Raw genomic sequence first — 57,184 nt, forward strand, 5'->3', positions numbered from 1 at the left:
TTCGATAGATTTTACTCATATAAAAGATGAGGTACAAAAGGTTGTATTTTCGATTACAATTCATAATGCTGAAGAGAAGAAACAGGCGCTACGAGATGTTTCCCATATTCAATTGAAAATAAACAACGCACAATCAGGATTAGAAATTCTTCAATTTCCTATCATGAATCCATTTACAGATGAAAGTGCGATTATTGTTGGAGAGCTATATCGACATGGAGGAGGATGGAAGTTCAATCCGATTGGAGCTGGCTATTTTGGTGGATTAGCTGCATTGTGTACAAATTTTGGAATAGAAATCGCAGAAGATGAAAAACAATTTGCTCCTCCTGTAGAGAAGAAAATAGTTCCTACTCCGCCTCCAGTACAAAAAACTATTAATGCAGTGAAGGTTGAATTGAAGAAAAAACAATCTATCAATATACAAAAATCTAAAATGGTAACAGCTACTTTAGAATGGGAAACAAATAAAGATTTAGACTTATACTGTTTTTACGTAACAACTAATGGAGAAATAGGAAAGGTTTATTATAAAAATCTAGGTTCGTCTAAAGTGTCGCCGTATATTGTGTTGGACGGTGATTCGCAAGAGCCAGGAAAAGAAACAATTCGTATTTATCGACCAGAAGCTTTGAAATATGTTTTATTTGCTGCGTATAGTGCTGTAGGCAATGGGGTAGGTAGTTTTTATTCTATGAGGGCAAAAGCTGTTGTCGATAATCATATGGGAAGCGTTGTAACAGCACCGTTATTAGAAATAAATGACCATGCTTATTGGGTGTGTATTGCTCATATTGATTTCACGAATTCAAATGAGATGAAAATTTCACATGTAGAAAGCTACTCAAAAGACCATTCAGAAGCTTCGCCACTATTGTACGAGAATGGAAAATTCCGAATGGATGTAGGGCCGATTGAATTTAAAAATGAAGAGGATTATCAGAAGTATTTTAAGTGAAAATGAAGAAACAACTGATTTCGCATAGATGGAAATATTGTATATAATGTGTATTAATTTTAACGATATATATTAAATGGATTATATCTAGGTAAGTTTTTATATACTATCTAGATATAATCCATTTTTGTTAATAAGAAAGATAATTATTTATTCGTTTTGTTAATGATTTGGGCAATATAAGAGTTATTTAACCAATAACACTGCTTTGTAATATGCTGACCATCAGGTAAAGTTACTTTATCGGCACCGTTGCGAGCTTTTGGTCTAATATGCGCGACACCGTTGAAGTTTATTTTTGGTAGGTTATTTGCTTCGACGACTTTGTCACCGCGTTTTTTATATTCAATTTGAATACCCTCATGTATTACTTTATTAACTTCTTCCCATAGTTCACGTATTTCTTTTTCTATTGTAGGAGCAGGCATGTTCCAAAGTTTAATACCTTTAAAGTAGAGTTTACGATTTGGATTTTCTTTTTTTGTTTGGTTAAATTCAAAAATTACGAATAAAAACTTGGTTTGATAGAAGCGTTCTCTAATTTCGCTTTCTTCCCATGATTCGTTTGTCCATTGATGAAAATCGATTGTTTCAAATGACATGCTTTGTTCGGGTTTACCGTTAGGCTCTAAACGAACTGTTTTAAATTCTATATTAGCTTTCGCAAATTCTTCAATTTTATCGAGTCGAGTTCCTTTGATACCAAGTAAAGAGCTTACTAATAGTGGAACAAAGCTTTTGGTTGTAGGTTTGTAATCAATAGATAATTTTTGAGCGATTTCTTGATCAGTTAAGCCTATGTAATTTTCAAATTTTGAATAAAGGATTTCTTCTAAAGATTTTCCTTTTAGTTCATTTGTTGTTGTAAAACTTACTAGTTCTTCGTTTAGGTGATACCTGCGAACTAGTGCTGTCATGTAAGAAGGCTTTAACGAAAAAGCTCTTTGCATTGCTGGAATTTCAGAATACGGTTGTGAGCGAAGTGAATTTTTATTGGAACCCTTAGTGCAAGCTCCTAAATAGTTTGTATCACCTTCAGATAATTCATGTGCTTTGCCGACACGAATTTTATTTACGATGGTTTCCCAGTCTTGTCTAATTATTTCTAAATCAGCTTCGGGATAGGTGAATAAAAGGCTTTTTGTAATGTGAAAATCTTTACGGTCTACACCAGGTACCCATTCATAGAACATTAATAATAGTTTTTCGTTTTTCTTCCAAAAGCTTGATGTTTCAAAGTGTGTATGAACTTCTTCCATATAGTTGATAATATTTAAGACTAGTCGTTCTTTGGCTGATAATGAACCGTTTTTATTTTGTTTAAATGCAGTTACTTTAAGTTCAATACCAAGGTGTTTAAAGTCAGCTTCTGCGTTTGAATTGACTTCATATCCAAAAAAGCTTTCCTCGATTACTTGCCCTAGTCCACCTTTTGATTTAGCATTTGCAAGTCGGTCAGTTGTATCGATTTCACCAAATGTTTTTCCTTCAGCTTCATGTGCTTTTTTCATTAGTTCTTCTATTGTAGTATAGTCCATAATAAACTCCTTTCTGTATCCAGTGCTACGTTGCATGATTTTAAACAATACATATTAAATCTATGCTATAATAAAAAGCTGTTTCAATTTTATACAAGTAAAATTTATAAGAAGGAAAAGTCAGTTTGTTCTATTAAAGAACAGTTATATTGGATCTATTCAAGGCGACTTGTTTCGTTTATACTATTGATATAGTAACGAATTATTTTCTTAACGGTTACAAGTCAAAAAAGGAACTGTAAAAAATATGATTCCTAAAATGTTATAGTTGATCTTTTCCTCACTTTTTATTATAATGAAGCATAGATAAATAAAATACCGAAAGGATGTTCGTGTATTTATGGTGAAAGTAGTAGAACTTTTCGCGGGAGTAGGAGGTTTTAGATTAGGACTAGAAGCAAACGAAAACTTTGAAGTTCTTTGGGGAAACCAGTGGGAGCCCTCAACTAAAGCACAACATGCATTTAATTGTTATGCAACTCGCTTTGAAAATAAAGGAATACATGTAAATAGAGATATAGCAGAAGCTTGGCCGGAAATACCTGAGCATGATTTATTAGTAGGTGGCTTCCCTTGTCAAGACTATTCTGTAGCACGTACTTTATCAAATGAAAAAGGAATACAAGGAAAAAAAGGTGTTCTTTTTTGGGAGATAATGAACATAGTTAATTCTCGCAAGCCAAGATTTGTTTTATTAGAGAATGTAGATAGATTATTGAAATCACCAGCAAAACAAAGAGGTCGTGATTTTTCTATTATGCTGGCGAGCTTTAGAGACGCAGGATATGTAGTAGAATGGAGAGTTATTAACGCTGCGGATTATGGAAATTCTCAAAGAAGACGAAGAGTATTTATTTTTGCGTATTTAAAAGAGTCTCATTTCACATCTGTTCAAAGTAAAATGAAGCCTTTAGAGATATTGTGTGAAAATGGATTCTTCGCTCCGATTTTTAATGTGTATGAAGCACCTGAAGAAAACAAAAAAAGAGGGCAATTTGAATTGCCAGTCGATATTATTGAGGTTTCTGATACATTTAAAGCCGAATACTATAATTCTGGCGTAATGATGGATGGACAAGTATATACGGAAGAATTAGTTCCAGTAACTGAAAGTCCAGAGACTTTAGGTGAAGTTGTTCAAAAGGTATATGATAAATTTGGTCCTGCAGATGAATCATATTATTTGAAAATGGATAAGGTTAACAAAAAGGGAAGAACGGAATTTGAGGAACTTAAGTATCTTAAAGGTCCTAAAAAAGAAGAAAGAGTGTCAAAGGCGACAGGTCATAAATATTTCTACTCTGAGGGAGGAATGGCTTTCCCTGATGATTTAAACAAGCCTGGACGTACAATGTTAACAAGTGAAGGAACATGTAATAGAAGTTCCCATGTTATTGAAGATCCTTATACAAAAAGACTAAGATATTTAACACCAGTTGAATGTGAGTTATTAAATGGTTTCCCGATGGATTGGACGAATACAGGAATGCCACAAAGAAACAGATACTTTTGTATGGGAAATGCTTTAGTGGTTGATTTGGTGGAGCGAATGGGTCAAAGGATTTTAGAGATTAACAAAGAAGAAGAGAAGATGGATAGTATAGTGCAGTTGAGTCTATTTTAATAAATGAAGGAAAGAGTATAGTGAATTAGTTCACTATACTTTTTTTCTTGTAAAGAATAAATGTACAAAGCGGATAAACAGAAGGTTATTTGTATTTTGGGTTAAATTTTAAAAATGATATTTACATTAAAAGGTTTTAGAGGAATAATAACTTTATATTAGATTACCAAAAATGAGAATTTGAAATTTAAGTAGGGAAAATAAAATGTTGCTACCTCGATAGAGGATGCTAAGAGTGGAACATAGAGGTGTAAAGTTTGAGAATATTTGTTGAACAGTATAGATATGCGAAAGAATTATTGTATGAATTGTTTCAGTCAAAATTTATAAAAGATGTGGATGAGCATCATGCAGTACTGCAATGTGTAGGTTTTTATACAAATGGTGCAAAAGAAATTTATATAGTCTTACCCAAATTATTTGAGAAAGATGGCAAATTATTTAATGATATAGATGTAGAGAAGTTTGCGCAACAGGACTATAGAAATGTGCTAAAAGGGAATAAAGAAAAAATAGCCTTTATTCATGATTTTACAATACTTCTTTTTCAAACTTTAATGAAATATCAACGGGAAAATCAAAATGAGCATCCAAATGAGTTATCTATTTTATCAAATATGGAAGATCGGAAATTGTCCATGATTGAAACAATCTTTTCTGTAATCAAGTTTCATAAACAAAATCAACATCTGTATATTAAGGAAAAGGGTATTGATAAAAAGAAAACAAATAAAATTCATTGGAATAAAACAATAAAAAAGAATATGCCAGTTATGTATGATGAAAACGTACATTATTTTCATTTCAAATACTCGAATTCAAGACTTAGCCAGAATGATATTGTTTTAATGGTATTTTATTCACTCTTAAATAAGATAAAGAGCACTTATAATATAAATATATCTTTAGATAGTCACTTACCAATTATGCCATTAAGAGAATTTATAAAATTTGAAAGAAAAATTCCAAAGATTTTAAAGAATATACGGAGTCTTTATATTAGGGATGATATGAAACGGCTAGTTAAGTTGTTAAATGCATATTATCAATATGAATCTATTAGTGCGCAAAAAGAATGTGTTGAATATATGGTAGTTTTCAATTTTAATTTGTTATTTGAAGATATGGTCAATGAGATTTTATCAGATAAAGAGCATCTAGCAGTTTTAAAAGTACAAAAAGATGGAAAAATTATTGACCATATTTTTAGTGGGCAATCTTTTGTGACAGGAAATAATATTTTCTTTATTGGAGATTCGAAATACTATAAAGGGGAAACTGTACATACAAACTCTATATTTAAACAATTTACGTACTCAAGAAATATCATTCAGGAATTCGAAAAAAATCGCGATTATTTTGATAAACATAATATTCTCCTGCGTGAAGATTTTTCTAGGGGGTATGATGCGATACCTAATTTTTTTGTATTTGGAGATATAAATTATGAAGAATATAAAAAAATCCCAGAAATACCGATAGTTCCTTTTAACAAACCATTAATAACAAAACAATTTGAAAATGTTTTTTTTGATAGAGATACTTTTCATATTTTTTACTTTAAGATAAATCTGTTATTTTTGATGAAAGCATATACGATTAAAAATCAAAAAATAAAACAACAATATCAATCATTGTTTAGAAAAATAGTAAGAACAAGAATTGCTGATTATTATAATCATGTGTATGACATGTTTATATTGCAGGAAGAAACCCTCAAAAATTTTATAAAGAGTAATTACTATATATTTTGGGGGAAAGTGTTTTTTATAGGAGAAGATAGGGCAGTTTTAGTGTTAGAAAAAAACAAGGAAGATTCAAATTTAGTAAAAGAATGTGTTAAGTCCAATAGTAATATTTTAATAAATTCCATTGTTTTCAAATAAAGATAAGAGGTGTTTTTTATGTTACCGAATCTATCACATCAAATAATATTTTATGGACCACCAGGAACCGGAAAGTCATATACTATTAAGCAAATAATGGACCAATTTGGTATACCAGAAGATAATGTATTCCGAACTGTATTTCATCCAGAGTATGATTATAGCGATTTTGTAGGAACCTATCGACCTATTATGGAAAGATTAGAAAATAAGGAAGAACGATTGAATTATAAATTCATCCCTGGAATATTGTTGCGTTCCTATGTAGAAGCATGTATACAGGGTGATCCGGTTATTTTAGTAATTGATGAAGTTAACCGAGGGAATTGTAGTGCCATTTTTGGTGACTTTTTTCAGTTATTAGATAGAAATTCAATGACCGGTGAATCACAGTATAGTATTAATGTTCCTTTAGAAATGAGTGAGTTCATAAAAGAACAATTGTTATTAGAGGAAGATGAGGAACATTTAAAGTTAGCGTTCCCAAGTAATTTTTATATCTTTGCTACAATGAATACCTCTGATCAATCTGTATTTCCAATAGATTCTGCATTTATTAGAAGATGGTCTTGGCGATATCAAGGGATTAATTATGAAGATGCAGCAAATTTTTATATTAAAATTATGGAAGAATATTATTCGTGGGAAGACTTTCTAAGGAAGATAAATGCCAAAATTTATTCTATTACGGAAAGTGAGGATAAGCAGTTAGGGAATCGTTTTATTATGCCATTTGGAAATAGTGCAGTAATACATACTCAAAGTTTTGTAGAAAAAGTATTATTCTATTTATGGAATGAAATATATAAGCATGAAGATTCATCTAATGAGGATTATATTTTTAAATATACAAACTATATAAATGAACTTGAAGAAGAAATTGAATTTACATTTAGTCAATTATTTAGTGAGGATTTTGAGGCAATTTTAAAAGGGTTCATGGATTATAATGAAATTTCAATAGTGGATGTGGATGAAGAAGAGTTAGAAATAGAAGAGGGATTTAATGAAGGAGTGTTATTTGGCTATCAACAAAAACCTGAAAAAGAAATTCCTATAGATACTGTACTTTATTTTTCTTCTTATGATATTAAAGCCATAGGTTTGTACAAAGGGAAGGCAGAGGAAAAAAGAAAGAAACATACACTTTTAGTTCAAAAAGGTTCTCAAATGGTTCTAAATGTAAAAAAAGGAATGCCAGAAGGGAATTATAAAATTAGAGAAAGATTAATAGCAGAAGGGGTAGTGGAACGAAGAGAGGATTGTTACGAATTTGTACGAGATACACTGTTTGACACACCTAGTGAAGCGGCAGGAGTTATTGGTGGAACTAGACTGACAGGAACTACAGTGTGGAAATCGGGAGATGGAAGAAATCTTAATGAGTTAATGGGGAAGAAAAAATAGGATAAGCTTTTGGCAGAGCAAGAAAGAATTGCGAAGGTGCTTTCGCATATGGATGAGATGACGAAGAAGTTTCAAAAGAAAGAACGAGTGGATATCGCTTTGTTTTCTTCATTTCTGCAGACTTTTATATGGGAAAAAGAAAATAAAGAATGGTTAGAGGAACATTTTTCGAAGGATAGTGTTCAAGCTTTTTATAATAAGGAATTAAAAGAAAAATTTGATCGGCGATTTATGGATGTGATAGGGAAGTTGAAAAAGTATAAGGTAGAAGAGAAGGATCCAAGTCATCATGACGTTCAAGTTACCTTGAAGGAATTTTTCAATGTAATAGAAGAGATAACGAATTATCTTGATACACCTCAAAGTGATATAGAGGATATAATCCAAAAATCAAACTTCCCACTATCCGAATTCCCAACTCTCTTCCCAACCGCAGAAGAAAACTATATAAAAGAAGAAATGGAGCAGTTTAACACCTAGTTAAACTGCTTTTCCATTATAATAGAAGAAAAACCAAACGGAGGGAAATCCCATGCCAACCTACAACAAACTAATTAGAAACAAAATCCCACAAATAATAAAATCCAACGGAAAAACATCCACAACAAGAATCCTACCCGAAGATGAATACATAAAAGAAATCTGCAAGAAAACAGAGGAAGAACTAACCGAATACCTAGAAGCAACAACAAAAGAACATAAACTAGAAGAACTCTCCGACCTACTAGAACTAATCAACGCCCTAGCCGAATACGAAGGCACGACACTAGAAGAAATCAACAACATCCGTAAAAAGAAAGCAGAAGAACGAGGTGGTTTTTCAGATCGAGTGTTTCTAATCAAAGTAACCAATAAATAGCCCCTCCTAAGCCCCTTACAAGCCCCTACCAAGTAATAAATCACTAAGAAAAAACACAACAAAACAAAAACACCAACAAACACCGTAGTAGTAGTCAAAAAAAATTAAAAATAACACGCCAAAAACCCGGCCATCCTCCCATATATATTATGAAGGGGCTTTTACTTTTGAACGGAGACGGGAGGAATTAGGATGGCGGTATACCGTAATGTGCAGGTGAATTTTTGGCAGGATGATTTTGTTTTGGATTTGACGCCGGAGGAGCGTTATTTTTATGTTTATTTGTTGACTTGTTCGAAGACGACGCAGTGTGGGATTTTTCCTTTTCCGAAGCGATTAGCTGAGATGGAGACGGGTTATAATCGGGAGACTGTTGATAAGCTTGTGCAGCGCTTCATTGATTATGGGAAGATTCTTTATGATGCGGATACGCGGGAGTTATTTGTTTTAAATTGGCTTCGTTATAATCCGGTGACGAATATGAATGTGGAGAAGTGTGTGCTTCGTGAGCTGAAGGGTGTGAAGAATAAGGAGTTTGTACATATGTTTCTTCAGAAGTGCGTAGAGGAGGAGCTGAATGTTCCGATGCTTTTAGCGCATTTCGGTATGCCGAGTGATTTGGCTGTGGATGATGTTGAGCCAGTTTGCGAGGAGACAGAGGAAGAAGAGGGTATAGAGGAAGAACCGGGAAGTCGCGTGTTTTCTTTTTATGAGCAACATTTCGGTAGTTTGTCTCCGCATACTGTGGAGGAACTGAGTGCGTGGATGGAAGATTTGTCAGAGGAGCTTGTGCTGAAGGCTCTTCAAATTGCGTTTGAGAATAATAAGCGGACGGTTGCTTATGTGAAGGGCATTTTGAGAGGGTGGCACGGGAAAGGATTTACGAAAGTTTCTGAGGTTGAGGCGGATACGGCGAGCTTTCGGAAGAAGGAGTCGTCTGTTAGTACGGGGGAGACGGAGGAGTTTTTGGCGAGGTGTGAGGAGTGGGAGAAGAATGCGCCGTCTGAGGAAGAGTTGCAGCGCTTTTTAGCGGAGCGCGGGTGGCGGCCATGAGTATTCAAAATGTGGAGGCGGAAAAGACGGTGTTAGGTTCTCTATTAATTGATGGAGAGCTTATTAAGGAGTGCCGTTTGACGGAGCAGTATTTTTCTCTGTCAGTGCACAAGTCTATATTTCAGTTAATGCGGAAAATGGAAGAAGAGGGAGAACCGATTGATCTTGTGACGTTCATTTCTAGGGTAGATCCGAAGTTTTTAGAGGGGATCGGGGGAATGGAATATTTTATAGGGTTAATGGATGGTGTGCCTACAATTGCTAACTTCTCTTATTATGAGGGGCTTGTTCGAGGTGCCTGGAAAATGTATCAGGCGGGTGTTCTCGGGCACAAGATGGGAGAGCGTCTTATTACGGAGAAGAATGAGAAAATTATTGGTGAGACGATTACGGCACTTTGTGAGTTAGAGGAGAAAGACTCTGTATGTGAATTTGATTTGAAGGATGCGCTAGTTGATTTATATGAAGAGCTTCATCAAGATGCGAAAGAGATTACTGGTATTGAGACTGGTTATACATCGCTAAATAAAATGACGTGCGGATTGCAGGAAGGTGATTTTGTCGTTCTTGGTGCGCGTCCTTCGATGGGGAAGACTGCGTTTGCCCTAAATGTTGGACTGCATGCGGCGAAGTCTGGAGTGGCGGTTGGATTGTTTTCATTAGAGATGGGTAGTAAGCAATTGTTAAAAAGGATGGCGTCTTGCGTAGCTGAAGTGTCAGGAGGTAGGCTGAAAAATCCGAAGCATCGTTTTGCGATAGAGGACTGGGAAAAGGTGAGTAAGGCGTTTACGGAAATCGGGGAATTACCATTTGAGATTTACGATAACGCAGGTGTTGCGGTGCAAGATATTTGGATGCAAACTCGTAAGTTAAAGAGGAAGCATGGTGATAAGAAGGTTTTAGTTATTGTAGATTACTTGCAGCTTATTACGGGCGATCCGAAGCATAAGGGAAATCGATTTCAAGAGATTAGTGAGATTTCTCGTAAGCTTAAGCTATTAGCGCGGGAATTAAATGTTTGTGTAGTAGCATTGTCACAATTATCTCGTTCGGTAGAAGCACGGCAAGATAAGCGCCCTCTTTTATCTGATTTAAGAGAGACAGGACAAATTGAGCAAGATGCGGATGTTATTATGCTTATGTATCGCGAGGATTATTACGATAAGGAAACGAAGCAGAAAGAGATGACGGAGATTCATGTGGCAAAGCATCGGAATGGACCTGTGGGGAGTTTTAAATTGAGATTTTTGAAGGAGTTTGGGCGGTTTGTGGAGGGAAAATAGTGAAAAGACTGGAGTATCACTTTGCAAATAAAATAAAGCATAAGTGTTCTATTTCAGTCACTTATGCTTTATTTTTTGATTCTTTCAATATGCTACTTATTTCCCCATAAAGAAAGACTTTCTCTCTGCAGTAATCCACTGCTGCAAGTCATCTTGGCTACGTCGGACAAGTCGATTGACTAAAACATCATGCCATACATAATCCTCTAATAAGTATATATGAACGGGGTCATCTGTATAAAAAGCAATATTACGCTCTTCAAGTGATGGTCCATAAATCATCTCTTTAGAATCTATCGATACAATAAACCAATGTTCTGTAGACAAGGTTTCTGTATAAGGTGTTATGCGATGGGCTTCTAGATTTTTAATGGGATCTTCAACATGTAGGGTAATACCTTGTATTGTAACTTTATCAGCTACTTCAGATAGATCTTCTTTTAACGCTTCATACATCTCATCCCACATTGAAATGACAACACGTCGTTCTGCTTTTTTTATTAATGTCTGACAGTAGCTAATGATTGTTTGATTGTCTTTTAAAGTAATTACTCGATTATCCGTTTTTTCCTCGGAAGTTTCTAGTTTTTTTAATGAATCACTTATTCCTTCGTAAGTAGATTGCCATTCTGTTTGCGCCTTCTGTAAAAAGATTTCAACAGGTAGAGGTGAATAGCGGGTGGTGTCATTTATTTCTTCTTTCATGACAATTCCTTTTTCTACAAGGTTACCTAAAATCTCATAAATTCGTGCTCTTGGGACACCCGAATCTTTACTCACTTGATAGGCTGTGACAGGCCCCTGTTTAACAAGAGATACATAAGATTTAGCTTCATATTCATTGAAACCAATTTTTTTAAGCTGTTGCACTATGTAGTCCACTTTTTTCGTCCTCCGATGTTTGCTTTTATATTTTAACGTTACAATAACTATTTACATTTAGCAAATTATTAGTTACTATTCGAATAGTGACTAAAGGGGAGGTTAATAGTATGGATTTTTATTTAGACCCATCCGTATTAATGATTTTGATTGCTTTTGGATTTTTAGCTGCATTTATTGATTCAGTTGTAGGTGGTGGTGGACTCATTGCTTTACCAGCTTTATTATTTACAGGACTGAATCCAGCAAGTGCAGTAGCTACGAATAAACTAGCATCGACAATGGGAAGTGCAACTAGTAATATTGTGTTTTATCGTTCTGGTAATCTTGATTTGAAATCGGCGTTTAAATTAGTTCCGCTCACTTTCATAGGTTCCATAATAGGGGCATGGACTGTTCATTTAATGAATCCAGAAGTATTGAAGCCATTAATGCTGATCATGCTTGGTGCGGTCGCTATTTATACGATATTCAAAAAGGATTGGGGTAGTATTTCCACTCATAAAAAATTGTCTGGTCGACACGTCATTATTTTTACTTTTTTTGTTTTTGCTATTGGTTTTTATGATGGATTTCTAGGTCCTGGAACAGGTTCATTTTTAATGTTTTCTCTTTTATTTATTGGGTATGATTTTTTAAAAGCAGCAGGTAATGCGAAGCTTCTTAATTTAGGAAGTAATGTTGGTGCATTGTTGATGTTTATGTATGTAGGGCAAGTAAACTATGCATATGGTTTTATAATGGGGATTGCTCAAATTGCTGGAGGGATTGTTGGCTCCAAATTTGCTATAAAAAAAGGAAGCGGGTATGTTCGTGCTCTTTTCATTACAGTAACTTGTTTATTGTTAGCGAAAAATCTGTATGACTATATTCAATAAGTAATTAAAGAACGTAGAAAAGGTCAAAGATGTCTACATAGAATATAAGAAGATACCAGGAGAAAATTCTTTTTAACATTTTTTAGATGCTACCTTGTTTTGAAGATAGCATCTAAAAAGAAAATCTAAGTGAAGAGAATGAAAATAATATAAACTCATATTTTTCTGGGGTATGTTTATTGATCATAGTGAAATGTTTATTCTATATTCTTCTTATAATTAGGCCTCAACAAACTCTTAAAATCTAACTCAGCAATTAGCACACTCAACAATATAAGCGTAGCCCCTAAGTATCCTTTTCCTGTCAGCGTTTCACCTGTGAAAACGAAAGCGAAGCCTGCGGAAAAGACAGGTTCTAATGAGAAGATAAGTCCTGTATGTGTAGGCGTCGTGTATTGCTGGGCGATAACTTGCACGATGAATGCGACTGCGGTGCAAAATATACTTAAGGCTAGGATGATTAGCCATGAGTTGGTTGTGCTAGGCAGTTTTGGCGTTTCGATAATGAATGAAAAAATAAGACTAAATAGGCCGACGAAGCCGAGTTGCACTACTCCAAGTGCAATGGAATTCACATGTTTCGTTACACTTCCAGTAATGATGACGTGGATCGCATAAAACAGGGCAGACAGTATGCAAAATATATCGCCGTTACCGATTTTGAATTCGCTCGTTAATGTTAATAAGCCGATTCCTATTATCGTTAAAATGATCCCTACTATAACTTTCTTTTCCGGAATGTGTTTTAAAAATATAGCTGATAATATTGGAATGAAAATGACTGTGAGACATAGTAGGAAACCAGCATTAGAAACACTCGTATACTTTGTACCGAAAGTCGCGAAAATGTAAACGATAAATAAGACAGAAGCGAGTATAAATGCATATTTTACAGTTTTAAAATCGATCTTAAATAAATGTTTGTAAAATATTAAACCTGATAAAAGAAAAGCGATAATAAATCGTAATGCGATTAAATTATATTCTTCTATGCCATCAAGTCCAAGTTTTGTAAGTAGGATGGATGCACCCCAAAAGAATGTAACTAGTAGTAACATTAAATCCGCTTTTAATTGTAGTTTCATTTCTATTCCCTCGTTATGTATAAATTTTATAAGCCCATACCCCTATCCCCATTATTCATTTTAATATTAATTCTGAATATTTGTAACTTAAATTTATCGACGTTTTATTCCATAAAAAAAAGAGGCTGTTTATAAAACAGCCTCTATGTACCTGAAAATCCGAACCTTGACTAAAGACTACGTACAATCTCCAACCCTTTTCTTGTTAAATGAATCCCTGCTCTACCTTTTTTTATTTCCACATAACCTTTCATCTTCAGGAAGTTCAATCGGTGTCTAACCTGTGCCTCAGTTAATTTCATTTCGACTTCTTGGCTCTTTTCAGAAATAATTCTTCGTCCGATTGCCTTTCCTTTTTCTTCATAATTCATGATAAGGGTAAGGATGAAAAGTGATTCTTGATCAAGAGCGTTTGAATTTGAAGAAAAGGGTTTAATATTTTCTGCCTGATCGCTATTTGTTTTCTTATGTGGAGGCTTTTGAAAATAATGTTGATTAGGCAAATCATTTTTTGTTATTTGGTTTCCGGTACGGACAGCAAGCATATAATCTATCGTATTTTTAAGTTCTCGTACATTTCCGTACCATGGATATCCTTGAAGTTCTTCAATTAGTTCTTGTTCAATTTTGACTTTAGGGTCCGATAGTGCGACAAAATGTTTAGCTAATAATTCAATGTCATTTCGGCGCGCCCTTAATTCGGGAAGGTGTATAAAGAGTACTTTAAGCCTATGGTATAAGTCTTCTCTAAACATATTTTCTTGAATCATTTTCAGTAGATCCTTATTGGTTGCTGCAATAATTCGGACGTCTATCGGGATAATTTGGCTTCCGCCAACGCGCATAATCTCTTTTTCCTGCAATACTCGAAGGAGTCGTGCTTGAAGTTTCAGGCTAATATCTCCAATCTCATCTAAAAAAATAGTGCCACCATTTGCTTGTTCAAATAATCCCATTTTCCCGCCCTTTTTTGCTCCGGTAAACGCTCCGTCTTCATAACCAAATAATTCACTCTCGACTAAATCATCCGATAAAGCACTGAAGTTAACAGCAAGAAAAGGGCCGCTATTTCGCTGGGAAGCATTATGAATAGCACTTGCAAATAACTCTTTTCCGGTACCACTCTCACCCTCAATTAATACAGTTAAATCAGTCTTAGCTAACCTTTTGGCAATTTGTTTCGTGTCTTGGATCGTAGAGCTAATCCCAACGATGTTATGAAAATTGTATTTTGCTACATAACCTTTTTTGACAAATTCTTTTCTCAATTTCCGTTCAAATTCGATGGTCTTAAGGGCATTTCTAAAAGTAACAATAATCGATTGATCATTTATATGTAGACGTTCCACTATTACATCCAAGCCGTTTACAACAAATATTCCGCTTTCTTGTTGCTTATTTGAAAGGATGAAGTTCACTAAATCGATATTATCAATAATGGCATCAATCGGATGACCAATAGCATTTTTACTTTTTATTTTCAGCATGTTTTCCAGAAATTCATTAAAGACGACAATTCTTCCTTCATAATCAATAGCTAGTATGCCATCACCAACACCATCAATAACTTGATGAAGTTGTCGATGAGCTTTCGCTAAATTCTTTGTTAAATCTACTATTTTTCGATAGTATCTTTCAGAAACGTGGTTACCTGATTCCTCCATTAAATGAAATCGATCTAGAATGGACATGATTGTAGTAATATCTATTAATCTATGACCAATATTAATTACTTTTTCTACAAAGTCAGGGATAATTTCAAGTTCGCCAGGTGTGATTGCGAGCTTAATCATTTGTATATTCGTTTTTCCAGGATAGTATGGGACATATTCAATGTGGTTCAGCCCTAATTGACGCATCGTTTCAATGGATTCGTATACTGTTTCATGATTATCATTCACATATAGGGCTTGTGTGCCTTCTGGTAAAAATAAAAGCTGATCCACGTTTTCATAATTTAATGTTCGTTTTGCTATTATTACTTCGCAGTTTTCCCCAATAAAGTCTTTCACCGTTTCTATCGTAAATGTATTCGGTAATACAATTAATGTAGAATGAAATACTTTTGGAATACTTTCTTCTACAGAAAAACTTTCGATATCTATGAGATCACCTACCATCTCCGTTAGTTGTTGATGTAGGGCTTTTCGTGTTTCTTTTAAAACGGTGATCAATACAATGTGGTTAGTTTCAAATTTGTTCATAGAGCACCTCTTTAGTTGAATGGAATTGGTCTAAAGTTGGTTATTAATTGGTTATTATGTAACCAATTAATAACCAATTATAATACATTTCAACATAGTAAACACCGATAAAGTGACAAAATATTTAAATATGTGTAAATAATCGTTTAAATTTTAATGTTGGCATGATATTTGCTTGTATCAATGGTGTGTAAAGAAATAGGGAAATGAGTAGAGTCATAATTTACATATTTAATTCTTTACCACTTGCTAGAAAAGGGAGGTTAAGAGTATACAATTTCAACAGAGAAAGACAACGAAACCATTTAAATTATGAGGTGAGAGAAAATGAAACCACTAATTGGTGTTACTGGGTATTATGTTGATCATAGTGAAATAGGGAAGGAGGGCTTGCGAGGGCTACCAGGTCAAGATATGGCTCTCTTTTCTTATGACTACATCCGCTCCCTTCAAAGGGCAGGTGCAACGGTTGTTCTACTTCCAATTGAGGGAGTGGATCAAATTGAGTCCACACTTAATCAATTAGATGGATTGTTATTGGCTGGTGGCGCGGACATCAATCCAATTTATTACGATGATACTCCAAAATCATATATAGGCACTGTAGAGGAAGAACGAGATAATTTTGAATTAAATCTGGCAAAGCAGGCTTTAGAAAAAGATATTCCTATTCTAGGAATTTGCCGAGGATTACAAGTGCTAAATGTTGCAGCTGGTGGATCTCTTTATCAAGACTTAGAGCACGAGATGGGGCCAGAATATTTCCATGTTCGAGAACAGTTCCGTAAATGGCAAGGCTCTCATTCAGTAGATCTTCTGGAAGAGGGGAAAATTTATGGGGCTATTGGCCAAAAATCTTTAATGGTTAATTCTTTTCACCATCAAGCAGTGAAAACATTAGGGAAAGATTTTGAGGCGAGCGCATGGTCCTTTGATGGTGTGATAGAGGCTATTGAATCCAAAGCTCATCGTTATGTAGCAGCGGTTCAATGGCATCCAGAAATGATGTCGGAAAGGGATGTCTTACAGCAACGTTTATTTAACCAATTTGTAAATGAAATTAGTAAAAAGGTAGTTAAATCCTAGCGTGTTATAAGTAAAAGAATTGGTGGATAGCTTGGTACGTCGTGGTAGTGGGGAAAACAGACTGCGGGCTGTCCGTAAAAGTAATAATCAGTGGGGGATGAACAAAACCCCACTGATTAAAGTTTCACTTTATTGCAAAGGGGATTGGTATATGAGTCAAGTATCAGAAAAGGCAGTTTCATTCGAGCCAGAAGAAAAAAAGGAAAAAAAAGAATGGAAAATAAACGTATTTGCAATGTTACTTGTCTTGTTAGTTATTGCGGCTGTTATTACACATATATTGCCGGCCGGAAAATATGAACAGATTGAAAAAAACGGGTATACAACAGTAGATCCAAATTCATTTAAATGGATTGAATCAACGCCACTTGGATTTTTTGATACGGTAAAATCTATTCCTACAGGGATGGTAGAAGCTGCTAATATTATCTTTTTTATTCTTATTATCGGAGGGTTTTTTGGTGTATTAAAGGCATCTGGTACGGTTGAGGCTCTTGTTTCAACGATGGCAAAAAAACTTGCTAACCGTGAAAAGTTAATGATTCCTATTATCATGCTGTTCTTTGCGCTTGGCGGGTCATTAATGGGAATGGCTGAGGAAGCTTTAGTGTATGTCCCTCTATTCATCCCGCTAGCTCTTGCGGTTGGATTTGATACGATAACAGGAACCGCGATGGTACTAGTAGGAGCGTCCGTTGGATTTACAACGGCAATTATGAATCCGTTTACAGTTGGACTTGCGCAAGGGATAGCGGGTCTTCCTATGTATTCGGGGATGGGGTTCCGCCTCATTTTATTCGTAGTCATATATGTAATTGCTGTTACATTCGTCTATCGTCATGCTATGAAAGTAAAGAGGGATCCTGCAAGCGGAATTTACGGAAAATTCGATACAAATGAGCAAGACAGCCTATTAACAGCGAAAGTAGAGTTAACAAAAAGACATAAATGGATATTAACGGCCTTTTTAATCAATTATATTATTCTTGTATTTGGTGTTATTAAGTACGAGTGGTATATAAAAGAAATTGCAGCCTTATTTATTATTTTAACTATAATCATTGCAATTCTGGGCAAGATATCTCTTGATGATACAGTAGAATCTTTTACACAAGGATCGGCATCTTTAATCGGGGGAGCTTTAATTATTGGTGTATCACGCGCTATTTTAGTTGTCTTGAATCAAGGGCATATTATAGACCCACTACTGTATCAAGTGTCGGAAGGAATGGAACATATTTCTCCTTTTTTAAGTGTTGTTGGAATGTACAACTTCCAAGTAGCGATTCATTTTATTTTAGCATCAGGTAGTGGCCATGCGATGTTGACAATGCCTATCATGGCGCCACTTGCAGATTTATTGGACATTACACGCCAAACAGCCGTATTATCCTTTTCATTCGCGGATGGTATTGGAAACATTATTTTTCCGACAGGTGGTACGCTAATGGCTGGATTAGCAATTGCAGGAATTTCATGGACAAGGTGGGCAAGGTGGATTCTTCCTTTAATTCTAATTGAATACTCAATCGGTTTAATAGCAGTTATAATTGCTCATCTTATTGGTTATGGTCCGTCTTAATAAAAGGTGGATATGCTTTCAATTATAGAAAGTTCGGATTTGAAGAAGATCGCTAAATAATGATGATAGAAAAGCCCGGTTTAGAAGGGCTTTTTTTCTATGTAAAATTTCATTTGTTTTGTTTACATAATATCTTTACAATCATTTGATAAAATATATGTAACTGCATATTGTGAGGGTGGGTGGTTATCCCTTCTTTCCATTTGGAAGGAAAGGGGGTGATAATATGGAGTTTTTGTTTGACCTTGTAAAAGAATTTGTAAAAGCGACTGTACGTGAAGTTTCAGCGTATTTTTTGCGGAAGCAACTTCTGGGTAAGGACAACAAAAAACCCACTCCGCGCCGTAGGATTAAATGTACTAAGATAATTAGTGGATACTATGTTTAATATAAAGCATAGTATCCACTTTCTTGTTATATAATAGATTCCTTATACAGATATAGAGGAGTATGTCTATTATGTACAGAATATTTAGTTAGTTATTTGTTGAATAGTAGAGAATATATTTCGCAGCGGGAGGTGTAGCGAGGTTTTTAACTGAATGTGAAAAAGGAGTTGATTAACTATGCATGTACAGGAAGTCACTTTAGAACAAGGTAAAAGATATATGTTAATCGATGACACAGGTATCCCCGTATTCGCAGCAATGAAATACTTAAAATATCTAGATAATACTGGGAAGAGTAGTAACACTCAAAAAACTTATTGTTATGCGTTAAAACAATATTTTGTGTATTTACAGGAATTCAAAAAAGATTATAACAAGATACAATTGGAGGATTTAGTAGAATTTGTAGGTTGGATAAGAAGCCCATATGAAAATAACAAAGTCATACCTATTCAGCCTATAAAGGCGAGAAAAACCGAAAAGACAATAAACCTTATAGTTACAGTAGTTACAAACTTTTATGATTATTTATACCGTAATGGAGAGTTATCAAAAAATACAAAGGATATGTTAATGCGATATGTATTTACTGGAGGAAATAAACGATATAGGAGTTTTCTTCATCATATAAATAAAGATAATCCTTGTATAAAGAATGTTTTAAAGGTTAAAGAGCCTCGTAAGAGAATTAATACACTGACAAAAGAAGATGTAAAAAGAATTATATTGGAAACAACGAATATTCGAGATTCCTTTCTTATCCAACTTCTATTTGAAACAGGTTTGCGAATTGGAGAAGTGCTTTCTTTATTTATGGAGGATTTTATATTTGATTATAAGGGGCATAAAATTCGTTTAACAGATCGAGGAGAGTTAGAAAATGGAGCGAAACTAAAAACAGGTGAACGTATGATTTTTATATCACAATCCCTAATGGATTTGTATGATGATTATCAATATGAAGTTATTGATAAACTAGATATTGATACAAATTTTGTTTTTGTAAAACTACGGGGAGAAAATAAAGGTAGACCGATGACATATGGAGATGTTGAGTCTCTGTTTAAGCGATTAAGAAAAAAAACGGGTCTGGCTGTTCATCCTCACCTATTTCGTCACACACATGCCACATTATATTATCAAGAGACAAAGGATATTAAACAGGTACAAGAACGATTGGGGCACACTAATATTCAAACTACAATGAACCTCTATCTTCATCCTTCTGATGAAGAAATTCGGAAAGATTGGCAGAAAGCACAAGAAGCATTTGCACTTAATGTAAAAAAAGGAAAGGACTAAGGATGTGAAAAATACTCAACGGATAATTACAGGTGAAAGAGGGTTTCATGAACGATTACAACAGGAATTATTAACATATCCAGAGAAAACTATTCACGAAGATGGTTCAGTAGTAATACAACAAATTCAAGATCCGTATTTCTTGATTAATGATATGTGGGATGTTGAACGTGTTGGTCAAATAAAACAATTTAGTGATTCATTACAAAAATATATAAGTTTAAAGAGTAAGTTTAACAATATCTCCTTTTCATTTAAAAGTCCCTCAGTCAATCTGGAAGTAAAATATATATTTTATCAACGGATTTTCAGGGATGAATGGAACATATATACCGCATTTAAAGGGGTCGAGCAGTATTTAAGACTATTAATAACATTCATGAATCGAAAATATCCAACGCTTTCATCCTTACTTCATTTAGATATTGAAAGTGCAGAAAGAGAATGGATATTTTGGCTCAATGAAAGAGGGAGAAGTACGACTTGTAAAACAAAAAGATACGGCAAGATAGTCTCTAATGCAAAGACTAAAGCCGCAGCGTTTTTACGTCTATTATGTTCAAAGTTATTCATATTGGCGGATTTTCGTGAGGAATGGCAAAAAGACCGATGGGATATTAGAATTCTTCATGAACAATACGGACTTAAATATAACAAAAGTAGTGCTTCACATTATATTGATTTCACTAAAATTGAGCATAAAAATATTCGTGAACAAGCAAAAAGATACATTAAACTAAGATTGTTGAACGGAAATAATTTTAGGTTTTCTACAGCAATAAACTACATGATATATATATCGAATTTCTTTCTCTATATTTTTTCCGTAGAATCTACATGGGTAGATATTAAAAAATTAAAGCGCAGCCACATAGAAGGATACATCCAATGGTTACGGAAATGTTGTGAAAAAAACTTAAAAAATAAGAATGCACATCCTGAACACTATATATATAAGTCCCTAACCATAACTTCTAAATTCTTGAATGATATACAACTATATAAATACGACATCGCCCCTCAAACTGATGTACGCATGTTAATCTTTAGAGAAGATTTCCCGAAACTTCAAAAAAAACCTATTGATCAAATTGATTACATCCCAGACTTTGTATTAGAACAATTATTTACTAACATTAACAGCCTAAATGAAGAAATCATCCCGGTTATTTGGATTGCGTTTAAAACTGGTTTACGTATTTCGGATGTACTGTGCCTAAAGGATGATTGTTTGAGGGTTTTAAATGGTCAATATTCTATTATGACTAATATTGAGAAGACTAATGTAAAAGGACATCGTATTCCCATTGATCATGAATTAGCAGACATGATTGCAGTGTTAACTGAAAAATCATTAGAAAATAGTAATCAAGATAATAATCCTGAAGGATTTATTTTTATACGTTATCGTGGTTCTAGAAAAGGAAGGCCCTTTGGGCAAAGTTATATTAGAGGGAGGTTAAATCAATTAGCAATTGAAACAAACATTGTAGATGAAAATGGTGAATTATTCCATTTTAAAACCCATCAATTTAGACATACTTATGCTGTGAAAATGCTGAATGGTGGCGCAGATATATTAACGGTACAAGAATTATTAGCTCATGCTTCTCCGGAAATGACATTAAGATACGCAAAACTATTAGATGATACTAAAAGAAAAGCTTTTGAATCTGTAATTAATCAAGGAGTATTTAGTTTTAATTTAAATGGAGAAATACAGGAGATTACAGCAACTGAAAACATACCTAGTGATATTTTAGATGCATTGTGGCAAGATCATAAATTAAATGCAATGGATAATCCGTATGGGACATGTCATGCTCGTCTAAACGGCAATTGCCCTCATATGGAAGAGCCTCCATGTCTAACTTGTAATGGTGGAAGCCCTTGTAGGGATTTGGCTATCGGATTTTCTGAATTAGATGTACAAAAATATGAGTTACTTATAAAAACAACATCTAAAACTATGGAATTAGCAAAACAAAAAGGACGTAGTGAAATAATAGAGAAATATGAGAAAAATTTAACGCGTTATGAAGATATTCTGAGAACTATCCAAAAGGGCGATATTATTTTTGGTAGACAGGAAAGAATGAAAAGAAAGTTAGGTATTTAATATGAAAGATTACAATCGCGTACAACATTTAAAAAAAATTCATGCATCTAGAAAAATAGCTACTTACCAAAAGGTAGATGAGGGGATTAAAAGGCTGTTACGAACAAATCAAAGTATAAACTTTAATAGTGTATCAAAAGAATCTGGTGTATCAAAGGCAACGCTGTATAAAACAGAAAATCTGAGAAATAGAATTGAAATGCTTCGGTATCAAGAATCACAAGTACCTACTCCAAAACAATTAAAGCGAGAAATGAATGACAATAATAAAGACGCTGTTATTGCTTCCCTAAAGCGACGTATGAAGAAGTTAGAGGATGAGAATAAAAAGTTACGTGAACAGTTGAAAGTGAGTTACTCAAATATCTACAAAAAATTGTAAGGAATTTTATAAAAAGATACTCTGATATTACAAGGAAATCGGCTGTTTACGATTCATAAAAATAAAATTGTTTAATCAATTATAAGGTTATTTCTGGAGTGCTTGAAGAAAGGGCTACATCATTTTAATAGATTACATCTTAATGTGTAAGTCTTTTACAATTGAATTTATTACCTTATAATGGAGTTATCAACCTGTTCTTTTATTCAAAGTGAAACTTATTTTGAAGGAACGCTAGCTTTAGTTTGGAGATATTGCTTTTTTATTAGAGAAAATTATGCGAAACAAATATGTGCAGTGACTTCTAATATAAGTATCAGACATTCCCATGCATAATGGCACCGTATGTAATAAGAATATATTCATTTAATTCTTTTAGATTCTATGAATGAAGACTATTCTTATCTAATTCAGCAGGTGTTGTTAAAAAAATGTTATTCTTCATTTCAAGTTAAAGATGAAATTTTATGGGGGACATTAAAAAGATTCATAAAAAATCAAATAATAAAGAGCTTATACAACTTTAAATCGTTTTTACAGGGGAGACTAACATGAAAATTAAATCTATTAACTTAACAAATAATCCGATATTAGGAAATTTTAGTTTAGATTTTTGTGATACAAATGGTGTGCCATTTAACACTATTTTGCTATCTGGAGAAAATGGGACAGGAAAATCAACATTATTAAATATTATTTATAATTTTTTAAGCTTACCAATCCCAGCGAAAATATCCACGGAAAAGCAAACATTCGTTTTTGAATTGAATGAAGATGAAATAAATAGACTTTATACTTCCGAGAGGTTCAAACAAAGAATGCAAGGATACAGTGTTACAAATGAACTCACTGTTACTATAGACCATTCTATAAAAAACAATTGGGAGGCTATAAAACCAAGTATTTCTCGAGAAGGCGGAACGCCTATAGAATTTGATGGCTATGCTTTTGCTGATTCAGAAGAGATAAATATTTTTAAAAGTGTTTTTTCAGATGTCGAGGTTAACTACACTCCAGGTGAAATTAGAACTACTTCTTCTTTAGATGTTGATGTTGCAACACAATTAAATATTAAATCTTCCTCAAATTTAGCAACTGAAATCACTCAATTATTAATTGATATTGAAGCGCTAGATAGTAGTGAATTTTCGGAGTGGGCCGGATATAATCAGGATAAAATAGTCTCAGAGGGTATTAGGGACAAGCGCATGAGTAGGTTCAAAAATGCTTTTCATTACATGTTTCCTAACAAAAGATTTAAGAAAATATTAACTTCACCAGAAGGAAAGACAGTTTTATTTGAGGAATATGGAAAAGAAATATCATTAAATAATTTAAGTTCAGGTGAAAAACAAATAGTATTTCGTGGAAGCTTTCTTCTTAAGGATAAATATTCGACTAAGGGCGCTGTTATCCTTATAGATGAGCCTGAAATAAGCTTACATCCTAATTGGCAATTAAATATATTAGATTTTTATAAAACACTCTTTTTAAATGAGGATGAAGTACAGACCTCACAACTTATTGTAGCGACTCATTCTCCTTTTGTAATTCACAATAAAAAACAAGAAAAAGATAAAATTATTGTCTTAGGAAAAAATGAAACTGGGGTTTATGTACACGCAGAACCGACCTTTTTTGGTTGGACCCCAGAACAAGCGGTAATCCAAGCTTTTGATATTCAATTGAATTATGACAGAGATAAATTAGTAGTGTTAGTTGAAGGACCTACAGATGAAAAATATATCAATAAAGCATTGGAAGTATTTGGGTTTAAGCATCTACCTGTTATAGTCCAGTGGGTAGGGCGAAAAGAGGCTGCTGGAAATAAATTTACAGGGGATACAGCTTTAAATCATACAAGAGAGTATTTATTGTCAAACAATAATATCTCTAATAATAAGTTTTTACTTTTATATGATTCAGACACTAACACTAGAGATGCAGATATTGATTCAGCAAATTTATACATTCGAAAGTCACCTAAAAATGAAGAAAATGAACTTTTCAAAATAGGCGTCGAAAACTTATTAACACTACCCCCTGATTTTCCAAAGGATAGATTTTATAAAACGATTACAAGACCTGATAATTACGGAGGAAGTATTGTAACTCAAAGTCTTGAAAAGACCGCGCTATGTGAATATATATGTGATGAGCTAGAGGAATCTCAACAAAGGGTATATTTGAGTAAAATTGAAACTGAGATAATATCAATAATTGAAGAGATACATGCCAAAGAGCTCAATTAGGAAAATAAATTCTTTGAGGTATCTAAAATATAGTGTTTTAGATACCTATAATCTACTACAATACAGTACCTTAATTCTTCTTAAACTGGCATATTAAAAAATAAGAAATCCCCTAACATATTAGCCATATATAATATGTTAGGGGATTGATTTTAAACGTTTTTTATAAATTAGGTCTTGATAAGACCAAAGCAAAAGGGTGGGTTTCGTAAAAAATAGTAACGTGTAATAACCACCACCCTATACGGTAGCAGTTAAGGAAGAGATGTTAGCGCATCTCTTCTTTTTATTATATGCCATTTTATTTGATGTCATACTTATATAGTATTCTACGGAAAATATATCATATTCCTATTTTGTGGTCAATTTGATCCCGCTTTAACGGGCAGTAAGACCCCCACCTCAAAATTCAGTGGAAGCAAAGAAGTTAGGTGGGGGATCAACTGTCCGTAAAAGTCCGATTGGTTCAACTAATAATCAGTGGGGGATGAACAAAACCCCCCACTGATTAAAGTTTCACTTTATTGCATGATTGAAAAGGTGTAGTCTTATTCCTCTTCAAACTGAAAAATATCCCTGTTAATAAGTTGGTGGAGATACCTATCCATTTCAGCCGCAGAAACGCTTCTTTCATTTTTAAACCACCATGCGCTTAATGAGGTGATTGCCCCTGAATAAAACTCAATGATTAAATCATTTGGCATCGTATGATTTTTGCGCAGTTGATGTAACGCTTCTATTTCTTGTTTTCTCGTTTCGTGACTTAAATACTGTGTCCGGTTAATAAATTGTTCATCAGACATTTGCGTTTCTAATATTTTACCGATTTCTTCATGGTGTAGAAATTGTTCCATTACTTGAAATGGTTTACTTAATCGATCTGAAACGGGTATTTCAGCAATCATCTTGCTGTATCGTTTAAATCCAAATGCTAATAAAGCATCTTTATCTTCAAAGTGTTTATAAAAGGTTGTTCGGTGTACCATCGCGCGGTCACATATTTGGTTAATTGTGATCGTACTATATTTCTGTTTTGATTGTGTCATTAATTCAAATAAGGAATCCCATAGTAATTTATGTGTACGTCTAATACGTAAATCAATTTGTTTTTCATTATCGTTCATCTACAATTCTCCTTTTTTGTAGATTAAATATACAGTGGCTGAAAATTGATTCTCCCTTTTTAATCTACATATGTATATTATATTACATGTGTTCTGGTGTATTTAAAGTTTTTTAGTAAGAAACAGGAGGAGAATTTGCAAATGAATATGACAACTAAGAGCCCAGCAAGTGGCAAAGTTGATACTTCTAATATGAAACATACCCCTATTTTAATTGCATTACTTTTAGGGGCAATGGTTGCATTATTAAATGAAACATTACTTGGTAATGCGTTAACAGTATTAATGAAAGAATTTGGCGTAACAGCTTCAACGATTCAATGGCTTTCTACAGCTTACATGTTGGTTGTTGGGGTTTTAGTTCCAATTACAGCGTTACTTCAGCAATGGCTCACAACAAGACAAATGTTTTTGATCGCTATGGTAACGTTTTTAGCTGGTACATTAATTGCGGGATTCGCACCGACATTTTCCGTTTTATTAGTCGGCCGTATCGTCCAAGCGGTAGCGACAGGATTAATTTCACCGTTATTAATGAATACGATTTTAATTATTTGTCCGCCTGAAAAACGTGGTGCAACAATGGGATTAATCGCACTTGTAATGATGGCAGCTCCAGCAATTGGCCCTACATTATCTGGAGTAATCGTAGACTCACTAAATTGGCGCTGGTTATTCTATATTGTTATTCCTGTCGTGATCATTTCCATTATGATTGGAATGAAGTACATTCAAAATGTTTCAGTGTTAACAAGACCAAAAGTAGATTACCCATCAATCTTTTTATCGACACTCGGATTTGGCGGACTTGTGTATAGCTTTAGTGCATCAGGTGATTTAGGATGGTCTGATACGAAAGTGTATGGCGCTTTACTTGTTGGATTTATCTCATTATGTATTTTTGTCGTCCGACAATTAAAAATTGAGAATCCAATTTTAGAATTACGCGCATTTAAAGTCCCGATGTTTACATTATCAGTTGGATTAATCGTCATTGTGATGATGTCGTTATTTTCAACGATGACTTTATTACCGATGTTCCTGCAAACAGTTTTACTCGTTACAGCTTTTAAATCAGGAATCATCATGCTTCCGGGAAGTGTTATTAGCGCCATAATGGGACCAATCGCAGGTAAACTATTTGATAAATTTAGTCCGAAAGTTATTATCGTTCCCGGTATTGTGTTAGTGGGGATAGCAATGTTCTTATTTAAAGGCATTACTCCTGATACATCAATGGTACAAATTATTATTATGCATAGCGTATTAATGGTTGGACTCATGTTTGTTATGACAGCACAAACATACGGTTTAAATCAATTAACACCAGATTTATATCCGCACGGAACAGCACTGTTTAGTACACTGCAACAAGTAGCTGGCGCAATTGGTACAGCTATATTCATATCGAAAATGTCTTCAGGAACAACTAGCTATATGGAAAGCTCCGCAAATCCACTGGATCCAGTAGAGAAGTTAAACGGTTTAACGTCTGGATTCCAAGGTGCATTTGCACTAGGGTTAGTCTTTATCATTGTTGCTTTTATCGTATCGTTGTTTTTAAAAGAAGAGAAAGAGGGAGTAAAGGCAGCGAGGGTTTTACAGAACGAACATTAAGGTTTATATAAAAAAGACATCTTTCCCTAAAAAAGATGTCTTTTTTATATTTTTTTCGTAACACTTGTTTTTGATGTCTTAATACATAAGAATTGGTATGTAAAATATTTGTATTTTTTGAACATGAATAATTATTGAGAATAACGATGCAAAGCCGTGCTAATAACTAAAAGTCCAATAATGAGAGAAAGTGTTCTTATAATAAGTTCTGCCACTAATAGTTAACCAAATGATTTAGTGACATCGTATATAGATCCTGTTATGAGAATAGGTGCAATCATAATTATAATTCCAATTATTATTTGAAGAAGTAGATTGATGTTTTTATTCAAGACAATCACCTCCAAAAAAATAGGGAATGAGAATATGATTTTTTTTGTATTATAAAATGATTATATCGTATTACATTAGACGATATAATCATTTTTAAATAGTAGAAATTAGAGACTCTTCAATAAAAAGGAATTAAATATGGTATTCTTTAGTTAAGATATGTAAACGAAGACGGGGGAAATGAAGATGGATAAGAAGCTAAAGTATTGGCTAGCATCTATTATAGGGGGAGTAGTACTTGCAACTGGTATGACTTATGGAATATTACAGTTTGCTGAAGTCCCGCTTAAGGGTGAGGACCATGTTTTTGCAGAGGTTAATAAAGAAGACATACTATCGAATGAAGCAGAAGTGAAAGGTTCAAATGCACAACTTCACATTACAGTAACTTCTACTGAAGAAGAAGTTATTTCAGCTATGCATAGCATGACTCATCAAAAAGTAAAAGCGTGTGAAGGAAAGGGAGCAACCCCTATGTCCAAAAAGAATGCAGAGAAAGTAAGAAATATTCTAAACGGAAACAATTTCAAGAACAAAGAAGAGCTATTAGCAATTACTGAAAGATGGGCAAATAGAGATTTTAGTAAAATTGTAGAAGAACATAACTATTTTATTAAACTTCAAGGTGGCGTGATAGGTGAAGCTACAGTGATGGATAAGGTAGACGAGCAAGTATTCTGTCTCAATACTTTCGGTGATGATGTAACGGCCGCATTAATTAAATCAGGAGATCTTCAAGCGCTGTAAGGTGTTTTTTCTCTGATATAAAGAAAGCCTCAAGTATTCATATACTTGAGGCTTTTCCAATGGAAAGATAGGAATGGTCCGAATTCTTTACATTAAGAACAAAGTGGAATTACTCCTAAACCAATTAATAAAGCTGCAGCAACTGCTGGAATTGGTACAGGAATTTGAATACCTTCTACAAATAAGAAATATTGACCACTTACTATTTTAAAACAAACTAATTGCATGGCTATTCCTCCCTTCTTTTAGGATTAATACATTATATTAATTTATCTATCTATTTATATAGTTAAATTATTTATTTTTAAAAATATAGTTAATATGTGAATAGTTTTCGAAAGGACCTGCTCAATCAGTGCGGAAAAACATAAGATGAAACGAATCCATTAAAATACATGAGTGAACCTTAGTTTTCCCCTCTTATCTAAAGGAGGAACTATTATGGGTTATGGTGGTAGTTGTGGCGGTTGTGGCTTTTCTGGAGGCTTTGCTTTATTAGTTGTGTTATTCATTTTATTAATCATCGTTGGAGCTTCTTGCTTCTGCTAAAAACTATTGGAAAAGACGCTCATATGGAGTGTCTTTTCTTTCGTACAAAATGATTCCTGACAATAGCCAACTGTATAAAGTATACGGTATACTTTTGCCTCATTAGACATATAAAAATGTTGGAGGGATGTTATGAAACTAGTAGGGAAGCACATTTATATTCGGCTTTATAAAACTGATGATGCCAACGAGTTAGCTAACTTACATATTAGAAATCGCGAATTTTTTCAACGAGTTTGTCCGTTGCTCCCAGAAGTTTTTTATACAGAAGAACATCAAAAAATACGTCTTGAACAAGCTCTAAAAAAGACAGCTGAAGGGCAAGTATACCCTTTTGGAATTTTTTTAAGAGAAAATGATAAACTGATTGGAGACATTTCATTAACTCAAATTGTTAGGGGAGACCTCCAAAGCTGTTATACGGGATTCACTTTAGATAAGGAGCATAATGCAAAGGGCTATACAACAGAGGCTCTTCAACTTGTTGTAGATTTTGCTTTTAGGGAATTAAAGCTACATAGAATTGAAGCAGGAGCGATGCTTGATAATATAGCATCTATTCGTGTATTAGAAAAAGTGGGGTTTAAAAAAGAAGGTATAGCGAAAGAAAATATAAGGATTAATGGCAAATGGACAGATCATCAAATATTAGCTATTATCAATAGTTTGGATGTGTAAGCTTATTTTGATTCCAATAACGATAATTATGTAAATACGAAACCCCTTCAGCAAGTAAACTGAAGGGGTTTTTTCTAGATACATTGAATCCCGATAAGTGATGTTATGGTAACTAAGTCTTTGTAAGCATTGTCAATATGGTATAATATGGTTAATTGTGTTTGTAAAAAGGAGAAATGTTTAATGGGAGTTTTTACAGCATTGTTAGCAACTAGCTCAATTTTATTAGTAGCTTGGGTTGTAGGTGAAAGAGAAAAACAAAATCAATAATAATATTTTATATTTATGGATGAATTAATTATAAAATTAAGAGGGGTTTGGGTATGGGAGACGTATATGGGGGACTAAAATATTTTGGTTTTTTACTTGTATTAGTATTTAGTGCGGGATTTATTATACGTTGGATTTTTCGTGATGTAATTTCGTTAGATCAATTACTTGGTTTAGGTATAGGAATTATTACGTTAATAATGGCGTTTTTTATAAAGAAATACAGTAAAGAGCTAAATACTAATAGTTAATTTATGTTTTCTTTGGATGAGTATCTCGATAGTGAGGAGATACTCATCTTTTCTTATGAGGGATTCAACTTCTTTGTTTATAATACTTCGAATGTATACTTTTATTTTATATTTTGAGAGTATCAGAAGATTTGGTGTGAACTCAATGTTTAAGGTAATTTAAAAGTTTACTTTCAGGAATAACAAAAAAAGAGTCCTATATTAAGAGGACTTTTTTTCTATTTCCCTTATTTTTTTCCGCAACTGTTTGCCAAGTGAACATGCTCATTAAAAATGTTGTTGTTAATTTGTTTTTCATATTTCTTTAATTCTTCATTGATTTTACTGCCAGTTTTACTTTCAAAACTTTTCTCTAATTCAGCTGCTATATCTCTTAGACTTGTTTGTAATTCATGAAATGCCCCTATGTTTTTTTGAAGAGCATATGTATCTTCTTTTATAATATCTATTGATTTAAACCCTACTTCTGTTTTTAACATCATACGCTGCATTTCTTTTTCAATTTGTTTTTTAGCAGCTTGTAATTCATCAACAACCTGATTTGCTAAATCTCCTGCAGCATTTTCGATTTGTTTTTCTATCTTTTTAATTTCTCCCATAAAATCGATCATATAATTATCCCCTTATTTAATTTGAAAATTTGATGCTAATTGGTTGTCTTTATCTCTTAGTGAATTTGCTGCATCACTAATATCATCTCCGAATCGGCTTAAACTCTTTTGTTCTTTTTTTAAAAGATGGATTAATTCTTCTGCTAGGTTTGCGTCATGGAAATAGTCATTTCCACCTTTTCTAATTTTAGCAATTTGTGAGATGGCTTCATCTACTTCGTGTTCTTCTAATAAATGATATCTTCCACCTGGCCCTGTTTCATGTTTTAATTGATTTTTTAACTTTTGAACTGCTTCAGCTTCGTTTCTTTGAAACTCTTCTATATTTTTTGCGATATCTGATAATCGATTGCTGAGTGTTTGAATTTTTTTTGCTTGTCTTATAATGTCTTCAGGTTCTAATTTTAATATGGGACTTCCGTTTGAATGAAAGGATCCCCTAAATGTATCTCTGCCGTGTCCGTCCATAGTTAAACGTGTAAGAAATCCTTCTTTTGTATCGTTCTGTCTCAATGTGTATTGTTTACCAATTAGAGGTGCGCCGAATTGAGTGTGGTTACCAATTGGGTCATTTTCATGTGTATAATCAGTTGCTTTATTTTCCATTTTCCCTTCATTTACTCGTTTTTTTGCTTCAGGACTTAGTATACGATAGGGATTCGGTGCAGCCCATGTAGTTGCATAACAATCTAATTCTGAAGCGATAAGGTCTGCTTCTGCACCACCTTTACTATGTCCAGTGGTATGAAGAGAAGAAGGGTTATATTTTGCTACGATGTCATTTTTTGCCCATTTTAATCCAGTATCAAATGATGTTTCAGAATTAGGTTTTATAGTTTGACTGTTACTTGGAGTAATTACTTTAGAATGTGTTTTAATTCCAAACGTAATCTGATCGATATCTGTTTCGAAATCTGCTAATTGGTTAGGCTCTGTACCGCGAAATGCTAGGATTATATCATCATAATGTGTTGCATTTTCATCATATTTGTCTGCTGGTACTACTGCGATAGCTTGTAATCCATTTTTTACTTTCTCTTTATCTGCATCTATTGATTCTATCACTTTCCATTCTTGCCCATTAACTCCTGTGATTTTTCTTCCTTTGTGTAAATAATAGTCGTCATAAACATGGTCTGATAGTCTAAAATAATCTTCATCTGTTGCAATTGTGTTCTTTTTAAATTCACTCATATGTTCCAACTCATTTCATGGTATATTTTAACTATATTCAAATACAAGGGGATTTTAAATGAAAAAGAAATTGGTAATTATTTTATCCATTATTTGTATTATAGCAGGAGGATATTTTACTATGGAATACTTAAAACAAAAAGAAAAAGAAGAAAAGTTTTGGAAGGCACAAGAGGCACGAGTAGAAAAATACATTCATTACAATATTCAAGATGTACAATCGATTACGTTTACAAAATATGAGGTAAGTCCTATGGGCATTCCTAAATTAAAAGGTTATATAAATAAAGATGAACAATTGTCGTTTATAGCCCATATTAGTACTACCGAGAATTTTGAAGATGATTTTGGATGTTCTGGAGAATTAGATGAAATGATAAAAAAACCTGCAAAATCCGTATCTGAAATTGAAAAAGAGGAGAAGGAAAAGAAACAAGAGTAGTCTTTGCACTATTCTTTTCTTCTTTATCCCATTTTAAGAAGAATGCAATGGTAAGTTTTTTATAAGGGGAATTTCCAATGAAGAAAGTAATGATTTTGGTTGTATCTGTTGTGTTGCTCATAGTAGGAGGGTATTTTACTATGGAATACTTAAAACAAAAAGAAAAAGAAGAAAAGTTTTGGAAGGCACAAGAGGCACGAGTAGAAAAGTATATTCATTACAATATTCAAGATGTAAAATCGATTACATTTAAAGAACACAGTGTAAGTCCAATGGGTGTTCCCAGATTAAAAGGTTATATAAATAATAATGAAGAATTGGATTTTATAGCTTATATTAGTACTACAGAAAATTTCGAAGATGATTTCACACGTTCTGGAGAACTTGGAAAACTTATAAAAGACCCTGAAAAGTCGGTATCTGAAATTGAAAAAGAAGAGAAGGAAAAGAAACAAGAGTAGTCTTTGTGATTACTCTTGTTTTTTATTATAGAAAAATAAAATATTTGAAAGTTTTTAACAATGCATTATAATATATTTAGTAAAATTAACCAAATACGCATTTTACTCATTATGTACTAAAGGGGAGATAAAAATGGCTGGACAAATTCGTATGTCACCAGAGGAGCTTAAATCGAAAGCGACTCGATATGGACAAAGTGCAAATCAAATTGAGGACATTTTACGTCAACTACAAAACTTACAAAATGAATTAAGAGGAGAATGGGAAGGCCGTGCATTTGAAGGTTTTGACCAACAGTTCAATGAATTAAAGCCAAAAGTACAAAACTTTGCACAGCTATTACAAGAAATTAATATGCAGCTTAATAAAACTGCAGAGGCTGTTGCTTCTCATGATGAAGAATTATCACGTAATTTCGGTTTGAAATAAGAAATGTTGTAATTTCTACATAAAATTCTTGGAAAATGATAGAAAGTAGACTAGTATTCATAAGTTTACATTCGAAGATACATAATAAAAAACAGTAGTGATTTTATACACTACTGTTTTTTTATTGTTTCTTGCAAGTGAATTATTTATATTCCTGTCTATATAATTTAAACGAATAAATAGCTCCAATAAAAAATACAAAAGCTTCAAATAATATAAAGATTTGACGGAAATTCTCAATATCTTTACCAACTAAAGAAATAAATATAGCATTCATTAGAATTTGAGTAGTAAACATACGAGAAGTAATTTTTAAATAAATAGCATTTGTTCTTTCATCTCGTTTACCAATTTTTTTGTAAATAATAATAAGTGCAATTACTGAACCCAAAAATAGAAGTGCTGTAAGTCCTACAACGATATTGAAATTGCCTGTACTTTCTAACATCCATTTATTTAATAGATCAATCATTATTATCTTCCTTTCCTACATAAGAGAATATTTCGTTCTTCTTTTTCACTATAATAAAAAAAGAAAAAGGAAAACATCGAACTTTCTTACAAACATTCGTGTATTCTTACAGTTTTGTCATTTTGTAAATGTATTCATCGCCTTGCCTTTCACTATTTTCTTTGGAAAACATAGTGAATTACGAGAAAGAGCGCTACAAGATCAACTTCCAAGAAGTAGTGCACTAAACCTCTTAATTAATGCAATTAGTTTGTTTTAAAGTAGTAAGTGGACAATACTTCTTAGTTGTAGAAAGTATCGAGATCCCTGTGCCAATTCCAGCGTTTGCTGCAGCTCTATTAATTGGTTTAGGAATAATCCCGCTTTGTTCTTAATTTAAGGAATTACAAACAGTTCTACCTTTCAATTGATAAGCCCTCAAGTGTATGAATGCTTGGAGGTTTCTTATAAAAAAAAGACGCCATAAGGCGCCCCCACAATTGGGTAGATAAGACTTTAGTTTTCCAATCTAAAGAAGTTTTGTATCAGCTCTTTGAGAGTATATCATAATATTCGGTTCATTTATTATGCATTTTTACATACCTATTAAAATACCTCTATTTTCCATTTGATAAAATGCAATCCCAATATTGTTAATAATTAAATAAATATTTCTACAAATTGAAAATATTTACAAAAGATACAAAAGTGATACATTTAAGGTGCAAGTTATAAAAAATATTTAAGGGGGATTTATTATGTTTAAGAAATTAGTAGTAGGAACATTAACAACTGGTATCGTATTAACTGGAGGGATTGGGGCAACATCAGCAAGTACAGAAGGTGTAGATAATACTAAAAATTCTGCACCAATTGTCCAACGTACCCAAATACTTAAAGATGATTTCAGTCTGATGAATGGTGAAAGAGAAGTACCGTTCGAGCATGTAAAAAAAGCAGATATGAGAGTTCATATGACAAACAATACTAAAGGTACACTTGACTGGTCTTTAAAAGACTCAAAAGGTAATGTTATTGGTTCTGGATCGTTAGCAGCAGGAAAGGGTTTTACAAATACGTACAATACTCTTCCAAAAGGTAAATATAAGCTTAAAGTTACTCACAGAAATGGTGGTTCTGGATCATTCTATGCAGCTGCTCGTACTTTAGACTAATATACATAGAATCATCTTAAGTATATTAAAGAAGAACAATCGGGGAGTTTGAGGATTAAGGAGTTTTGTTATAATATCATCGCGCTAATGCAAAATCAAAAAAGGCCTACCTAGGAAAATAGGTGGGCTTTTTAATGCAGAAAAAAAGACACCCAAAGGTGTCTTCTGACTTGAATTAACGTTTTAGACCGGACGGTTCGGTCTAAAATAGAGTTAAGATATTAACAAATTAATTTTCTTAATATTCACCTGTAGCATATTCTCTCTTATTCTTTTAGTTAAAAATAATAAATAGCAATCACTGCTAGCGAATTATTAATCATGTGCATTATAATTCCCACATATAAACGCCCGGTTAACTTATAAGTACAACCTAAACCAATTCCCAAAAGGAAATATGGAATTGTTTCTAAAGAAAGAAGACTAACATGCATACCTGCAAAAATAGCTGAAGAAACAAGTACACCTAACCAGGAATTTTTAAAAATTCCATGCTGTATAACACCACGATAGACAATTTCTTCACCAATGGGTGCTACTAGAGCAATAGAAAATGCGAAGACTAAAATGGGTAACGTTACTTGGCTTTCTAATTCAACTTGATTAGATGACTGAAAACTTATAAAGTCTGCTAGTAACAGCGGTAGGGATTTACATACTACAGTTAGTACTAGACCTAAAAGTAAGCTTTTTGGCAAACTCATCGTAAAATTATTTTGATTTGTAAAAGGCTCTTTAGATCTACGATAATAAAAATAAATTATTAGAACAACTAACAAATCAATTGCGTCAAACGAAATGCTCATCCCGCCAAACTGTTCATCACTAATGAAATAAACTAGTGCGATAAGTTGCTTTAAAATCATATAAAACACAAAAATCCCTAACGATATTGCCGACATTTTATTGAATCGACATTGTTTTTTTAATATACCAAACACAAAAAATCCTCCTTGAAATAATTTTAATTCGTAGAACATGATAACAAAGTCTAACTTCTTTTGCACTACTTATATAATAAAAATACAATTTAAATATATCTAAATTATATAATATCAACTTAGAAATATTTAAATAAATGGTAATAGGGGTTACCATTTACTACACCTACGGAAATAGGCGTGCTTTCTATTCATAAAGAAAAGACACCCAAAGGAGCCTTCCTCCGACTTGAATCATCTTAATTTAAATAATATGGGGCCCGCTAACATATTAAAAAGTACACATTTACGAATCATGTCTGGACCAACTCTATCAATTTGCTATACTTATATTTGGAAGTTTTATACATATAGGTGAAGGAAGGAAATTAGTTGAGGCAAGTACGTGTTGATCCAGATAAAATGGAAGAGAATTTTTCACAGACAGAAAATATGAGCCGAATGATTATGTATGGGGAACTGTTTCTACAGTTGTAGGTGGCACTCCTAAAGTTATTGGTCGAGTATTTGGTAAATATGGAGAGTTAGAGCAAAAAGCGAAGGATTTAGGGAAAGTATCAAAGGTAACTGAAGAGATTGGATGGAGTATGCCAAGAGGTGGCGGCGTCATTGATGGGCGTAAGTATACTGAACATGCGCTTGAAAGAATGGCACCTGATACAATTCAGGTTCGAGCAGAACTTACAAAGCGTGCACGCGAAAGAGCTGAAAGGAATGGTTACACATTCGGATCAAAAGAATACATGGAGGAATTAAAAAAAGTTGATCCACGTGGTGTAACACCAAGTGTAGTAGAAGAAACAATTAAGCATGCTACTAAAAAACCTGGAAATAAACCTGGTCTATGGCAATACGATGGGAAAGATGTTAGAGTCGTATTGAATGATAATGGCGATGTTGTTTCCGTTGTACCTAATAAATCGTGAATATTATAAATAAAGTGGATTGAGCCCATTCACGTAAGGAGTTGTTAAATTGAATATACAATATGATGAATATGAATTATTAGAAATATTCGAGAGTGAACCAGAAGATTATTTTATTCCAGGTGCAGGTGCATATAGATATAATAAAATAGATAAATTAGGTTTTGAATTAGTAATGATTATGTGTTATTACGAAGAAACTGTTGAATTAAATTTGTATTATAAAAATAAATGCATCTTTGAAACCAAGATGCATTCGGCGAAACGAATCTATACCCGTAATGACTCATTATATGTCCAAGGTGGCGTAGAAAACAAAACAATCGAAGTAAAATTCAAGCCACATTTTACAGTTACAATAAATGAGTTTTAAAAACTTGAAATCAATGTTCGTAAATATTCTGAACATGCTTTAGAAAGAATGGCTCCGGATACAATACAAGTTCGAGCTGAATTAGAGGCACATGCCAAAAGTAGAGGGCTTGTACGTAGTACACAGAAATTTAAAGAATTTGTTAATCCTAGAGGTATCACAACTTCTGTAGTAGATTTTCTGTGCCTTTCCATTGGAAAATCAAGACTGATATAAAAAATGAGTAGAAAAAACAAGGCTTTTACTTCGTGGATACCACTACAAAGTAAGAGCCTTGTTTCATTATATTTGTTCATACAGTTTTCCTTGTAGTCTTCTGTTTTCATCCTTCAATCTCTTATTCTTTATCAATTTTTCGAACAGGTTGATAGCAAAAGTTTTTTATACAAAATAACATCAAAAAATACGTCTTGAACAAGTATGAAAAAAGAAAGCTGAAGGGCAAGTAATCCTTTTGGAATCTTTTTAAGAGAAAATGATAAACTGATCGGAGACATTTCATTAACTCAAATTGTTAGGGGAGACCTCCAAAGCTGTTATACAGGATTTACTTTAGATAAGGAGCATAATGCAAAGGGCTATACAACAGAGGCTCTTCAACTTGTTGTATATTTTGCTTTTAGGGAATTAAAGCTACATAGAATTGAAGCAGGAGCAATGCTTGATAATATAGCATCTATTCGTGTATTAGAAAAAGTCCTACATAAGGGGACTTTTTCTAATACATATAGATTAAAATAATAATAGAAATTTTTTATTTTTTTCCACAACTATTAATTAAATCATATTGTTTAGAAATCATTTCATTTCGAATTTGATCGAGATGTTTATGTAATGTTTCTTTTATTGCACTACCTGTTTTGCTTTCAAAACTTTTGTTTAATTCAATTCCTTGTTCAGATAAACTTTTGCATACATCATGAAATGCTTCTTTGTTTTTTTGAATGGCATGTTTTTGGCTTGCTACTATGCTATTTGTTTTGAATGCTACATCAGTTTTTAAAAGTGATTGTTGCATTTCTTTTTCTAATTGCTTTTTAACAGCTTGCAACTCATCTATAATAGTTCCAACTGCACCAACTGTAGCTTTCTCTATTTCTTTCTCTATTTTTTGAATTTCCCCTATAAAATCCATCATATTATCTCGCCGCCAGTCCTTCAAAATTTGTTCCTAATTGATTATCTTTATCTCGTAATGAATTAGCTGCATAAGCAATATCATCTCCAAAATGAATCAATTCTTTTTGTTTTTTCCGTAAAAGATGAATTAGTTCTTCTGCTAGTTGTATATCATGAAAATAGTCTTTTCCGTTTTGGGATATTTTTGCAACCTCTCTAATTGCTTCATCTACTTCATGTTCTTCTAACAGATGATATTTTCCTCCAGGTCCTGTCTCATGCTTCAATTGACTCTTTAATTTCGCAACTTCCTCTTCTTCTTGTTGTTGAAATCTTTCTATATTTCTAATAATATCAGATAATATATCGCTTATTTTTTGTATCTCTTTTGCATGACGAATGATATCATCTGGTTCTAATTCTAGTCGAACACTACCATTATTGTGGAACATTTCTAGAAATGTTGACATTGGATGTTGTCCCATAAATACAGCCGCGAGAATACTATCTGTTCCATTACTTTTCGTTGTAAATTGTTTACCAATCATAGGTGCTCCAAATTGATTGAAATTTCCTACAGCATCTTCTTTATGAGTATAATCTACTACTTTATTTTCCATTACGCCTTCATCTACTCGTTTTTTTGCTTTATCACTTAGTAATCTATAAATATTTGGTGCAGCATATGTTGTTGCATAACAATTCATTTCTGCTGCTACATATTGAGCCTCCGCAGCACCTTTACTATGTCCGGTAGTGTGAATAGATGTAGGATTATATTTTTTCTTAATTTTTTCTGTAAATTCTAATGCACTATCAAATGATGTCGGAGCTTTTCCGCCTGCTACACCAAGGTTCTTTTTCTGTCCAAGTGTAATTTGAACTATATCTGTGGTTTTATCTCCATCGAATCTATCAAATTCAGTACCACGGAATGCAATGATTACATCGTCATACTGTTTTTTACCAGGCTTATACTTATTTGCAGGTACTACAGCGATTGCTTGTAATCCGTTTTTCACTTTTGTGTCATCTGCATCAAATGTTTCTATAACTTTCCATTCTTTCCCGTTACTTCCTGTTATTACTTTTTTCTTTTTTAAAACTTCGGGATCATAAACTTTATCTGATAACTCGAAATAATCTTCATCTGTCGCAATTGGATTTTTTTTTAATTCATTCATATGTCTCAACTCATTTCATGGTATATTTTAACTATATTCAAATACAAGGGGATTTTTAATGAAAAAGAAATTGGTGATTGTTTTATCCATTATTTGTATTATAGCAGGAGGGTATTTTACTATGGAATACTTAAAACAAAAAGAAAAAGAAGAACAATTTTGGAAAGTACAAGAGGCACGAGTAGAAAAGTATATTTATTATAATATTGAAGATGTAAAATCTATTACGTTTATAGAAAAGGGTGTAAGTCCTATGGGAGTCCCTAAATTAAAAGGTTATATAAACAATAATAAAGAATTAGATTTTATAGCTAGTATAAGTACAACTAAAAACTTTGAAAATAAATTTACGCGTTCTGGAGAATTAGATGAAATGATAAAAAAACCTGCAAAATCTGTATCTGAAATCGAAAAAGAAGAGAAAGAAAAAAAACAAGAGTAGTCTTTGCACTACTCTTATTTTCTGTATCCCATTTTAAGAAGAATACATTGGTAGGCTTTTTATAAGGAGATTTCCAATGAAGAAAGTAATGATTTTGGTTGTATCTGCTGTGGTGATCATAGCAGGAGGATATTTTACTATGGAATACTTAAATCAAAAAGAAAAAGAAGAAAAGTTTTGGAAGGCACAAGAGGCACGAGTAGAAAAGTATATTCACTATAATATTAAAAATGTAAAATCTATTACATTTACAGAAAATAAGATAAGTCCAATGGGAGTTCCTCATATAAAAGGTTATATAAATAATAATAAAGAATTAGATTTTATAGCTAGTATAAGTACAACTGAAAACTTTGAAGACAAATTTACGCGTTCTGGGAAATTAGGAAAACTTATAAAAAATCCTGAAAAATCAGTATCGGAAATTGAAAAAGAAGAGAAAGAAAAAAACCAAGAGTAGTTCTTGCGACTACTCTTGGTTTCTGTACCCTACTTTAGAAAGAGCATATGTTAACTAGCTTGGAATATAAGGGGATTTCCAATGAAGAAAGTAATGATTTTGATTGTATCTGCTGTGGTGATCATAGCAGGAGGATATTTTACTATGGAATACTTAAAACAAAAAGAAAAAGAAGAAAAGTTTTGGAATGAACAAAAAGAACGAGTAGAAAAATATATTCACTATAATATTAAAGATGTAAAATCTATTAAATTTACAAAAAATGATGTAAGTCCAATGGGAGTTCCTTCTGTAGAAGGATATATAAATAATGATAAGGAATTATGGTTTGATGCAAGTATAAGTACTACAGATAAATTTGAGGATAAGTTTGGTTGTTCTGGGGAATTAGATAAAATGATTAAAAAACCAGCAAAATCTGTATCTGAAATTGAAAAAGAAGAGAAGGAAAAGAAACAAGAGTAGTCTCTTTAACTACTCTTGTTTCTTTATTCTAGGGGTACCGCCCATCATCGTTAAGCTCACAGAACAGGTTGCTCTTAAAATGAACTTCATTGCTATAAAAGACTCTAATTTTTCGTTTTGGGGCAAATATTATATAAAATAATAGCTATCTCTGAATCACTAGTTTCAAAAAGCCTTCACGCAATAATGATTGCATGAAGGCTTTTGATGTTTTCTTATTTTTTTGTCTCGTTGACCCATGTAATAATGTCCTGGATGACGTATTCGGGAACGTTAGCAGGGATTTCATATTCACTAGGGAGGCTTAATTCCCCGTCACCCTCCGTGAAGAAATGATTCAATTTCGGATATTTTTTGAACTGAACATTCCCGCGGTTTGAAAGTCTTTTCTGCCATTTTGTATATTCATCTTTTACTGTTACTTGATAATCACGTGCTCCTTGCAGAATGAGTAAAGGCTCTTTTCGTGATTTTGCCTCTTCAACTGGACGCCACCTAGAAACATCATACATAAAATGAGGTGACCCAAAATTGTAGCCAGCTGGAGGATGGTCAGGATTGAAAGTAGGATCCTGAATAAAAGCGACCTGCCTTTTTAGTTCATCGATTTCTTCCTTTGACGCCCCAAGGTATTGAGAATGATCAATAGCAATGTCAGTCAAAGGGCGTGCAGGTGGTGCGAGTAAGATGCTTCCTCGGACAAGTGTGGAAGGTGCTTTGCTTAGTATACGTGGCATTGTGCCAGCTCCTAGGCTATGTCCAAGAATGAAAATATTATTTGGATCAATGCCTTCCTGCTGCGCTGCTGATTTTGCTGCAAATATAGCATCATCTGTAGTATCACGGTCTAACGTAATAGGTTCTGTACTCATCTTTAATGCATGTTCTAAGGTGCGTTTTTCATAGCGCAACACTGCAATTCCATTGGATGAAAGGCCCACCGCAATGTCTCGTAAGATTTTTGTTCCCATATATGTGCTATCGCGATCATGGATGCCAGCACCATGAACAAGAACAACTACGGGCAGTTTTTCACCACGCTTATGTTTCGGAACTGTTAATGTCGCTGGTAACGGATAGGTAGAATTTCCAATGACGATTTCACGTTCTTGATAGGAGTTAGGTTGATCATAGCTAGGATGCGGGATGGTATAAGATTCCTCGAGTGGCCTTTCTCCAATTTCATCTACTTTCCCGCCAGGTGTGAATTTAAGGAGTGGCGGTATGGTAGTTCCTTCGGTATCTGCTGGAATTTCCACCGTCTGATGGACCAAGTTTCGTTCTTTTATCACGGGGGTTCCCATACTTTTTATCCCGCCCCAGCCACTTTGTGTCCACCAGTTTTGTAATGTGGTTGCTGTAAACTTGGATTGAAAAGCAGCAGACGTCAACTGTAGTGCCTCTGCATACTTACCTTTCTGGAGATATTCAAAAAATAATGATGTACGCTCCGTTAAAGAGACTAGTTTCTTTTCAGCAGATTGTTCCTCATGTGTATCTGCGTGAATAGTTGTTGTAAGCGGGAAAGATGAAACGCCTAAAGAAAAGAGTAGGGTAAAGGTAAGGACTGATTTTTGTATTTTCTTTTTTTTATTCATGTTTCAACCTCCAATATGTGATGGTACAAAACAGGTATGGTAATTAGAATTCTGGTGCGAAAACTTCAAAATATTTGCAAGCAATCTCCAAAACTTGGACATACTAATATTATTATTTTAAAAAAATGTAGATTTCTTCTCTTGTTACATGCATATTAATCCCAGAAATAATCTTTCTTCCTTCACTTTATATTTTGATTATACGAAGCAAAGCTCTCGTTTTTCTTACTTGATACTTACAAATTCCTTAAGTAGAGGATATTTTAAAATTTTGGCTGTATGAATATGTAGCGGTACTCCTATGTTAAGAGATAGCTTAAGGACCGAGGATTATATTGTTTTTATAAAGAGTTGATGTTATGTTTGTTTTGTAACATATGGTGTTTTATGCATGTAGGAGGATTTATTGAAGAAATTATTAATATTGTTTTTATTAGCTACATTTTGTCTACAGATTACAGGATGTTCTAATAATATGGGTACACTAAGGGAGAAGTCTAAAACTTTAACAACTGTGAAGTCTAAACGCATCAATAAAGGGTGGTACAAACATATGTAATAGTTTGTATCACCCTTTGTTGATGTTAGAAGTCATAAGAAAAAGGTTGATAGTTAGATATTTTTCATAAAGAAAAGACACCCATATAAGAGTGTCCTTTCTAATAGTTTTTTAGCAGAAGCAACTGCATCCGATAATGATTAATAGTATAAAGAGTACAACAAGCAAAGCAAATCCTCCAGCAAAACCACAGCCTTCTCCGCAACTACCACCATAGCCCATAATAGTTCCTCCTTTAGGTAAGAGGATTAAAACTAAGGTTCATTCATGTATTTTAACGGGTTCACTTTACTTTATGTTTTTAAGAATGAATGGAGCAGGTCCTTTTTTATTTTATCGAAAGTAAACTTTTAGCCAGCAGTTTATTTTCCTACTATTGATTTTTATACGTATTTGGTGAAAAATCAAGGAGCTGCAAAAAAATACTATACCGAAAGTTCGGTATAGTAATGTGCATATAAAAGATTCCACTTTGGTATATCTCCGAAAGAGTCATAAAAATCTATGTTTTTTAATTCAGTTGCAAACTACAAAACTTCTTTTTAAAGAAATGTATGTACATACAAATTATATTTTATTCAATAACTCTCTAACTTTTGTTCATGGTAGTCTGATATTGAAAAAATATAATATTTGGTACGACATCACTTTGTTTTTTTATAAAGTTTTGTAATTAAACTATAATATTGTATTTTTTTTGTATTATTGAAATTAGTAATAATAAAATGTATTATTGAAAAGCACAATTTATAATTCAAGTAATCAGGACTATGCGCCCATTATAATTTGAACATTCAGAAATTATAATATTGTCTAAAAATGAGGTGAGATTCATAGAAACAGTACATATTAAATGGTATGGAATGTATAGTATAAATGATTTTTATAATAGGGAAGAAGCTTCTAAGAAGGGGATATTTGCAATCTCTAGAGTATGTGCTAAGAGTGTAACATTGCTATATATAGGACAAACCAAAAGAAGCTTTATACAAAAGATAAGGGAATTTAATAAGGAGTGGCCTTTCGATGAGAGCGAATTAAAGATTACATTAGGAATAATAGAATTTCCTAGTGGTGAAATTTACTCTGAAAAGAAGGTAAAAGAGATAAAATCCCTTTTGATTTTACGACATACCCCATTAGAAAACGAAACATCTTTATTATACTATAGAGGGAATTTTAATTTAAAAATTATAAATAAGGGAAGAAGAGGTTTAATTGTTAAAAAGCTTTCTACAGGAGATCTAATATGGACATAATTGGAATCACCTTTGAATAAAATTGAAAGTTTCTTAAGTGCAGAAGCTTATCTATTTTTAATGTATTAAACTATTTTGAATAACATATGTCAGATACTTGAAAAAACACAAATTTTATTATGATATGAAATCCTGTATGGAAAGTGTAGTTTATTTCTATTGTTTAATAAAAATATTAAGAATTTTAGGGATAATACATAAAGAGTAGAGGAGAAAGTAAACACGGAGGTTTGAAGAATGGGACAAGTAAGCAGATTTCAAGAAAAACAACAGAATCGTCGTCAAAAGGCAATTTTTAATATTGCATTTACTTTGGTATTAGTGACAGTTGGTATAGTGACATACCAATTGTTTACCCCTTCTAATACATCAACGAAAGCAATTGCTCAAGAAAAGAAAGTAACAAAGATAGAAGAGAAGAAAACTGAAGATAAAGAAACAGCAAAGATAGAAGAGAAGAAAACTGAAGATAAAGAAACAGCAAAGATAGAAGAGAAGAAAGCTGAAGATAAAGAAGCAGCACAGCTAGAAGAGAAATCAAAAGCAGAAAAATCAGTAAAAACGAACGGAACTGAAAATAATGAGGAAGAAAAAACGGCATCTCAAGAAAAGGGTTCTCAAACTAATCCTTCTTGGAAGCCAATTGGTACCGAGCAAGGAGCAAAACCTGAAATGAAATTTAAAGAAGGAACAGTAGATTGGAGTGAGATGAAAAAAGCAATTTCTTATGCTGTTGATGTTCCAGAGAGCCAATTGATTTTCGATTTTATTGGGAATAATGGTAATAATAAAGCCTACGGTAATGTACGAGATAAGCAAAATAATAAAAAATATAAGGTTAATATTGATTGGGTAGAAAATCAGGGGTGGAAACCAGTATCTGTACAAGTGGTAAGATAAATAATAGAAATGTAATGATGTAAATTAGCTGTCCATATGGACAGCTGATTATTTTTTTTGCTTAGCGTATTTTTTTGAAAATGCTGGTGGTACCTCGTTGAGAAACATGAATTAAATCTATATTTTGTTTTATTTACCTCACTACTTTATCCATAACTTCTTTATATTTATAATAGTAATTAGTTTCAAATAAATAGTTGTACGGAAGAAAATGTTCCTTGTAAGTAGTAAGCATCCTTTACAATTTTAATTTATAATTATTTATAAAAAAGAAAAGACACCCTAAGGTGCCTTCCTTCGACTTGAACCATCTTAACTTTAATAATATATTGGACTCCCATCCAAATATTATTTTACCATGTTAAATTGTTTTATTCATTGAGAAATATAGTTTCATTTTATATTTAAAAGAATTCTATAGGCTAGAACTACCTATTAATTAGGGGGAACTGACATGTTAAGCTAATATTATAATACTTCTAGAACGGAAATTTTGAGCAATATGTATACGAGCCACATATTAAAAAAAAGACACTCTCAAGAGTGCCTCTCCTTAGCAGCCGAATCCGCCGCCCCAACAGCTAGCGCCAACGATGATTAATAAGATGAAGAGCACAACAAGTAAGGCAAATCCGCCGCCGAAACCACAGCCTCCACCACAACTACCGCCATAGCCCATATTAACTCCTCCTTCCATAAAGACCATTTATTAATGGATTTAATTTACTTTATGTTTTTAAGGATGAATGGAGCAGGTCCTTAAAAAAATAAAAGGAATTTGGAAGTTAAAAAGAGTTGACGACCTTATTTTTGTCACCGGCATTTCGTCTTCTACATATTGTATTTTATTCTGTGTATTGGGGGAAGGAGGATCTTATGGCTAATTCTGAGATGATTTTACGTTTACTTACGGATTTAAAGATTGAACAACAATTGCTGAAAGAACAGTTAGAGAAAATGCAAACAGCTGTGACTATTCTTGAAGAAAAATCAGTGACGCTTAAAGAAAAACCAGCGACGCTTAAAGAAAAAACAATGACTCCTGAAGAAAAACCATCTGTTACAAAGCAAAGAGCTTTTTCTGGACGCCCAACATCTTTTCGTGATTGGAGAGCATCTAGTCAAAAAAATTAGGGAATGTTATGTGAAATGAAAAATAAAAAAGTACAGTCTGCTGTAGAAAAGACTGTACTTTTTTATGTTAGTAGAGAATGTTAAGGAAGACGTATTTATTTTGCCTATTCCAATTCCACTTTTAATTGGAGCTCTTTATCTAACTTATCATTATTAAATTTTAAAGTTAATCCTCGCGTGTTTTTCGGTACATCGAATACAATGTTTCCGTCCGAATGTTCATCAGGGCTAACAATACCAAATTTAAATGTAGAGGTATTTGCAGCTTTAAGTACGGATTGATATTCATTGGAAATGTAATATTCTCTTCCAAATCCATCAATTAATTTAAAGTTGTTAATATCTAGTGTAATGGGTTCTTCTTTACGATTATAAACTGCGATGTCTAATACTTTAAAGACACCTTGTGCTTTAACTTCTCCAGTCCCTATAACATCTAATGACTCGGCAGATCCCATTGACATGTATACATCAGAGGAATCTACATTGGTAGGAAGTTCTTTTTGCGAATCCTTGCTGCTAAGTTTGTCATTCTCTGTTTTTTTAGAAGTCGCCTGCTCATTTTTCGCAGGCGCATCATGTGAACCGCAAGCTGATACTCCAAACAAGAATGTGCTACATAATAATGGGGCTAATAACTTTTTGTTCATCGTTTCTTCCTTCCAAAATAGAAGCACTTTAATGAGTGCTATATATTTGTCTTTATATGTATTACATTTTATATCTTATTATATTAATTTTGGAAGGAAAAGGGAAAATATTGTGCATTTCTCTGATTCGAGTTATTTATCCGTCTAAAAGTTGAAATTAAAATGAGCCCCATAAATGATAAACCATTCCACTAACAAAAAACACTAATCCTAAAAATAAAACAATTAAGGCAAGTATTCCATTTTTATTATGTTCCATAAAATTATCTCCTTTTCATTTACTTATCTACAAAAAGCCTTTAGTCGTAATTATGTCTAAAGGCTTTGATCTTCATACTTTGTAGTTTATAAAAAAGTTGCACTGCTGTATTAATTTGGAATATGATTATTTAAAGAGAAGGTGATGAGTACATGCAGGACAAAAAACAATTCCCGCTTATATCTGGAAATCTCTCATTAGATTTAGTAAATACAGAGCTAGTTAGGCGTGGACAACGTTATGATTTATTAATAACAAATGAAGATGTATTAGAATGGCTACATGTAATAAAGGTTAATCTTCCTTTTTGGAATGAAAAAACATTTATAAGGATTCAAGAGCGCACGAATCAAGTTACATCTAGCATATTAGAGGTAAGAGAAGTACTGAGAAAACAGTTTGAGGCAATTGCTGATCAACAAGAGATTTCTAATGATTTTATTACGTATTTAGAAAAACAAATTGAGAAGGCACCATTTACATATAAAATCATTGAACAGCAGCTAGTATCTATCCCGGTTGGAGAAATCGAGGATATACTCGCATCGTTAATTGTATTTGATGCTTTAACGTTAATAGCAGAAAATAAGCTTATTTTCCTTAAAAGGTGTTCAAATCCTGACTGTGTTTTATTATTTATAGATAAGAGTGGGAAACGAAAATGGTGTTCTATGAAAATATGTGGGAACCGGAAAAAGGTAGCAAAATTTCAGGATCGAAAATTTGAAGAAGTCTAGAGAATCAACTTATAACAGTTGATTCTTTTTTTTATTCTTTAACTAACCTCTAAAATTGATATTTACAGGTTAGTTATATCGAGTTATAATTGTTGGTAAATAAAGGAGGAGAACGATGGATAATATAACAGCAACTAAGCAGAAAGATCCTCAACCAATAAGTGTACGATATTTTACGAAAATGAAAGGGAAAGGAAGAAGTCCATTACAAGTAAATATAAAGGACTCTTTAACAGGACTACTAGGGGGATTTTTAACAATTCTTACCTTAACATATTTAACGAGCATAACCTCTACAGAATTATTAATGGCTCCATTTGGGGCGAGTTGTGTATTAGCATTTGGAGTTTGGAATGCGCCATTATCTCAGCCGCGTAATATTATTGGAGGACATTTGATTTCAACTTTCATTGGTCTATCAATATATCATTTGTTTGGGAATGAATATTGGACAATTGCTTTAGCGGTGGGGATGGCAATAGCCGTTATGATGTTAACGAGAACGACGCACCCTCCGGCAGGGGCCGATCCGATTATCGTTATTTTAGGGGCAAATAGTTGGAGTTATTTAGTAACACCAGTTTTAATTGGCTCCGTAGTTATTGTAGTTATTGCTTTATTCATCAATAACATGAGTAGTAAAAGAAGCTATCCAACTTTTTGGATGTAGTTTATAAAGAAAAGACAATTTAAATCGCTTTCTACAGTTTTCTCCCGGTCCCAAAACGCAATGACAATAATCAAAATGATAAGACATACCCGTATAAAACGTAATTCTCTTGCAACAGGATGTTCCATCTGTTAGTCTCCTTTACTGTTTGATAGAGTCTGTTTATAAAAGAGATAATTCCTAGGAATATAAATAAAAAAGACACCGTAAAGTGTCTTTTTTATTTTAGTTATGCGCATTACTTAATAAGACGCTAGTTCCTCAGTCTGGCTATGAGTAACTATGTAGGGTAATTCCATTATAACATTTTAACCAGTAATGGGTCTATATGGAATTTTATTGATTTTCTTTTTGATTATTCAGAATTACTTACCAAGTATTTGGATGAGGAAAGCAGTGAGACAGAAGCGACTAAACTTGTTTTAGAAGAGTGTCTTCTTTTTTGTATCATTGTGAGTAAAGTGTAGAGTTATATTTCCCTTTACACAAACATAACGGTATAATATAGTTAAGTTAAGTAAACTTAACTATTAAGTGAAACGAAATAAAAGTATGGAGGATGCTATGACTAGAACGTATAAAGAAGTAATTAATGAAATGAATCGAGCCTATACGGAACTTTATATTTTACTATTTCAAGATTTAAAGGATGAGTTCGGTCTTACTGGGCAGCAAGAGAGCATGCTATTTCATATTCATTTAAATGAAAACACGACAGCAAATAACATTGCGAATACGTTTAATATAACGAAAAGTGCGGTGAGCCAAGTTTTATCGAAATTGGAAAAGCAACAGATGATTTCAAAACAAGTAAACCCTAATAATAAAAGGGAGTATTTTCTTACACTTGGTCCAAACGGTAGTAAGTATATAGAGCGGTTGTCTGAGTTAGATGATGTATTAATTGAGAAATACTTTTCTAAAATCGATATAAATGCCCTAGAGCAAATGACAGAGACGTTAACGAAAATAAATAAAGTGATATTGGAAGAAAAGCAGAAGGATCTTGATTGTAATGAGTAAGAACTTAGATGAAGCAATTAGTAGAAAGGAGGGGAAGCATGTGATGAGTTACATACCAAATATGATTACGATAGCAAATTTTGTGTGTGGGCTTTTGGCTATTCATGCTGTTTTCGTTGACGATATGTACGGTGCAGTTATGTTCATTATTACAGGTATGGTCCTTGATTTGTTTGATGGCATGATTGCTCGGAAACTTGATTCTGTTTCAGAAATTGGTGGAGAGCTGGACTCATTTGCGGATTTAGTTACTTTTGGTGTGGCACCATCTATTCTTGCATATAATGCTTCGTTAAAAGATTTGCAGTCTATCGGGATGATATGCGCGCTCGCTTACAGTATTTGCGGAATGCTTCGGCTTGCAAGATTTAACACACAGCAAAGCAAACTCCCAACATTCATTGGAATGCCCATTCCATTCGCGGCGATGTGTCTCCTCATTTTATGTCGCCTAAATAATCCAGTTTCCGTGGCATTTGGTACAAGCGTACTCGCTTATTTAATGGTGAGCAAAATCAAATTTCCTCATTTTAAAAAAGATATAGCTGAAAGCTTGGATTCTGAAAGATTGGATTGATAATACGGAATTACAATGAGAAAGATAAAGGAGAATAACATGATTCGTATGGCATTAAGATCATTCAACATACAAATGTATTGTTTGCTAGGCGTAATGTTATTGGGATGGCTCGTGACACCTTTTCGAGCCCAGTTTGCCGGGATAAGCATTGGCCTTTTGGTGAGTATGTACTGCGCCTGGATTTTAGGAAGGCGTATTGAAAAGTTCGGAGATAGCATTGTAAAAAAAGAAAAAGCACCGATGCTCGGAATGATAAATCGGTTCGCAGCCGCAATACTCGGCGCGATTATTATGTATGAAATTGAACATCATGAATTCATGTGGACATTTGCAGCTGGAATTATGGGTGGGTATTTCTTGATTATTATTAATTTGGGGTATTACAGTATGAGGGATGAGAAGAAATAAAGTGCTGTGTAAATAACTAATTTGGATGATTTGAATGTAAAAGCCTCAAAACTTTCTTTTCTAGAGAGCTTTTTATTACAAAGAAAAGACACCCATATAAGAGTGTCTTTTCCAATAGTTTTTTAGCAGAAGCAAGAAGCTCCAACAATGATTAATAAAATAAACAATACAACTAGTAAAGCAAAGCCGCCGCCACAACCACTACTACAACTACCACCAAATCCCATAATAGTTCCTCCTTTAATAAGAGGGGAAAACAAGGGGTCACTCATGTATTTTAATGGATTCAACTTACTTTATGTTTTTTACACAATAATTGAGCAGGTCCATTTGCAAATAAAGAAAAGACACCCTAAGGTGCCTTCCTCCGACTTGAACCATCTTAATTTTAATAATATTGGACTCCTGTCCGAATATTATTTTACCATGTTAAGTTGTTTTGTAAAATGTTCCATATCGATAATTGCAATAAACGTTTTAGTTTTGGAGTTATGTATCTGTCTAAACGTTGAAATTAATAAAAGTCCGATTGGTGAGGACTGATTAAAGTTTCACTTTATCGAATTTGGAACTGAAAATGTACTAGCTTGATAATGAAGCCTGGCTATTAGAATTGAAAAATTTTAGTTTTATTATAATTAATAGAAATGAGAGTAGTGTGAATATAAAGCCGCTCCAAATAAGCTGGTGAATACCTAAGTTTGAAATGAACCAGCCTCCAATAGTGGTTCCTAAAGTAATTCCGAGATTTGAGAACGAAACGAATAGACTGTTACCAAATTCAGGTGCTTCTTTAGCTTCACTTATTAACCATGTTTGACCAACAATTAATCCACCAGCATGTACGATTCCCCAAATGAATACTATAAAAATCATTGGAACAAGGTAGGAACCTAAATAATAAACCAATATGTAAACAATAGAATATAGAATAGGGAATGATATTACAGTGTTTATTATGCTTTTTTGCAGGAGACCACCAAATAAATGATTACCTAAAATCATAACTATACCAAATATGAATAGCATGATACTGATGAGAGATCCATTCATGGAAGTTACTTTTGCAAGGTACTCGGCGAAGTAGCTGTATACGGAAAACATGGCTGCAAAAAGGAATGTGACGGTTAAAATATTTAACCATAATCCTGGTTTGCCGAGTATACGAATTTGTTTGCCGAAAGACATTTTTTCTTTAACAGGCATAGAAGGAAGTAGGAGTAGTATTCCAATGAATGCAAGAGTGTTAACGAATGCTCCGAATAAGAAAGCCATTTCGAGTGAAAATTGGTCTGCAAGGTAAGAGGTTAGTGGTATACCTAAAGCGAAACCAACAGTAATTCCCATGAAAACTTTTGTAACTGCTTGACCGCTCTTTTCTGGAGGGACAAGTTTAGCAGCTGTTACAAGAGCGATTGAAAAGAAGAGTGGATGAAGCGCTGCCGGTAAAATACGAAAAACAAGCATGACTTCAAATTGTGTTGTATAAGCGTAGATTAAATTTGAAATAACAAATGTGAAAATTGCTGTTAATAAAATTATTTTGCGATTAATACTAGAGACGAGCAGAATTAAAAACGGACCAGAAATAGCAACAACTAGTGCAAATATACTTACTAAAAATCCAGCTTGTGTAGTTGAAATTCCGAACTTTTCAGTGATTTGTGGTAATACGCCGACAATACCCATCTCGGTAGTAATAATTCCGAACACACCTATTGCGAGTGTCAGAATAAGTAAAGGATTTACTTTTTTCATTTATAAAACTCTCCATTCGTATCAGTATTTTGAAAGTAAATTCATTAACAAAGAAGCATTATTATAAGCATGATTGGATGCCAATATTATCAGGAGTATGTAATCTGAAATACAATAACAGATATCTAAATAACTAGATATGATATATTAAAAAAAATTCTCCTTTCGATGTTTCTTGCTTTTACAGGCAGTGCAATTTATAAGAAGTCATTGGATACCTGTAAAAAAGCAGAATGTGTGAAAGCTAATAATCAATTAGTATGCTGATTGATTATTAGCTTTCATTTTATAATTCGTTTTGGACGTATTCAGAAAACTCTCGTATTGTTTTTTCATTTCGACGATAGTAGGTCCATTTTCCAATTCGGTCAGACTCTAGTAAGCCTGCTTTTTTCATAGTTAATAAATAACTAGAAATAACCGATTGAGCTAAGCCAGTTTTAAGCTGGATATCTCCTACACATACTCCAACTTGAAAGTTAAGGTCTTGTTCTAGGTAAGGTTTTTCGTCGAAATGGTTTTCTGGATTTTTTAACCATGATAAAATTTGACATCTTGTTTCATTTGACAATGCTTTATAAATTAATAAAGGTTCCATAAGGATATTATATCTACTTTTATAGATTTGTAAATGGGTTTTAGTGATTTTAAGGGAAGAAGGTATAGTTGATCCCCTTGAATAGGAATAAGATGCTCTTGATTTGTACCCTTTGTAAAGGACATTATAAAAAAAATCGGTAACCTAAAAAAGATGATTTCTGTATGCAAACAGGAGTCATCTTCTGTACATTCTATTGATAGCAAGAGTGATTATAGTACGTCATATATTTCTTAATTTCATGTTTTAACTGAACAAACGATTCACATGATTTTATATATGCTTCATCGGTTAAAGTATTACGAGGATTACGTGCAAAAATGATAATATTGTTAAGTGTAAGCATACTGTTGCCTAGCTATCAATGGTGGATTCCTAAGAAGAGTAATAATAAAACCCAACTGAAGATTTAAGAAAAATTTTATGTTTACCCCACTTTTTATTTTAAAAGTTTCTCCTATCCTATAAACAACAAAGTCATAGATGAAATTGTAAAGTTAGGGGATTCTACATGGATACAGGAGTTTTGATGAGTTATTTGTATACTTATTTTTTTACTATTATGTTTTGTATTGTGTTTCAAATTGGATTTTATTTTAAAGCGAAAAGAACTATATCTATTCTGCATTTTTTGTGGGTATATGTTTTTCTATTCTACCTTTCGCTAGTGTATAGGGTGACGCAGATCGCGACTGTATGGGATATAAGTAGATATGAAACGTGGATTCGTGTAAGTCAAATCAACTTGACTCTATTTGATACGGCAGGTAGTACGACGTATCTTTTGAACATTGTACTGTTTATGCCATTAGGTTTTTTATTACCGACTATTTGGTCGCAGTTTAGAAAAATGAAAAACACCGTATGTGCGGGATTCTTTTTTTCATTGGCAATTGAGTTAAACCAATTATTAAATAATAGAATTACAGATATTGATGATGTATTTACGAATACCCTTGGGGCAATTGTGGGGTATGTAATATATAGAGTTTTATTTAAAATGTTTAAAATGATATGTAAAAGAGAGGAAAAAAGGCTTGATACGAACTCTTCTTTAGTTATAAAATACGAGGCTGTTTTTTGTTTAGTTTTTTCATTTGTAGGTGCGATGTTCATTTATTATCCTGGAGACATGTAAGCCGGCGATCTATTCTAGTTCTTCTCGCTTATACACGGTAAAATATGAATTGTTCATCCTTTTTTCTAACTTAATAGATACAGTTTATGTATGACATGATAGGCAGGTGTAAATGTGTTAAATGTTCAATTATCTCAATACTTACTAAAAGAGTCTAAACCAGCTCTTCATACAGATGAAAAACGAGTGTATATGTTAAAAGATGAAGGGCAATCACCGTATCCTATTTATTTAAATCACCCTATTATGATAGGAGTGGGAACGAATTTGAATCAGCATACAGGATTTGAAGAAATCATTAAAGGATTTATAGGCGCACATAACAAATTTCCTATGTATATGTTATTTGAAACTTATTTATGTAGAGACTTTATTGAAGGGTTTTTAGAAGAGAATAAACTTCATTTTGAGCTAGTTTTTACTAATAAGAAAAAGGATACGAACTTTTTTAAAGTGTGCATTACCAATAGTGATGATATAACCACACTTATGAAGTATTTCTTCCAATCAGCACAAGATTCTCTCTATACGCTATTAAGCTATTCAGCAGACTGTAAGATTATCAGTAATCGTACTGGTGGGATTGAAATAAAAGCGGACAGTTTCTATCCAAGCTTTTCATTTATGTATGATGCGCAAGAATTATTTATTATTGGTGGAGAAGAAAAATGGTCTGATATCCATTATATAAAAAGATTTTTCCATCTTGAGCAGATTACAGATGAGCTAATTATTGATTTAAGAAAATGAGAGACGAGAGAGAATAAATGAAAAAACCCTCAAGTATAGAACGACATACTTGAGGGTTTTTATGTATGAAGAAGGGCCTTGTATCATATATTTTATTCGTCGTTGCATGTAAGTCATTCGGTTTATAAAAACAATGTGCTAAAGAGATCAGTAAAGAAGGCTTTTCTATTTTTCCCGAGAATGAAAAGAAATATATAATCTAATTTTCGTGAATGTAATAAGGAGGCAGTAAAATTTGAACAGGAAAATTTGGTTTGTATTTACCTTTTTTGCTCTTTTAGTATCTAGTTATATTGTTGTCCAATATTTTATTATGGATGGTTTTCAAACAGGGCTTGTAAAAGTGAAGCTTATGTTTGGATCTAAATTAAGTGCGTTCTGGTATATGATGCTATTTATACATATTACAACTAGTATAGTAGCATTAGTAATTGGTCCTTTTACATTATCCACTAGATTTAGAGAAAGGAATATCAACCGTCATCGAATAATTGGGAGAATCTATATGGTTGGTATATTATTAGGAGGCGTTTCTGGACTATACCTATCTTTTTATGCTACGGGAGGATTGGTAGCGAAGCTAGGTTTCGGTTTGTTATCTGTATTTTGGCTAACATCAGCATATCAAGCATTAAATAGAGTTAAGAATAAAAAAATTAAAGACCATCGGAATTGGATGATTAGAAATTATTCTTTAACCTTTGGAGCAGTTACATTAAGAATTTGGCTACCGTTGTTTATCGTTCTATTTGGAATAGAGCGCTTTGAACTTAGTTACGCTATTATTGCTTGGTTAGCGTGGGTACCTAATTTAATTGTTGCAGAATTATTCATAAGAAAAAGACTTAATAGGGGAAAATACGAAGGAAATGAGGATTTACATTTTTGATGTGAATTTGCTGTAATATTGAGGGCAGAATTCTTCAGTAATTGAATTTTTAAATAGCTGGATTTCGTTTGTAGATTCAAAAATCCGCTAATTTTATTGAATAAATAGAAAATACTTTCTTTTTTCGTTTATTTAATTTAATATCAATAAGGGCACCAAAAAAATAGATAGAGGTGCTAAAATGTACGGTATTATTAATTATGAAGTGTTTTTACTAACAGGAATTTTATTGAATTTAATTCCTGGTGCAGACACCATGTACATTGTGGGGAGAAGTATTTCACAAGGTAGAAAAGCAGGTGTGTATTCTGTTTTTGGTATTATTACTGGTTCTTTAGTTCATACGTTGTTGGTTGCTTTTGGTTTATCTATTATACTTACAAAATCCATTGTGCTATTTAACACTATTAAGGTTATAGGTGTTATCTATCTTGTATATTTAGGGATTAAAATGATACTTGATAAGACGAATGTAGCTTTCCAGGCCTCGTCCAATAAATTGAACATTAGAAAAATATATATACAAGGGCTTTTAACAAGTCTTACGAATCCAAAAGTCTCTTTATTCTTTATTGCGTTTCTTCCGCAATTTATAGATACAAAGGCTTCAGGTCCTATGCCTTTTATCATTTTAGGACTTACTTTTACAGTAACTGGACTATTATGGTGTTTATTTGTTGCTTATTTCTCTTCATATGTTACAAAAAAATTAAGAGGAAACCAAAAGGTAGGAATGATTCTAAATAAGATAACAGGACTGATTTTTATTGGTATGGGGTTAAAGTTGCTTCAAACAAAAGCTCCTCAATAAACCTGAATAACATAAAAATGCCCCCTTTCAAGAGATGTAATCTTAGGTTTAGGCTAATTTCTACATACTAAAAAGTCCCTTTAACTTTGAAGGGACTTTTTGCTTGTTATTTTGAGTTATCTAAAAGTTTATTTCAAGGTGAGGATCGGTCTGCCCGTAAAAGCCCGATTGGTGAGGGCTGATTAAAGTTTCACTTTATTTGTATTACCAACTAGCAGTTTCCGTACTTTCCTTCAACCACTTCACCCAATCCAAATCTTCTACCTTAAGCAAACTGAGCGAAACACCTTTCATATCTAAAGAAGTTAGTAATGTACCAACTTTTACGAATGTAATCTGTAATCCTTCCAGCTCACATAAACGGCGAATGTCATTTGCGAAAATGTATTGCTCCATTAATGGCGTTGCGCCGAGTCCGTTAATAAGGATGGCAAAGTTGTCTCCTTTTCTC

The 57,184-nt window shown here is 33.2% G+C and carries 61 protein-coding genes and 7 pseudogenes (2 of these 68 running past the window's edge); 44 read left to right on the forward strand and 24 right to left on the reverse strand.

All coding sequences use genetic code 11. The features are described 5' to 3' along the window. Positions 1-958, forward strand: the 3' portion of a protein-coding gene (locus tag HFD78_RS00620; protein WP_000582007.1) for a TerD family protein. It extends 248 nt beyond the left edge of the window; 958 of the gene's 1,206 nt are visible here — the last part of the coding sequence; its start codon lies beyond the left edge, outside the window; the stop codon is at positions 956-958. Between the two features lie 146 nt (positions 959-1,104). On the opposite strand, the gene HFD78_RS00625 is transcribed toward HFD78_RS00620, so the two are convergent. Continuing rightward, entirely contained in the window at positions 1,105-2,496 is a 1,392-nt protein-coding gene (locus HFD78_RS00625) for a Sau3AI family type II restriction endonuclease (RefSeq protein ID WP_000386745.1), read from the reverse strand. 340 nt (positions 2,497-2,836) lie between these two features. On the opposite strand from HFD78_RS00625, the gene dcm reads away from it, so the two are divergent. The 7 genes and pseudogenes from dcm (at position 2,837) to dnaB (ending at position 10,608) form a co-directional block, all read left to right on the forward strand. Then, entirely contained in the window at positions 2,837-4,120 is a 1,284-nt protein-coding gene (dcm, locus tag HFD78_RS00630; protein WP_000241632.1) for a DNA (cytosine-5-)-methyltransferase, read from the forward strand. Between the two features lie 257 nt (positions 4,121-4,377). Further along, positions 4,378-6,006, forward strand: coding sequence for an LlaJI family restriction endonuclease (locus HFD78_RS00635; RefSeq protein ID WP_001218111.1), 1,629 nt, complete (start codon positions 4,378-4,380; stop codon positions 6,004-6,006). Positions 6,007-6,024: 18 nt separating this feature from the next. Continuing rightward, the gene (locus HFD78_RS00640; protein WP_000937289.1) at positions 6,025-7,413 is read left to right on the forward strand and encodes a DUF4357 domain-containing protein; all 1,389 of its coding nucleotides are present in this window, start codon (positions 6,025-6,027) and stop codon (positions 7,411-7,413) included. 6 nt (positions 7,414-7,419) lie between these two features. After that, a pseudogene (locus HFD78_RS00645) lies at positions 7,420-7,893 on the forward strand (MerR family transcriptional regulator); the annotation flags it as partial. 52 nt (positions 7,894-7,945) lie between these two features. After that, the gene (locus tag HFD78_RS00650; protein ID WP_001143686.1) at positions 7,946-8,272 is read left to right on the forward strand and encodes a nucleoside triphosphate pyrophosphohydrolase; all 327 of its coding nucleotides are present in this window, start codon (positions 7,946-7,948) and stop codon (positions 8,270-8,272) included. A 192-nt stretch (positions 8,273-8,464) separates the two neighbouring features. After that, positions 8,465-9,325 carry a DnaD domain-containing protein gene (locus HFD78_RS00655; protein WP_000312049.1) on the forward strand — a complete coding sequence of 287 codons (861 nt, stop codon included), beginning with the start codon at positions 8,465-8,467 and terminating at the stop codon, positions 9,323-9,325. Continuing rightward, complete coding sequence (gene dnaB, locus HFD78_RS00660) at positions 9,322-10,608, forward strand: replicative DNA helicase (protein ID WP_000027289.1); 1,287 nt, start codon at positions 9,322-9,324, stop codon at positions 10,606-10,608. Before HFD78_RS00655 ends, dnaB begins: the two co-directional genes overlap by 4 nt. Positions 10,609-10,704: 96 nt before the next feature. On the opposite strand, the gene HFD78_RS00665 is transcribed toward dnaB, so the two are convergent. Further along, entirely contained in the window at positions 10,705-11,490 is a 786-nt protein-coding gene (locus HFD78_RS00665) for a TrmB family transcriptional regulator (RefSeq protein ID WP_000384625.1), read from the reverse strand. A 110-nt stretch (positions 11,491-11,600) separates the two neighbouring features. Between HFD78_RS00665 and HFD78_RS00670 the strand changes: the two genes are divergently transcribed. Further along, complete coding sequence (locus HFD78_RS00670; protein WP_000348425.1) at positions 11,601-12,368, forward strand: TSUP family transporter; 768 nt, start codon at positions 11,601-11,603, stop codon at positions 12,366-12,368. Between the two features lie 197 nt (positions 12,369-12,565). Here the strand turns inward: HFD78_RS00670 and HFD78_RS00675 are convergent, their stop codons facing one another. Both HFD78_RS00675 and HFD78_RS00680 read right to left on the reverse strand, forming a co-directional pair. Further along, on the reverse strand, positions 12,566-13,453 hold the full coding sequence (locus HFD78_RS00675; protein WP_000776060.1) for a DMT family transporter: 888 nt from the start codon (positions 13,451-13,453) through the stop codon (positions 12,566-12,568). Between the two features lie 170 nt (positions 13,454-13,623). Next, entirely contained in the window at positions 13,624-15,657 is a 2,034-nt protein-coding gene (locus HFD78_RS00680) for a sigma 54-interacting transcriptional regulator (RefSeq protein WP_001031772.1), read from the reverse strand. A gap of 327 nt (positions 15,658-15,984) precedes the next feature. Here HFD78_RS00680 and HFD78_RS00685 point away from each other — a divergent pair, with 327 nt between their 5' ends. The 7 genes from HFD78_RS00685 to HFD78_RS00715 all read left to right on the forward strand — a co-directional run bounded on the left by HFD78_RS00685 (position 15,985) and on the right by HFD78_RS00715 (position 24,769). Continuing rightward, positions 15,985-16,743, forward strand: coding sequence for a gamma-glutamyl-gamma-aminobutyrate hydrolase family protein (locus HFD78_RS00685; protein WP_000803244.1), 759 nt, complete (start codon positions 15,985-15,987; stop codon positions 16,741-16,743). 151 nt (positions 16,744-16,894) lie between these two features. Beyond that, positions 16,895-18,325 (forward strand): YfcC family protein, encoded by a 1,431-nt coding sequence (locus HFD78_RS00690; RefSeq protein WP_000084611.1) that lies wholly within the window; start codon positions 16,895-16,897, stop codon positions 18,323-18,325. 226 nt (positions 18,326-18,551) lie between these two features. Further along, a complete protein-coding gene (locus HFD78_RS00695; RefSeq protein ID WP_000394756.1) occupies positions 18,552-18,713 on the forward strand; it encodes a hypothetical protein in 162 nt (53 codons plus the stop codon). A gap of 178 nt (positions 18,714-18,891) precedes the next feature. Next, positions 18,892-20,016, forward strand: a complete 1,125-nt coding sequence (locus HFD78_RS00700) for a tyrosine-type recombinase/integrase (protein ID WP_000558428.1) — start codon at positions 18,892-18,894, stop codon at positions 20,014-20,016. 4 nt (positions 20,017-20,020) lie between these two features. Beyond that, positions 20,021-22,135 (forward strand): tyrosine-type recombinase/integrase, encoded by a 2,115-nt coding sequence (locus tag HFD78_RS00705; RefSeq protein WP_000799346.1) that lies wholly within the window; start codon positions 20,021-20,023, stop codon positions 22,133-22,135. A gap of 1 nt (position 22,136) precedes the next feature. Continuing rightward, positions 22,137-22,517 carry a DUF6262 family protein gene (locus tag HFD78_RS00710; protein ID WP_000656415.1) on the forward strand — a complete coding sequence of 127 codons (381 nt, stop codon included), beginning with the start codon at positions 22,137-22,139 and terminating at the stop codon, positions 22,515-22,517. A gap of 551 nt (positions 22,518-23,068) precedes the next feature. Further along, positions 23,069-24,769, forward strand: coding sequence for an AAA family ATPase (locus tag HFD78_RS00715; protein WP_000695213.1), 1,701 nt, complete (start codon positions 23,069-23,071; stop codon positions 24,767-24,769). A gap of 548 nt (positions 24,770-25,317) precedes the next feature. On the opposite strand, the gene HFD78_RS00720 is transcribed toward HFD78_RS00715, so the two are convergent. After that, positions 25,318-25,893: a TetR/AcrR family transcriptional regulator gene (locus tag HFD78_RS00720; RefSeq protein WP_000999275.1), complete on the reverse strand. Its 576-nt coding sequence runs from the start codon at positions 25,891-25,893 to the stop codon at positions 25,318-25,320. 141 nt (positions 25,894-26,034) lie between these two features. On the opposite strand from HFD78_RS00720, the gene HFD78_RS00725 reads away from it, so the two are divergent. Then, entirely contained in the window at positions 26,035-27,510 is a 1,476-nt protein-coding gene (locus HFD78_RS00725) for an MDR family MFS transporter (RefSeq protein WP_001057544.1), read from the forward strand. 131 nt (positions 27,511-27,641) lie between these two features. Here HFD78_RS00725 and HFD78_RS29895 read toward each other — a convergent pair. Beyond that, positions 27,642-27,842, reverse strand: a pseudogene (locus HFD78_RS29895) (hypothetical protein). Between the two features lie 187 nt (positions 27,843-28,029). Here HFD78_RS29895 and HFD78_RS00730 point away from each other — a divergent pair. Then, entirely contained in the window at positions 28,030-28,590 is a 561-nt protein-coding gene (locus tag HFD78_RS00730; RefSeq protein ID WP_000358638.1) for a PRK06770 family protein, read from the forward strand. 92 nt (positions 28,591-28,682) lie between these two features. Here the strand turns inward: HFD78_RS00730 and HFD78_RS29780 are convergent, their stop codons facing one another. Then, positions 28,683-28,817 carry a hypothetical protein gene (locus HFD78_RS29780; RefSeq protein WP_001177693.1) on the reverse strand — a complete coding sequence of 45 codons (135 nt, stop codon included), beginning with the start codon at positions 28,815-28,817 and terminating at the stop codon, positions 28,683-28,685. A 214-nt stretch (positions 28,818-29,031) separates the two neighbouring features. On the opposite strand from HFD78_RS29780, the gene HFD78_RS00735 reads away from it, so the two are divergent. The 3 genes from HFD78_RS00735 to HFD78_RS00745 all read left to right on the forward strand — a co-directional run bounded on the left by HFD78_RS00735 (position 29,032) and on the right by HFD78_RS00745 (position 30,338). After that, on the forward strand, positions 29,032-29,139 hold the full coding sequence (locus HFD78_RS00735; protein WP_000540375.1) for a YjcZ family sporulation protein: 108 nt from the start codon (positions 29,032-29,034) through the stop codon (positions 29,137-29,139). 132 nt (positions 29,140-29,271) lie between these two features. Beyond that, on the forward strand, positions 29,272-29,817 hold the full coding sequence (locus tag HFD78_RS00740; protein ID WP_000779770.1) for a GNAT family N-acetyltransferase: 546 nt from the start codon (positions 29,272-29,274) through the stop codon (positions 29,815-29,817). A gap of 323 nt (positions 29,818-30,140) precedes the next feature. After that, on the forward strand, positions 30,141-30,338 hold the full coding sequence (locus HFD78_RS00745; protein WP_000503139.1) for a hypothetical protein: 198 nt from the start codon (positions 30,141-30,143) through the stop codon (positions 30,336-30,338). 227 nt (positions 30,339-30,565) lie between these two features. On the opposite strand, the gene HFD78_RS00750 is transcribed toward HFD78_RS00745, so the two are convergent. Continuing rightward, the gene (locus HFD78_RS00750; protein ID WP_000564899.1) at positions 30,566-30,949 is read right to left on the reverse strand and encodes a hypothetical protein; all 384 of its coding nucleotides are present in this window, start codon (positions 30,947-30,949) and stop codon (positions 30,566-30,568) included. 12 nt (positions 30,950-30,961) lie between these two features. Continuing rightward, positions 30,962-32,143: an alpha/beta hydrolase family protein gene (locus tag HFD78_RS00755; RefSeq protein WP_001288660.1), complete on the reverse strand. Its 1,182-nt coding sequence runs from the start codon at positions 32,141-32,143 to the stop codon at positions 30,962-30,964. 58 nt (positions 32,144-32,201) lie between these two features. Here HFD78_RS00755 and HFD78_RS00760 point away from each other — a divergent pair, with 58 nt between their 5' ends. The 3 genes from HFD78_RS00760 to HFD78_RS00770 all read left to right on the forward strand — a co-directional run bounded on the left by HFD78_RS00760 (position 32,202) and on the right by HFD78_RS00770 (position 33,476). Then, a complete protein-coding gene (locus HFD78_RS00760) occupies positions 32,202-32,585 on the forward strand; it encodes a DUF1433 domain-containing protein (RefSeq protein ID WP_000728337.1) in 384 nt (127 codons plus the stop codon). A gap of 77 nt (positions 32,586-32,662) precedes the next feature. Next, on the forward strand, positions 32,663-33,046 hold the full coding sequence (locus HFD78_RS00765) for a DUF1433 domain-containing protein (protein ID WP_000757435.1): 384 nt from the start codon (positions 32,663-32,665) through the stop codon (positions 33,044-33,046). A 133-nt stretch (positions 33,047-33,179) separates the two neighbouring features. Beyond that, on the forward strand, positions 33,180-33,476 hold the full coding sequence (locus tag HFD78_RS00770) for a WXG100 family type VII secretion target (protein WP_000918604.1): 297 nt from the start codon (positions 33,180-33,182) through the stop codon (positions 33,474-33,476). A gap of 142 nt (positions 33,477-33,618) precedes the next feature. Here the strand turns inward: HFD78_RS00770 and HFD78_RS00775 are convergent, their stop codons facing one another. Further along, on the reverse strand, positions 33,619-33,948 hold the full coding sequence (locus tag HFD78_RS00775; protein ID WP_061654792.1) for a hypothetical protein: 330 nt from the start codon (positions 33,946-33,948) through the stop codon (positions 33,619-33,621). Between the two features lie 139 nt (positions 33,949-34,087). On the opposite strand from HFD78_RS00775, the pseudogene HFD78_RS30030 reads away from it, so the two are divergent. Beyond that, positions 34,088-34,204 (forward strand): annotated as a pseudogene (locus HFD78_RS30030) (transposase); the annotation flags it as partial. A gap of 481 nt (positions 34,205-34,685) precedes the next feature. Then, positions 34,686-35,102, forward strand: a complete 417-nt coding sequence (locus tag HFD78_RS00780; protein WP_000473855.1) for a hypothetical protein — start codon at positions 34,686-34,688, stop codon at positions 35,100-35,102. Positions 35,103-35,380: 278 nt separating this feature from the next. Here HFD78_RS00780 and HFD78_RS00785 read toward each other — a convergent pair whose 3' ends face one another. Beyond that, a complete protein-coding gene (locus tag HFD78_RS00785) occupies positions 35,381-36,043 on the reverse strand; it encodes a CPBP family intramembrane glutamic endopeptidase (protein WP_000467045.1) in 663 nt (220 codons plus the stop codon). Between the two features lie 401 nt (positions 36,044-36,444). Here HFD78_RS00785 and HFD78_RS29900 point away from each other — a divergent pair. Beyond that, positions 36,445-36,969, forward strand: a pseudogene (locus tag HFD78_RS29900) (hypothetical protein); the annotation flags it as partial. 49 nt (positions 36,970-37,018) lie between these two features. Beyond that, positions 37,019-37,342, forward strand: a complete 324-nt coding sequence (locus tag HFD78_RS00795) for a hypothetical protein (protein WP_001025896.1) — start codon at positions 37,019-37,021, stop codon at positions 37,340-37,342. Here HFD78_RS00795 and HFD78_RS00800 read toward each other — a convergent pair. After that, on the reverse strand, positions 37,339-37,668 hold the full coding sequence (locus tag HFD78_RS00800) for a hypothetical protein (RefSeq protein ID WP_000845490.1): 330 nt from the start codon (positions 37,666-37,668) through the stop codon (positions 37,339-37,341). The two genes, HFD78_RS00795 and HFD78_RS00800, sit on opposite strands and share 4 nt — an antisense overlap. A gap of 38 nt (positions 37,669-37,706) precedes the next feature. Here HFD78_RS00800 and HFD78_RS00805 point away from each other — a divergent pair. Further along, a pseudogene (locus HFD78_RS00805) lies at positions 37,707-38,041 on the forward strand (GNAT family N-acetyltransferase); the annotation flags it as partial. Between the two features lie 55 nt (positions 38,042-38,096). Here HFD78_RS00805 and HFD78_RS00810 read toward each other — a convergent pair. After that, positions 38,097-38,480: a hypothetical protein gene (locus tag HFD78_RS00810; protein ID WP_000968628.1), complete on the reverse strand. Its 384-nt coding sequence runs from the start codon at positions 38,478-38,480 to the stop codon at positions 38,097-38,099. Position 38,481: 1 nt separating this feature from the next. Next, positions 38,482-39,645 (reverse strand): alpha/beta hydrolase family protein, encoded by a 1,164-nt coding sequence (locus HFD78_RS00815; RefSeq protein WP_001004180.1) that lies wholly within the window; start codon positions 39,643-39,645, stop codon positions 38,482-38,484. A 58-nt stretch (positions 39,646-39,703) separates the two neighbouring features. Between HFD78_RS00815 and HFD78_RS00820 the strand changes: the two genes are divergently transcribed. The 3 genes from HFD78_RS00820 to HFD78_RS00830 all read left to right on the forward strand — a co-directional run bounded on the left by HFD78_RS00820 (position 39,704) and on the right by HFD78_RS00830 (position 41,012). Further along, positions 39,704-40,087 (forward strand): DUF1433 domain-containing protein, encoded by a 384-nt coding sequence (locus tag HFD78_RS00820; RefSeq protein ID WP_000728344.1) that lies wholly within the window; start codon positions 39,704-39,706, stop codon positions 40,085-40,087. Between the two features lie 76 nt (positions 40,088-40,163). Continuing rightward, the gene (locus HFD78_RS00825; RefSeq protein ID WP_000757429.1) at positions 40,164-40,547 is read left to right on the forward strand and encodes a DUF1433 domain-containing protein; all 384 of its coding nucleotides are present in this window, start codon (positions 40,164-40,166) and stop codon (positions 40,545-40,547) included. A gap of 81 nt (positions 40,548-40,628) precedes the next feature. After that, positions 40,629-41,012 (forward strand): DUF1433 domain-containing protein, encoded by a 384-nt coding sequence (locus HFD78_RS00830; RefSeq protein ID WP_000757417.1) that lies wholly within the window; start codon positions 40,629-40,631, stop codon positions 41,010-41,012. A 215-nt stretch (positions 41,013-41,227) separates the two neighbouring features. Here HFD78_RS00830 and HFD78_RS00835 read toward each other — a convergent pair whose 3' ends face one another. Both HFD78_RS00835 and HFD78_RS00840 read right to left on the reverse strand, forming a co-directional pair. Next, positions 41,228-42,610, reverse strand: a complete 1,383-nt coding sequence (locus tag HFD78_RS00835; RefSeq protein ID WP_001035257.1) for an alpha/beta hydrolase — start codon at positions 42,608-42,610, stop codon at positions 41,228-41,230. A 670-nt stretch (positions 42,611-43,280) separates the two neighbouring features. Beyond that, complete coding sequence (locus HFD78_RS00840; protein WP_000540371.1) at positions 43,281-43,391, reverse strand: YjcZ family sporulation protein; 111 nt, start codon at positions 43,389-43,391, stop codon at positions 43,281-43,283. Positions 43,392-43,993: 602 nt separating this feature from the next. On the opposite strand from HFD78_RS00840, the gene HFD78_RS00845 reads away from it, so the two are divergent. Together HFD78_RS00845 and HFD78_RS00850 are read left to right on the forward strand one after the other, a co-directional pair. Beyond that, positions 43,994-44,428, forward strand: coding sequence for a hypothetical protein (locus tag HFD78_RS00845; protein ID WP_033668449.1), 435 nt, complete (start codon positions 43,994-43,996; stop codon positions 44,426-44,428). A 237-nt stretch (positions 44,429-44,665) separates the two neighbouring features. Further along, positions 44,666-45,328: a YrrS family protein gene (locus HFD78_RS00850; protein ID WP_109103147.1), complete on the forward strand. Its 663-nt coding sequence runs from the start codon at positions 44,666-44,668 to the stop codon at positions 45,326-45,328. A 553-nt stretch (positions 45,329-45,881) separates the two neighbouring features. Here the strand turns inward: HFD78_RS00850 and HFD78_RS00855 are convergent. Then, positions 45,882-46,007: a YjcZ family sporulation protein gene (locus tag HFD78_RS00855; RefSeq protein ID WP_000540377.1), complete on the reverse strand. Its 126-nt coding sequence runs from the start codon at positions 46,005-46,007 to the stop codon at positions 45,882-45,884. Positions 46,008-46,204: 197 nt separating this feature from the next. Between HFD78_RS00855 and HFD78_RS00860 the strand changes: the two genes are divergently transcribed. Next, on the forward strand, positions 46,205-46,462 hold the full coding sequence (locus tag HFD78_RS00860; protein WP_000013694.1) for a hypothetical protein: 258 nt from the start codon (positions 46,205-46,207) through the stop codon (positions 46,460-46,462). Positions 46,463-46,566: 104 nt separating this feature from the next. Here HFD78_RS00860 and HFD78_RS00865 read toward each other — a convergent pair whose 3' ends face one another. Then, complete coding sequence (locus HFD78_RS00865; RefSeq protein ID WP_001035571.1) at positions 46,567-47,112, reverse strand: DUF4352 domain-containing protein; 546 nt, start codon at positions 47,110-47,112, stop codon at positions 46,567-46,569. Between the two features lie 411 nt (positions 47,113-47,523). Here HFD78_RS00865 and HFD78_RS00870 point away from each other — a divergent pair, with 411 nt between their 5' ends. Both HFD78_RS00870 and HFD78_RS00875 read left to right on the forward strand, forming a co-directional pair. Further along, positions 47,524-48,108 carry a CGNR zinc finger domain-containing protein gene (locus tag HFD78_RS00870; RefSeq protein ID WP_001152932.1) on the forward strand — a complete coding sequence of 195 codons (585 nt, stop codon included), beginning with the start codon at positions 47,524-47,526 and terminating at the stop codon, positions 48,106-48,108. 115 nt (positions 48,109-48,223) lie between these two features. Next, on the forward strand, positions 48,224-48,778 hold the full coding sequence (locus tag HFD78_RS00875; protein ID WP_000368840.1) for an HPP family protein: 555 nt from the start codon (positions 48,224-48,226) through the stop codon (positions 48,776-48,778). Between the two features lie 29 nt (positions 48,779-48,807). Here HFD78_RS00875 and HFD78_RS30035 read toward each other — a convergent pair. Then, a pseudogene (locus tag HFD78_RS30035) lies at positions 48,808-48,906 on the reverse strand (YmzC family protein); the annotation flags it as partial. A 436-nt stretch (positions 48,907-49,342) separates the two neighbouring features. On the opposite strand from HFD78_RS30035, the gene HFD78_RS00880 reads away from it, so the two are divergent. Genes HFD78_RS00880 through HFD78_RS00890 form a run of 3 tightly spaced genes read left to right on the forward strand, consistent with a single transcriptional unit; the run spans position 49,343 to position 50,789 of the window. Continuing rightward, entirely contained in the window at positions 49,343-49,801 is a 459-nt protein-coding gene (locus HFD78_RS00880) for a MarR family winged helix-turn-helix transcriptional regulator (RefSeq protein WP_000198946.1), read from the forward strand. After that, positions 49,794-50,378 carry a CDP-diacylglycerol--serine O-phosphatidyltransferase gene (gene pssA / locus HFD78_RS00885; RefSeq protein ID WP_000042025.1) on the forward strand — a complete coding sequence of 195 codons (585 nt, stop codon included), beginning with the start codon at positions 49,794-49,796 and terminating at the stop codon, positions 50,376-50,378. The genes HFD78_RS00880 and pssA overlap by 8 nt, the downstream gene beginning before the upstream one ends. 39 nt (positions 50,379-50,417) lie before the next feature. Beyond that, positions 50,418-50,789 carry an ATP synthase subunit I gene (locus HFD78_RS00890; protein WP_000620601.1) on the forward strand — a complete coding sequence of 124 codons (372 nt, stop codon included), beginning with the start codon at positions 50,418-50,420 and terminating at the stop codon, positions 50,787-50,789. 122 nt (positions 50,790-50,911) lie between these two features. Here the strand turns inward: HFD78_RS00890 and HFD78_RS00895 are convergent, their stop codons facing one another. The 4 genes and pseudogenes from HFD78_RS00895 to HFD78_RS00910 form a co-directional block, all read right to left on the reverse strand. Next, on the reverse strand, positions 50,912-51,016 hold the full coding sequence (locus HFD78_RS00895) for a YjcZ family sporulation protein (RefSeq protein ID WP_000505689.1): 105 nt from the start codon (positions 51,014-51,016) through the stop codon (positions 50,912-50,914). A gap of 355 nt (positions 51,017-51,371) precedes the next feature. After that, positions 51,372-52,547 carry an MFS transporter gene (locus HFD78_RS00900; protein WP_000757550.1) on the reverse strand — a complete coding sequence of 392 codons (1,176 nt, stop codon included), beginning with the start codon at positions 52,545-52,547 and terminating at the stop codon, positions 51,372-51,374. A 286-nt stretch (positions 52,548-52,833) separates the two neighbouring features. Continuing rightward, complete coding sequence (locus HFD78_RS00905; RefSeq protein WP_000433539.1) at positions 52,834-53,145, reverse strand: ArsR/SmtB family transcription factor; 312 nt, start codon at positions 53,143-53,145, stop codon at positions 52,834-52,836. A 193-nt stretch (positions 53,146-53,338) separates the two neighbouring features. Next, positions 53,339-53,440, reverse strand: a pseudogene (locus HFD78_RS00910) (TetR family transcriptional regulator); the annotation flags it as partial. A 216-nt stretch (positions 53,441-53,656) separates the two neighbouring features. Between HFD78_RS00910 and HFD78_RS00915 the strand changes: the two are divergent. The 4 genes from HFD78_RS00915 to HFD78_RS00930 all read left to right on the forward strand — a co-directional run bounded on the left by HFD78_RS00915 (position 53,657) and on the right by HFD78_RS00930 (position 56,733). Beyond that, entirely contained in the window at positions 53,657-54,283 is a 627-nt protein-coding gene (locus tag HFD78_RS00915; protein ID WP_000379423.1) for a VanZ family protein, read from the forward strand. A gap of 114 nt (positions 54,284-54,397) precedes the next feature. Beyond that, on the forward strand, positions 54,398-55,033 hold the full coding sequence (locus HFD78_RS00920; protein WP_000935784.1) for a hypothetical protein: 636 nt from the start codon (positions 54,398-54,400) through the stop codon (positions 55,031-55,033). Between the two features lie 235 nt (positions 55,034-55,268). Beyond that, entirely contained in the window at positions 55,269-55,922 is a 654-nt protein-coding gene (locus HFD78_RS00925; protein WP_001080300.1) for a DUF2306 domain-containing protein, read from the forward strand. A 181-nt stretch (positions 55,923-56,103) separates the two neighbouring features. Next, entirely contained in the window at positions 56,104-56,733 is a 630-nt protein-coding gene (locus HFD78_RS00930) for a LysE family translocator (RefSeq protein ID WP_000274247.1), read from the forward strand. Between the two features lie 204 nt (positions 56,734-56,937). Here HFD78_RS00930 and dhaQ read toward each other — a convergent pair whose 3' ends face one another. Further along, on the reverse strand, positions 56,938-57,184 hold the 3' portion of the coding sequence (gene dhaQ, locus HFD78_RS00935) for a DhaKLM operon coactivator DhaQ (protein ID WP_000723342.1). The gene runs 752 nt beyond the window's last position; only the last 247 of its 999 coding nucleotides appear in the window; the start codon falls outside the window, past its right edge — the gene reads right to left on this strand; it ends in the stop codon at positions 56,938-56,940.

Source organism: Bacillus sp. EKM501B, from assembly GCF_011800505.1.
Classification (GTDB): domain Bacteria; phylum Bacillota; class Bacilli; order Bacillales; family Bacillaceae_G; genus Bacillus_A; species Bacillus_A cereus.

Bases quoted from the DNA above. Each gene is read 5' to 3' on its own strand.
- HFD78_RS00625 (WP_000386745.1), bottom strand. From the start codon at position 2,496: ATGGACTATACTACAATAGAAGAACTAATGAAAAAAGCACATGAAGCT.
- dcm (WP_000241632.1), top strand. From the start codon at position 2,837: ATGGTGAAAGTAGTAGAACTTTTCGCGGGAGTAGGAGGTTTTAGATTA.
- HFD78_RS00640 (WP_000937289.1), top strand. From the start codon at position 6,025: ATGTTACCGAATCTATCACATCAAATAATATTTTATGGACCACCAGGA.
- HFD78_RS00650 (WP_001143686.1), top strand. From the start codon at position 7,946: ATGCCAACCTACAACAAACTAATTAGAAACAAAATCCCACAAATAATA.
- HFD78_RS00655 (WP_000312049.1), top strand. From the start codon at position 8,465: ATGGCGGTATACCGTAATGTGCAGGTGAATTTTTGGCAGGATGATTTT.
- dnaB (WP_000027289.1), top strand. From the start codon at position 9,322: ATGAGTATTCAAAATGTGGAGGCGGAAAAGACGGTGTTAGGTTCTCTA.
- HFD78_RS00670 (WP_000348425.1), top strand. From the start codon at position 11,601: ATGGATTTTTATTTAGACCCATCCGTATTAATGATTTTGATTGCTTTT.
- HFD78_RS00675 (WP_000776060.1), bottom strand. From the start codon at position 13,453: ATGAAACTACAATTAAAAGCGGATTTAATGTTACTACTAGTTACATTC.
- HFD78_RS00680 (WP_001031772.1), bottom strand. From the start codon at position 15,657: ATGAACAAATTTGAAACTAACCACATTGTATTGATCACCGTTTTAAAA.
- HFD78_RS00685 (WP_000803244.1), top strand. From the start codon at position 15,985: ATGAAACCACTAATTGGTGTTACTGGGTATTATGTTGATCATAGTGAA.
- HFD78_RS00690 (WP_000084611.1), top strand. From the start codon at position 16,895: ATGAGTCAAGTATCAGAAAAGGCAGTTTCATTCGAGCCAGAAGAAAAA.
- HFD78_RS00695 (WP_000394756.1), top strand. From the start codon at position 18,552: ATGGAGTTTTTGTTTGACCTTGTAAAAGAATTTGTAAAAGCGACTGTA.
- HFD78_RS00700 (WP_000558428.1), top strand. From the start codon at position 18,892: ATGCATGTACAGGAAGTCACTTTAGAACAAGGTAAAAGATATATGTTA.
- HFD78_RS00710 (WP_000656415.1), top strand. From the start codon at position 22,137: ATGAAAGATTACAATCGCGTACAACATTTAAAAAAAATTCATGCATCT.
- HFD78_RS00715 (WP_000695213.1), top strand. From the start codon at position 23,069: ATGAAAATTAAATCTATTAACTTAACAAATAATCCGATATTAGGAAAT.
- HFD78_RS00720 (WP_000999275.1), bottom strand. From the start codon at position 25,893: ATGAACGATAATGAAAAACAAATTGATTTACGTATTAGACGTACACAT.
- HFD78_RS00725 (WP_001057544.1), top strand. From the start codon at position 26,035: ATGAATATGACAACTAAGAGCCCAGCAAGTGGCAAAGTTGATACTTCT.
- HFD78_RS00730 (WP_000358638.1), top strand. From the start codon at position 28,030: ATGGATAAGAAGCTAAAGTATTGGCTAGCATCTATTATAGGGGGAGTA.
- HFD78_RS29780 (WP_001177693.1), bottom strand. From the start codon at position 28,817: ATGCAATTAGTTTGTTTTAAAATAGTAAGTGGTCAATATTTCTTATTT.
- HFD78_RS00735 (WP_000540375.1), top strand. From the start codon at position 29,032: ATGGGTTATGGTGGTAGTTGTGGCGGTTGTGGCTTTTCTGGAGGCTTT.
- HFD78_RS00740 (WP_000779770.1), top strand. From the start codon at position 29,272: ATGAAACTAGTAGGGAAGCACATTTATATTCGGCTTTATAAAACTGAT.
- HFD78_RS00745 (WP_000503139.1), top strand. From the start codon at position 30,141: ATGGGAGACGTATATGGGGGACTAAAATATTTTGGTTTTTTACTTGTA.
- HFD78_RS00750 (WP_000564899.1), bottom strand. From the start codon at position 30,949: ATGATCGATTTTATGGGAGAAATTAAAAAGATAGAAAAACAAATCGAA.
- HFD78_RS00755 (WP_001288660.1), bottom strand. From the start codon at position 32,143: ATGAGTGAATTTAAAAAGAACACAATTGCAACAGATGAAGATTATTTT.
- HFD78_RS00760 (WP_000728337.1), top strand. From the start codon at position 32,202: ATGAAAAAGAAATTGGTAATTATTTTATCCATTATTTGTATTATAGCA.
- HFD78_RS00765 (WP_000757435.1), top strand. From the start codon at position 32,663: ATGAAGAAAGTAATGATTTTGGTTGTATCTGTTGTGTTGCTCATAGTA.
- HFD78_RS00770 (WP_000918604.1), top strand. From the start codon at position 33,180: ATGGCTGGACAAATTCGTATGTCACCAGAGGAGCTTAAATCGAAAGCG.
- HFD78_RS00775 (WP_061654792.1), bottom strand. From the start codon at position 33,948: ATGATTGATCTATTAAATAAATGGATGTTAGAAAGTACAGGCAATTTC.
- HFD78_RS00780 (WP_000473855.1), top strand. From the start codon at position 34,686: ATGTTTAAGAAATTAGTAGTAGGAACATTAACAACTGGTATCGTATTA.
- HFD78_RS00800 (WP_000845490.1), bottom strand. From the start codon at position 37,668: ATGAAAACAGAAGACTACAAGGAAAACTGTATGAACAAATATAATGAA.
- HFD78_RS00810 (WP_000968628.1), bottom strand. From the start codon at position 38,480: ATGATGGATTTTATAGGGGAAATTCAAAAAATAGAGAAAGAAATAGAG.
- HFD78_RS00815 (WP_001004180.1), bottom strand. From the start codon at position 39,645: ATGAATGAATTAAAAAAAAATCCAATTGCGACAGATGAAGATTATTTC.
- HFD78_RS00820 (WP_000728344.1), top strand. From the start codon at position 39,704: ATGAAAAAGAAATTGGTGATTGTTTTATCCATTATTTGTATTATAGCA.
- HFD78_RS00825 (WP_000757429.1), top strand. From the start codon at position 40,164: ATGAAGAAAGTAATGATTTTGGTTGTATCTGCTGTGGTGATCATAGCA.
- HFD78_RS00830 (WP_000757417.1), top strand. From the start codon at position 40,629: ATGAAGAAAGTAATGATTTTGATTGTATCTGCTGTGGTGATCATAGCA.
- HFD78_RS00835 (WP_001035257.1), bottom strand. From the start codon at position 42,610: ATGAATAAAAAAAAGAAAATACAAAAATCAGTCCTTACCTTTACCCTA.
- HFD78_RS00840 (WP_000540371.1), bottom strand. From the start codon at position 43,391: ATGGGCTATGGTGGTAGTTGCGGAGAAGGCTGTGGTTTTGCTGGAGGA.
- HFD78_RS00850 (WP_109103147.1), top strand. From the start codon at position 44,666: ATGGGACAAGTAAGCAGATTTCAAGAAAAACAACAGAATCGTCGTCAA.
- HFD78_RS00855 (WP_000540377.1), bottom strand. From the start codon at position 46,007: ATGGGCTATGGCGGTAGTTGTGGTGGAGGCTGTGGTTTCGGCGGCGGA.
- HFD78_RS00860 (WP_000013694.1), top strand. From the start codon at position 46,205: ATGGCTAATTCTGAGATGATTTTACGTTTACTTACGGATTTAAAGATT.
- HFD78_RS00865 (WP_001035571.1), bottom strand. From the start codon at position 47,112: ATGAACAAAAAGTTATTAGCCCCATTATTATGTAGCACATTCTTGTTT.
- HFD78_RS00870 (WP_001152932.1), top strand. From the start codon at position 47,524: ATGCAGGACAAAAAACAATTCCCGCTTATATCTGGAAATCTCTCATTA.
- HFD78_RS00875 (WP_000368840.1), top strand. From the start codon at position 48,224: ATGGATAATATAACAGCAACTAAGCAGAAAGATCCTCAACCAATAAGT.
- HFD78_RS00880 (WP_000198946.1), top strand. From the start codon at position 49,343: ATGACTAGAACGTATAAAGAAGTAATTAATGAAATGAATCGAGCCTAT.
- pssA (WP_000042025.1), top strand. From the start codon at position 49,794: ATGAGTAAGAACTTAGATGAAGCAATTAGTAGAAAGGAGGGGAAGCAT.
- HFD78_RS00890 (WP_000620601.1), top strand. From the start codon at position 50,418: ATGATTCGTATGGCATTAAGATCATTCAACATACAAATGTATTGTTTG.
- HFD78_RS00895 (WP_000505689.1), bottom strand. From the start codon at position 51,016: ATGGGATTTGGTGGTAGTTGTAGTAGTGGTTGTGGCGGCGGCTTTGCT.
- HFD78_RS00900 (WP_000757550.1), bottom strand. From the start codon at position 52,547: ATGAAAAAAGTAAATCCTTTACTTATTCTGACACTCGCAATAGGTGTG.
- HFD78_RS00905 (WP_000433539.1), bottom strand. From the start codon at position 53,145: ATGGAACCTTTATTAATTTATAAAGCATTGTCAAATGAAACAAGATGT.
- HFD78_RS00915 (WP_000379423.1), top strand. From the start codon at position 53,657: ATGGATACAGGAGTTTTGATGAGTTATTTGTATACTTATTTTTTTACT.
- HFD78_RS00930 (WP_000274247.1), top strand. From the start codon at position 56,104: ATGTACGGTATTATTAATTATGAAGTGTTTTTACTAACAGGAATTTTA.